The organism is Streptosporangium sp. NPDC023825, from assembly GCF_040639575.1.
Taxonomy (GTDB): Bacteria; Actinomycetota; Actinomycetes; order Streptosporangiales; family Streptosporangiaceae; genus Streptosporangium.
On sequence record NZ_JBFAAE010000064.1, the window covers coordinates 1 to 54,581 of the forward strand.

General features: G+C 69.3%; 53 protein-coding genes, 2 tRNA genes and 1 pseudogene. 28 read left to right on the forward strand and 28 right to left on the reverse strand.

The features are described from left to right. Positions 1–359: 359 nt before the first annotated feature. Positions 360–992, reverse strand: coding sequence for a DsbA family protein (locus AB0G15_RS35840; RefSeq protein ID WP_362678016.1), 633 nt, complete (start codon positions 990–992; stop codon positions 360–362). 160 nt (positions 993–1,152) lie between these two features. Here AB0G15_RS35840 and AB0G15_RS35845 point away from each other — a divergent pair, with 160 nt between their 5' ends. Continuing rightward, a complete protein-coding gene (locus AB0G15_RS35845; RefSeq protein ID WP_362848780.1) occupies positions 1,153–1,758 on the forward strand; it encodes a TetR family transcriptional regulator in 606 nt (201 codons plus the stop codon). Then, on the forward strand, positions 1,758–2,708 hold the full coding sequence (locus AB0G15_RS35850; RefSeq protein WP_362848783.1) for a hypothetical protein: 951 nt from the start codon (positions 1,758–1,760) through the stop codon (positions 2,706–2,708). Before AB0G15_RS35845 ends, AB0G15_RS35850 begins: the two co-directional genes overlap by 1 nt. 31 nt (positions 2,709–2,739) lie before the next feature. Here AB0G15_RS35850 and AB0G15_RS35855 read toward each other — a convergent pair whose 3' ends face one another. Both AB0G15_RS35855 and AB0G15_RS35860 read right to left on the reverse strand, forming a co-directional pair. Then, positions 2,740–3,561 (reverse strand): hypothetical protein, encoded by an 822-nt coding sequence (locus tag AB0G15_RS35855; protein ID WP_362848786.1) that lies wholly within the window; start codon positions 3,559–3,561, stop codon positions 2,740–2,742. Then, positions 3,558–4,049 carry a SigE family RNA polymerase sigma factor gene (locus tag AB0G15_RS35860; protein ID WP_362848789.1) on the reverse strand — a complete coding sequence of 164 codons (492 nt, stop codon included), beginning with the start codon at positions 4,047–4,049 and terminating at the stop codon, positions 3,558–3,560. The genes AB0G15_RS35855 and AB0G15_RS35860 overlap by 4 nt, the downstream gene beginning before the upstream one ends. A 176-nt stretch (positions 4,050–4,225) precedes the next feature. On the opposite strand from AB0G15_RS35860, the gene AB0G15_RS35865 reads away from it, so the two are divergent. The 3 genes from AB0G15_RS35865 (at position 4,226) to AB0G15_RS35875 (ending at position 7,963) form a co-directional block, all read left to right on the forward strand. Then, positions 4,226–5,053: an undecaprenyl-diphosphate phosphatase gene (locus AB0G15_RS35865; protein ID WP_362848792.1), complete on the forward strand. Its 828-nt coding sequence runs from the start codon at positions 4,226–4,228 to the stop codon at positions 5,051–5,053. 389 nt (positions 5,054–5,442) lie between these two features. Next, a complete protein-coding gene (locus tag AB0G15_RS35870; RefSeq protein WP_362848795.1) occupies positions 5,443–7,248 on the forward strand; it encodes a glycoside hydrolase family 15 protein in 1,806 nt (601 codons plus the stop codon). Positions 7,249–7,495: 247 nt separating this feature from the next. Continuing rightward, complete coding sequence (locus tag AB0G15_RS35875) at positions 7,496–7,963, forward strand: DUF417 family protein (protein ID WP_362848797.1); 468 nt, start codon at positions 7,496–7,498, stop codon at positions 7,961–7,963. Positions 7,964–8,080: 117 nt separating this feature from the next. On the opposite strand, the gene AB0G15_RS35880 is transcribed toward AB0G15_RS35875, so the two are convergent. Then, complete coding sequence (locus tag AB0G15_RS35880) at positions 8,081–9,310, reverse strand: PHB depolymerase family esterase (protein WP_362848800.1); 1,230 nt, start codon at positions 9,308–9,310, stop codon at positions 8,081–8,083. A gap of 284 nt (positions 9,311–9,594) precedes the next feature. On the opposite strand from AB0G15_RS35880, the gene AB0G15_RS35885 reads away from it, so the two are divergent. Both AB0G15_RS35885 and AB0G15_RS35890 read left to right on the forward strand, forming a co-directional pair. Continuing rightward, entirely contained in the window at positions 9,595–12,270 is a 2,676-nt protein-coding gene (locus AB0G15_RS35885; RefSeq protein ID WP_362848802.1) for an ATP-dependent helicase C-terminal domain-containing protein, read from the forward strand. A gap of 118 nt (positions 12,271–12,388) precedes the next feature. After that, on the forward strand, positions 12,389–13,795 hold the full coding sequence (locus tag AB0G15_RS35890) for an amidase family protein (protein WP_362848805.1): 1,407 nt from the start codon (positions 12,389–12,391) through the stop codon (positions 13,793–13,795). A gap of 283 nt (positions 13,796–14,078) precedes the next feature. Here AB0G15_RS35890 and AB0G15_RS35895 read toward each other — a convergent pair whose 3' ends face one another. The 4 genes from AB0G15_RS35895 to deoC are packed head-to-tail and all read right to left on the reverse strand — an operon-like array spanning position 14,079 to position 17,644. After that, complete coding sequence (locus AB0G15_RS35895; protein WP_362848807.1) at positions 14,079–15,086, reverse strand: aldehyde dehydrogenase family protein; 1,008 nt, start codon at positions 15,084–15,086, stop codon at positions 14,079–14,081. Next, positions 15,079–15,276 carry a hypothetical protein gene (locus AB0G15_RS35900; RefSeq protein ID WP_362848810.1) on the reverse strand — a complete coding sequence of 66 codons (198 nt, stop codon included), beginning with the start codon at positions 15,274–15,276 and terminating at the stop codon, positions 15,079–15,081. The genes AB0G15_RS35895 and AB0G15_RS35900 overlap by 8 nt, the downstream gene beginning before the upstream one ends. After that, positions 15,269–16,696, reverse strand: a complete 1,428-nt coding sequence (locus AB0G15_RS35905) for an aldehyde dehydrogenase family protein (RefSeq protein ID WP_362848813.1) — start codon at positions 16,694–16,696, stop codon at positions 15,269–15,271. The genes AB0G15_RS35900 and AB0G15_RS35905 overlap by 8 nt, the downstream gene beginning before the upstream one ends. Positions 16,697–16,705: 9 nt before the next feature. Then, the gene (gene deoC / locus AB0G15_RS35910; protein ID WP_362848815.1) at positions 16,706–17,644 is read right to left on the reverse strand and encodes a deoxyribose-phosphate aldolase; all 939 of its coding nucleotides are present in this window, start codon (positions 17,642–17,644) and stop codon (positions 16,706–16,708) included. A gap of 366 nt (positions 17,645–18,010) precedes the next feature. Between deoC and AB0G15_RS35915 the strand changes: the two genes are divergently transcribed. From AB0G15_RS35915 to AB0G15_RS35925, 3 genes are all read left to right on the forward strand, one after another. Next, positions 18,011–18,172, forward strand: a complete 162-nt coding sequence (locus tag AB0G15_RS35915; protein ID WP_362848820.1) for a hypothetical protein — start codon at positions 18,011–18,013, stop codon at positions 18,170–18,172. A 124-nt stretch (positions 18,173–18,296) separates the two neighbouring features. Continuing rightward, entirely contained in the window at positions 18,297–21,173 is a 2,877-nt protein-coding gene (locus AB0G15_RS35920; RefSeq protein WP_362848823.1) for an AAA family ATPase, read from the forward strand. Between the two features lie 216 nt (positions 21,174–21,389). Next, complete coding sequence (locus AB0G15_RS35925; RefSeq protein WP_362848826.1) at positions 21,390–22,016, forward strand: hypothetical protein; 627 nt, start codon at positions 21,390–21,392, stop codon at positions 22,014–22,016. 16 nt (positions 22,017–22,032) lie between these two features. Here the strand turns inward: AB0G15_RS35925 and AB0G15_RS35930 are convergent, their stop codons facing one another. The 8 genes from AB0G15_RS35930 to AB0G15_RS35965 all read right to left on the reverse strand — a co-directional run bounded on the left by AB0G15_RS35930 (position 22,033) and on the right by AB0G15_RS35965 (position 27,571). Beyond that, entirely contained in the window at positions 22,033–22,602 is a 570-nt protein-coding gene (locus tag AB0G15_RS35930; protein WP_362848829.1) for a TMEM165/GDT1 family protein, read from the reverse strand. A gap of 469 nt (positions 22,603–23,071) precedes the next feature. Next, positions 23,072–24,109, reverse strand: coding sequence for a UDP-N-acetylmuramate dehydrogenase (locus AB0G15_RS35935; protein ID WP_362848832.1), 1,038 nt, complete (start codon positions 24,107–24,109; stop codon positions 23,072–23,074). 54 nt (positions 24,110–24,163) lie between these two features. Further along, positions 24,164–25,486: a glycosyltransferase family A protein gene (locus tag AB0G15_RS35940; RefSeq protein ID WP_362848835.1), complete on the reverse strand. Its 1,323-nt coding sequence runs from the start codon at positions 25,484–25,486 to the stop codon at positions 24,164–24,166. A gap of 287 nt (positions 25,487–25,773) precedes the next feature. After that, positions 25,774–26,202, reverse strand: coding sequence for a MaoC family dehydratase (locus AB0G15_RS35945; protein WP_362696708.1), 429 nt, complete (start codon positions 26,200–26,202; stop codon positions 25,774–25,776). A gap of 1 nt (position 26,203) precedes the next feature. After that, positions 26,204–26,650 carry a MaoC family dehydratase N-terminal domain-containing protein gene (locus tag AB0G15_RS35950; RefSeq protein ID WP_362696706.1) on the reverse strand — a complete coding sequence of 149 codons (447 nt, stop codon included), beginning with the start codon at positions 26,648–26,650 and terminating at the stop codon, positions 26,204–26,206. Positions 26,651–26,967: 317 nt separating this feature from the next. Further along, on the reverse strand, positions 26,968–27,132 hold the full coding sequence (gene rpmG / locus AB0G15_RS35955; RefSeq protein ID WP_030921771.1) for a 50S ribosomal protein L33: 165 nt from the start codon (positions 27,130–27,132) through the stop codon (positions 26,968–26,970). An 80-nt stretch (positions 27,133–27,212) separates the two neighbouring features. After that, positions 27,213–27,286 (reverse strand) — tRNA-Met (locus AB0G15_RS35960). 212 nt (positions 27,287–27,498) lie between these two features. Beyond that, positions 27,499–27,571 (reverse strand) — tRNA-Thr (locus tag AB0G15_RS35965). A 691-nt stretch (positions 27,572–28,262) separates the two neighbouring features. Between AB0G15_RS35965 and AB0G15_RS35970 the strand changes: the two genes are divergently transcribed. The 4 genes from AB0G15_RS35970 to AB0G15_RS35985 all read left to right on the forward strand — a co-directional run bounded on the left by AB0G15_RS35970 (position 28,263) and on the right by AB0G15_RS35985 (position 31,812). Continuing rightward, the gene (locus AB0G15_RS35970; RefSeq protein WP_362696415.1) at positions 28,263–28,574 is read left to right on the forward strand and encodes a hypothetical protein; all 312 of its coding nucleotides are present in this window, start codon (positions 28,263–28,265) and stop codon (positions 28,572–28,574) included. A 312-nt stretch (positions 28,575–28,886) separates the two neighbouring features. After that, on the forward strand, positions 28,887–29,135 hold the full coding sequence (locus AB0G15_RS35975) for a hypothetical protein (protein WP_362848838.1): 249 nt from the start codon (positions 28,887–28,889) through the stop codon (positions 29,133–29,135). Positions 29,136–29,478: 343 nt separating this feature from the next. Then, on the forward strand, positions 29,479–30,771 hold the full coding sequence (locus tag AB0G15_RS35980) for a GAF domain-containing SpoIIE family protein phosphatase (RefSeq protein WP_362848841.1): 1,293 nt from the start codon (positions 29,479–29,481) through the stop codon (positions 30,769–30,771). Positions 30,772–31,167: 396 nt separating this feature from the next. Further along, positions 31,168–31,812: an HAD-IA family hydrolase gene (locus AB0G15_RS35985; RefSeq protein ID WP_362848844.1), complete on the forward strand. Its 645-nt coding sequence runs from the start codon at positions 31,168–31,170 to the stop codon at positions 31,810–31,812. A 72-nt stretch (positions 31,813–31,884) separates the two neighbouring features. On the opposite strand, the gene AB0G15_RS35990 is transcribed toward AB0G15_RS35985, so the two are convergent. From AB0G15_RS35990 to AB0G15_RS36000, 3 genes are all read right to left on the reverse strand, one after another. Next, positions 31,885–32,946 (reverse strand): LLM class flavin-dependent oxidoreductase, encoded by a 1,062-nt coding sequence (locus tag AB0G15_RS35990; RefSeq protein WP_362848847.1) that lies wholly within the window; start codon positions 32,944–32,946, stop codon positions 31,885–31,887. A 125-nt stretch (positions 32,947–33,071) separates the two neighbouring features. Next, positions 33,072–33,401, reverse strand: a complete 330-nt coding sequence (locus tag AB0G15_RS35995; RefSeq protein WP_362848851.1) for a hypothetical protein — start codon at positions 33,399–33,401, stop codon at positions 33,072–33,074. An 84-nt stretch (positions 33,402–33,485) separates the two neighbouring features. Beyond that, entirely contained in the window at positions 33,486–34,115 is a 630-nt protein-coding gene (locus AB0G15_RS36000; RefSeq protein WP_362848854.1) for a pyridoxamine 5'-phosphate oxidase family protein, read from the reverse strand. 251 nt (positions 34,116–34,366) lie between these two features. Here AB0G15_RS36000 and AB0G15_RS36005 point away from each other — a divergent pair, with 251 nt between their 5' ends. The 6 genes from AB0G15_RS36005 (at position 34,367) to AB0G15_RS36030 (ending at position 38,829) form a co-directional block, all read left to right on the forward strand. Continuing rightward, complete coding sequence (locus tag AB0G15_RS36005) at positions 34,367–34,741, forward strand: VOC family protein (protein ID WP_362848909.1); 375 nt, start codon at positions 34,367–34,369, stop codon at positions 34,739–34,741. A 103-nt stretch (positions 34,742–34,844) separates the two neighbouring features. Then, positions 34,845–35,015, forward strand: coding sequence for a hypothetical protein (locus AB0G15_RS36010; RefSeq protein WP_362848857.1), 171 nt, complete (start codon positions 34,845–34,847; stop codon positions 35,013–35,015). A gap of 202 nt (positions 35,016–35,217) precedes the next feature. After that, the gene (locus tag AB0G15_RS36015) at positions 35,218–35,613 is read left to right on the forward strand and encodes a hypothetical protein (protein WP_362848860.1); all 396 of its coding nucleotides are present in this window, start codon (positions 35,218–35,220) and stop codon (positions 35,611–35,613) included. Positions 35,614–35,630: 17 nt separating this feature from the next. Next, on the forward strand, positions 35,631–36,527 hold the full coding sequence (locus AB0G15_RS36020) for a hypothetical protein (RefSeq protein ID WP_362848863.1): 897 nt from the start codon (positions 35,631–35,633) through the stop codon (positions 36,525–36,527). 928 nt (positions 36,528–37,455) lie between these two features. Continuing rightward, entirely contained in the window at positions 37,456–37,920 is a 465-nt protein-coding gene (locus AB0G15_RS36025; RefSeq protein WP_362848866.1) for a tetratricopeptide repeat protein, read from the forward strand. A 261-nt stretch (positions 37,921–38,181) separates the two neighbouring features. Beyond that, positions 38,182–38,829 carry a class I SAM-dependent methyltransferase gene (locus AB0G15_RS36030; RefSeq protein WP_362848869.1) on the forward strand — a complete coding sequence of 216 codons (648 nt, stop codon included), beginning with the start codon at positions 38,182–38,184 and terminating at the stop codon, positions 38,827–38,829. 271 nt (positions 38,830–39,100) lie between these two features. Here AB0G15_RS36030 and AB0G15_RS36035 read toward each other — a convergent pair whose 3' ends face one another. Then, a complete protein-coding gene (locus AB0G15_RS36035) occupies positions 39,101–39,724 on the reverse strand; it encodes a TetR-like C-terminal domain-containing protein (protein ID WP_362848871.1) in 624 nt (207 codons plus the stop codon). 83 nt (positions 39,725–39,807) lie between these two features. Here AB0G15_RS36035 and AB0G15_RS36040 point away from each other — a divergent pair, with 83 nt between their 5' ends. Continuing rightward, positions 39,808–40,980, forward strand: coding sequence for a DUF418 domain-containing protein (locus AB0G15_RS36040; protein ID WP_362848873.1), 1,173 nt, complete (start codon positions 39,808–39,810; stop codon positions 40,978–40,980). 186 nt (positions 40,981–41,166) lie between these two features. Here AB0G15_RS36040 and AB0G15_RS36045 read toward each other — a convergent pair whose 3' ends face one another. Continuing rightward, on the reverse strand, positions 41,167–41,613 hold the full coding sequence (locus tag AB0G15_RS36045; RefSeq protein WP_362848876.1) for a MerR family transcriptional regulator: 447 nt from the start codon (positions 41,611–41,613) through the stop codon (positions 41,167–41,169). Further along, positions 41,610–41,942: a hypothetical protein gene (locus AB0G15_RS36050; protein WP_362848879.1), complete on the reverse strand. Its 333-nt coding sequence runs from the start codon at positions 41,940–41,942 to the stop codon at positions 41,610–41,612. Before AB0G15_RS36050 ends, AB0G15_RS36045 begins: the two co-directional genes overlap by 4 nt. Positions 41,943–43,137: 1,195 nt before the next feature. On the opposite strand from AB0G15_RS36050, the gene AB0G15_RS36055 reads away from it, so the two are divergent. From AB0G15_RS36055 to AB0G15_RS36065, 3 genes are all read left to right on the forward strand, one after another. Beyond that, positions 43,138–43,623 (forward strand): nuclear transport factor 2 family protein, encoded by a 486-nt coding sequence (locus AB0G15_RS36055; RefSeq protein ID WP_362848881.1) that lies wholly within the window; start codon positions 43,138–43,140, stop codon positions 43,621–43,623. A 315-nt stretch (positions 43,624–43,938) separates the two neighbouring features. Then, complete coding sequence (locus tag AB0G15_RS36060) at positions 43,939–44,631, forward strand: DUF6188 family protein (RefSeq protein WP_362848884.1); 693 nt, start codon at positions 43,939–43,941, stop codon at positions 44,629–44,631. A 446-nt stretch (positions 44,632–45,077) separates the two neighbouring features. Then, on the forward strand, positions 45,078–45,371 hold the full coding sequence (locus tag AB0G15_RS36065) for a hypothetical protein (RefSeq protein WP_362848886.1): 294 nt from the start codon (positions 45,078–45,080) through the stop codon (positions 45,369–45,371). A 1,141-nt stretch (positions 45,372–46,512) separates the two neighbouring features. Here AB0G15_RS36065 and AB0G15_RS36070 read toward each other — a convergent pair. After that, positions 46,513–46,977: a MarR family transcriptional regulator gene (locus tag AB0G15_RS36070; protein ID WP_362848889.1), complete on the reverse strand. Its 465-nt coding sequence runs from the start codon at positions 46,975–46,977 to the stop codon at positions 46,513–46,515. A 30-nt stretch (positions 46,978–47,007) separates the two neighbouring features. Between AB0G15_RS36070 and AB0G15_RS36075 the strand changes: the two genes are divergently transcribed. Next, a complete protein-coding gene (locus tag AB0G15_RS36075; protein WP_362848891.1) occupies positions 47,008–48,108 on the forward strand; it encodes a bifunctional NAD(P)H-dependent oxidoreductase/GNAT family N-acetyltransferase in 1,101 nt (366 codons plus the stop codon). Positions 48,109–48,312: 204 nt separating this feature from the next. On the opposite strand, the gene AB0G15_RS36080 is transcribed toward AB0G15_RS36075, so the two are convergent. From AB0G15_RS36080 to AB0G15_RS36090, 3 genes are all read right to left on the reverse strand, one after another. Beyond that, positions 48,313–48,858, reverse strand: a complete 546-nt coding sequence (locus tag AB0G15_RS36080) for a GNAT family N-acetyltransferase (RefSeq protein ID WP_362848893.1) — start codon at positions 48,856–48,858, stop codon at positions 48,313–48,315. Between the two features lie 414 nt (positions 48,859–49,272). Next, complete coding sequence (locus tag AB0G15_RS36085) at positions 49,273–49,761, reverse strand: hypothetical protein (protein ID WP_362848896.1); 489 nt, start codon at positions 49,759–49,761, stop codon at positions 49,273–49,275. 346 nt (positions 49,762–50,107) lie between these two features. Then, positions 50,108–51,262 (reverse strand): integrase core domain-containing protein, encoded by a 1,155-nt coding sequence (locus AB0G15_RS36090; protein WP_362848898.1) that lies wholly within the window; start codon positions 51,260–51,262, stop codon positions 50,108–50,110. Between the two features lie 60 nt (positions 51,263–51,322). On the opposite strand from AB0G15_RS36090, the gene AB0G15_RS36095 reads away from it, so the two are divergent. Beyond that, positions 51,323–51,457, forward strand: coding sequence for a hypothetical protein (locus AB0G15_RS36095; protein ID WP_362848912.1), 135 nt, complete (start codon positions 51,323–51,325; stop codon positions 51,455–51,457). A 95-nt stretch (positions 51,458–51,552) separates the two neighbouring features. Here the strand turns inward: AB0G15_RS36095 and AB0G15_RS36100 are convergent. Then, a pseudogene (locus AB0G15_RS36100) lies at positions 51,553–51,879 on the reverse strand (helix-turn-helix domain-containing protein); the annotation flags it as partial. 367 nt (positions 51,880–52,246) lie between these two features. Between AB0G15_RS36100 and AB0G15_RS36105 the strand changes: the two are divergent. Next, positions 52,247–52,798, forward strand: a complete 552-nt coding sequence (locus AB0G15_RS36105; protein WP_362848901.1) for an AAA family ATPase — start codon at positions 52,247–52,249, stop codon at positions 52,796–52,798. 369 nt (positions 52,799–53,167) lie between these two features. Then, a complete protein-coding gene (locus AB0G15_RS36110; protein WP_362848903.1) occupies positions 53,168–53,734 on the forward strand; it encodes a hypothetical protein in 567 nt (188 codons plus the stop codon). A 214-nt stretch (positions 53,735–53,948) separates the two neighbouring features. On the opposite strand, the gene AB0G15_RS36115 is transcribed toward AB0G15_RS36110, so the two are convergent. Further along, the gene (locus tag AB0G15_RS36115) at positions 53,949–54,299 is read right to left on the reverse strand and encodes an Imm8 family immunity protein (protein WP_362848906.1); all 351 of its coding nucleotides are present in this window, start codon (positions 54,297–54,299) and stop codon (positions 53,949–53,951) included. Positions 54,300–54,581 lie beyond the last annotated feature (282 nt).

The window sequence follows — 54,581 nt, forward strand, 5'->3', positions numbered from 1 at the left end:
GCCAACGTCGACGTCTCCGCCTTCGCGGGGCAGAGCGTCCGGATCCTGGTCGAGGCCGGTGACGCCTCCGGCGCCTCCCTGGTCGAGGCCGGGGTGGACGACGTCAAGCTGACCCGCCAGTGAGCGGGACGGTGACCCGGCCGCGGTAGGCGAGACCGGGTGCGGCCCGCTCCTTCCCCTCCACGGGCCGTCCGGAACCCCTCCGGACGGCCCGGCACGCGGGTCGCACCCCTCGCGGAAGGAACTCCCTCTCGCGCAGGGACCGCTCGCGCAGTGACCGCTCGCGCAAGGCCCGCTCGCGCATGGACCACTCGCGCAAGGCCCGCTCGCGCAAGGGCCCCTTCGGGGCCGGTGGTCCGTCAGCTCGGATCGTCGAGCCGGGGCTCCTCGTGCGGGGCTCCCTTGAGCTCGTGGAACCCCGGGGTCGCGGCCACCAGCAGCGTCCCGTCCCACAGGCGGCCCGCCTGCTCGCCCACGGGAGCCCGGGAGATCACCGGGCCGAAGAACACCACGCGCTCGCCACCGGTGGCGGGGCCGGTGGCGGCGATCACCGGGGTGCCGACGTGCTCGCCGATCAGGCCGATGCCCTCCGCGTGCGAGGCGCGCACCGCCTCGTCGTAGGCCGTCGACGTCCCGGCCCCGGCCAGTTCCGGCGGCAGGCCGGCGGCGACGAGGGAGTCGTGCAGGGCACCGGCCCAGTCCTCCCCGCGAGCACGCCCGACGGTCCACATCGCGGTGTGGAGCCTCCCGAGCGCCTCCTGGCCGTACTCCTGCCGCACGGCCATGCAGATGCGCACGGGCACCCACAGGTACCCCTCCGTGTCCCCCTCGGGATCCTCGTCGCGGCCCTCGTTGAGCACCGACAGGCTCATCACGTGCCGGCGCACCTCGACGGGCCGCACCCGCTCCACCTCCGCCAGCCACCGGGAGGTGATCCAGGTGTAGGGGCAGGAGGGGTCGAACCAGAAGTCCGCGATCGTCCTGTCCGTCATTTCCCGTTCTCCGATCGTCGTCCTCTGGGCCGTGCCCGGGCAATATGCCACCTTCGCCGAGCCGCGCGCCACAACCGGCCCGCTCGCCTCCCCGTTCTCCGGCACGTAAAAAAATGTACCAGGTTTGCTTTTAAACCTGGTACGCCTTTACCGTACTCGCATGGCAGGACTACGGGAGCGGAAGAAGGAGCAGACCCGGCGGCGGATCGCCGCGGTGGCGCTGCGGCTGTTCGCCGAGCGCGGCTTCGACGCGGTGACCGTCAACGAGATCGCCGAGGCCGCCGAGGTGGCGAAGGTGACGCTGTTCAAGTACTTCCCGACCAAGGAGTCACTCGTCCTGCTGGGAGTGGGCCAGGAGGACCTGGCGGGGATCGTCGCCGCGCGGCCTCCCGGGCAGTCACCGCTGCAGGCGCTGCGGGAGCACTACCGCGGGTTCGCCACCGAGCCCGCGGAGGCCGTGGACAGGGACACGCTGATCGTCCAGATGCGGGTGATCTTCGCCAGCCCCGCGCTCAGCAGCGGGGCGAACGACCTGCTCCACGGCCAGCGTCTGGCGCTGGCCCGGGTGCTCGCCGAAGAGCGCGACGAGCTGACGGCCGCTCTGATGGCCGCCCAGATCACCGCCTCGGCGCTGACCCTGCAGGAGAGGTTCTTCCGCCACCTGGTCTCCGGCGCCTCGCTGGAGGAGGCGGGCAGCCGCCTCTGCGGGGACGTCGAGCTCGCCTTCGACCTACTGGAAAACGGTCTCGACCAACCGGGAGAGTAATGCGCGCAAAAGGGATCAACTATGACACCGGGTTCCTCCCCGGCCAGGACAACACCCGCAAGGTGTTCGACCCCGACGCCGTCCGGCACGACATGGGCGTCATCGCCGGCGAGCTGCACTGCGACGCCGTACGGATCTCCGGTGGCGATCCCGCGCGGCTGAGCGTCGCCGCCGGGCACGCCGCCGCGGCGGGGCTCGAGATCTGGTTCGCCCCCTTCCCCGTCGACCTCCCGGCCGAGGAGATGCTCTCCACCTTCGCCGACGCCGCGGAACGGGCCGAGGCCGTACGGCGCGGCGGGGCCGAGGTGGTGTTCGTGGCCGGATGCGAGATCAGCGCGTTCGGCCCCGGGTTCATCCCCGGCGCCACGTACCGCGACCGCATGCGGACGATAGACGAGGCCGACCTGGAGTGGTGGTCCTCGCTCGGCCCCGTCCTGGAACGGCTCAACGGCTTCCTGGCCGAGAGCGCGGCCGTCGTCAGGTCCCGCTTCGGCGGCCGGATCACCTACGCGGCGGCCCCCTGGGAGTTCGTCGACTGGGGCCCGTTCGACATCGTCGGCACCGACAGCTACCGGGCCGCCTACAACGCCGGCACCTTCAGGGAGGAGCTGCGCGAGAAGTTCAAGCACGGCAAGCCGGTCGCGGTGACCGAGTTCGGCACCTGCGCCTGGCGGGGCGCGGGCGAGCGCGGCGGCATGGCCTGGCTGCCGCCCGAGGGCGCCGTACGGGACGAGGGCGAGCAGGTGCGCTACCTCACCGAGCTGTTGGACGTCTTCGAGGAGGAGGGGGTGGACACCGCGCTGTGGTTCACCTTCGCGGGCTTCGGCCGCGTCGGGGACGGCGACCTCGCCTCCTACGGCGTGGTCAGGATGCTCGACCGGGAGCGCTGGACGCCGAAGGAGGTGTTCCACACGATGGCGGCCAGGTACGCCCGCGGCCGGGCCGTCTGACGGGAGCCGTCCCGGGGGCCGGAGGGCCGGGTCAGGAGGACGGGCGGTCGTAGACGCCGATCGCCCAGCGGCCGGGCTTGCTGCCCACCTTCGCCATCACCCGCTCCAGCACCCGCGTGTCCATCCGCGGGCCGATCAGAGCCCAGATCATGTAATGCCCGCGGCACATCCCCGTCCTCTCCACCTCCTTCTCCGGGCACTTCAGCTTTTTGAGCGCTTCACGGGAGATGCGCGGCCTGGGGGGAAGCACCCAGACCGTTGCGCTCTGCTCGCGCGACGTCCAGCCGGGGGGCACCGACTCCTTGCCGTGCTGCGAGGTCAGCCCCGGCCGGCCGCTGCCGCATTCGCCGGCGGAGCCCGAGCGGTGTTTTCCCGCCCCGGTCACCTTGACCACCACCGCCCTCGGGTCCTCGCAGACGACCCGGAATCCGGTGAAGACACTGGTCGGGGTGAACGTCAGGGTGCGTTTCACGCCCAAGGTATTCGACCGGTACGCGTAGATAAGACGCATTTCATGACGATTCATCAGGTCGTTGACGGTCGCGGGAAGGTCCTTGCCGGAGACGGGCGGGACGGCGGTGGGGACGGGCGTGGGGTCGGCGGCGACGGCCACGATCGGCGCCTCGCCCCCGCCCCGGCCGGTCAGCGACGGCACCACCACGGCGACCGCCAGCGCCCCGGCGGTGAGGACCGCCGCGGCCGCGGCCGCCGTCCGCCGCCGCCGGATCGCCCGGCCCCTGGCGAGGATCGCCTCCAGCCGGTCTGTGCTCCCGACGCCCCCGCCGGCCCCGCTGCCGCTGCCCGCGCCGCGCTCCTCCAGGAGCGTCCTGAGGTCGTCCTCGGTGTTGCTCATCGCCGCGCTCCCATCGTCTCCTGGATCCCCTGGTCCACCCTGAGGCGGGTGAGAGCCCTGTTGAGCTGGCTCTTCACCGCACCGACCGAGCATTCGAGCACCCGGGCCACCTGGGTCAGCGGCAGCTGCTCGAAGTAGTGCAGGACGACCACCGCGCGCTGGCGCCCGGACAGGGTGCCGATCGCCGTCCACAGCGCGTCCCGATCGCCGACGTCGCTCGTGAAGTCCTGCCCGTCCGGCCGTTCTGGCAGCTCCCCCGTCGGGATCTCCCGCCGCCAGCGCCGCCGCCACCAGGAGGCGTGGGTGTTGGCGATGATCCGGTAGACGTACGGGTCCGGATCGCCGTCGATCCGCCGCCAGGCGAGCCAGGCCCTGGCCAGCGCCGTCTGCACCAGGTCCTCGGCGATCGCCCGGTCCCTGGTGAGGAGGTACGCCGCTCGCAGCAGCCGCTCGTGGCGCTGCTCGACGTACTCCGCGAACTCCGTCATCGTGCCTCCGCCTCGGTGCTCCGATGATGACTACCGTCCGGCGGGCGGGTTCGGTTTACGGCGGATCACGAAAGAATCGCGGCCGGCATCGGCCGAACGGCCGGGTCACAGTTGCTCCGCCGCTCCGCTAGCCTCGCGTAGGTTACGCACGCGCTGGTACGGAAGGTGCTCATGTGATGGGCTGGTTCGAAGCGGTGGTCCTCGGACTGATTCAGGGATTGACGGAGTTCCTGCCGATCTCCTCCAGTGCCCACATCAGGGTCGTGTCGGCGTTCTTCGGCTGGGAGGACCCCGGGGCCGCGTTCACCGCGGTCATCCAGCTCGGCACCGAGGCCGCGGTGGTGATCTACTTCCGCAAGGAGATCTGGGAGATCATCTCCACCTGGACCCGCTCCTTGTGGACCCCCGACCTGCGCGCCCACCACTCCGCCCGGATGGGCTGGTACGTCATCGTCGGCACCATCCCGATCGTGGTGCTCGGCCTGCTCTTCGAGGACTCCATCGACAACGCCTTCCGCGACCTGCGCCTGATCGGCACGACCCTGATCGTCTTCGGCCTGGTCCTGTGGTTCGCCGACCACACCGCCCGCAACAGGCTCACCCTGGAGCGGCACCTCAGCTTCACCCACGCCCTCATCTACGGCTTCGCCCAGTCGCTCGCCCTCATCCCCGGCGTGTCCCGCTCCGGCGGCACCATCAGCGCCGGGCTGCTGCTGGACTACCGCCGCGAGGAGGCCGCCAAGTACTCCTTCCTGCTCGCCATCCCGGCCGTGCTGGGCGCGGGCTTCCTGCAGCTGTTCAAGATCGGCGAGGGGAAGGCGCCCGAGTGGGGCCCCACGATCCTGGCCACCGTGATCTCGTTCATCGTGGGCTACCTAGCGGTCTCGTGGTTCCTGAAGTACATCAGCACCCACCGCTTCACCGGCTTCGTGATCTACCGGATCGCCCTCGGGATCATCATCATCGCCCTGGTGAGCTTCGGGGTCCTCGACCCCTCGGCCTAGAGCCCGCCCGGCGAACGATCACGGCTCGCGCGGCCGGGAGAAGTGCGCCCGTCACGTGAACGGTCTTGGTGAAAAGCAGGGAGAACCGGGACTTGGTGAAAAGCAGGGAGAACCGGGACTTTGAAAGCGACATTTCCGGTAAGGACTATTAAGACGTAACAAAATGGTTGTCTCATGCCGACACCGGCTGCGGGGTGAGCAGTGTCGAACGCGTCACGTGGACAGGGCCGTTCCGAAGGCGAGCCCGGCGATCGCCCACGCCGTCCGGCCGCGACAGGACTCGCGACAGGACAGGGCCCCCTCCGCCCGCCAGGACCACCCGGGCCGCCCGAACCGCCCGGCTCGCCGCGGGCTCCACGAGCCTCCCCGGGGGATGGGCGAGGTGCCCGATGAGCACGCGATCGATCAACGACCACGCCCTGCTGTCGGACTGCCGATCCGCCGCGCTGGTCACCTCCGACGGCTCGGTGGACTGGCTGTGCCTGCCGCGGTTCGACAGTCCGGCGCTCTTCGCCCGGCTGCTCGACGAGGACGCCGGATACTGGTCGATCCGCCCCACCTGCCCCACCGAGGTCACCCGCCGGTATCTGGAGCACACCCTGGTGCTCGAGACCACCTTCCGCGGCCGGGACGGAACCGTGGTGCTCCTCGACGCCCTCGCCCTGGGCAGCCGGGAACGCGGGCACTCGCTGGGCGCGTCCTCGCCCGGCCTGCTCCTGCGTCAGGTGACCTGTGTCGAAGGTCGCGTGCCCGTGGAGGTGGCGTACGCGCCGCGGCCCGAGTTCGGGCTCATCCACCCCCTGATGCAGCCTGTCCGAGGCGGCCTGATCGCGCGTGGCGGGGCCAACGTCCTCGCCCTGTCCAGCCCCGTCGAGCTGCGGGTGAGCGGCTCGGTCGCGGACGTCGTCGTCACCCTGCGCGCCGGGCAGAGCCTGGGGTTCGCCCTGCAGGCCGGCTGGGCGTGGGCGCCCGACCCGCTGCGCCGTACTCCCCGGTACATCGCGCGCCGGGCGAAGGACACCGTCTCGGGCTGGCGCTCCTGGTCGCGGCATCACGCCGACTACGAAGGCCCGTGGCGTGAACAGGTGAACCAGAGCGGCCGGGTGCTGCGTGCGATGACGTACTCCCCCACCGGGGCCATCGTGGCCGCGGCCACCACCTCCCTGCCCGAGAGCATCGGCGGGGAGCGCAACTGGGACTACCGCTACACCTGGATCCGGGACGCCAGTTTCACCCTGCAGGCCCTGTCCACCGCCACCTGCAAGGTCGAGGAGACCGCCTTTTTCGCCTTCCTCGCCAACGCCTCCGCCACCCAGCTCGACCGCGGCGTCGACCTGCAGATCATGTACGGCGTGGGCGGCGAACGCGATCTGAGCGAACGGCACCTGCCGCACCTGCGCGGCTGGCGGGGCAGCGCGCCGGTGCGGGTCGGCAACGACGCCTGGCACCAACGCCAGATCGACGTCTACGGAGAGTTGCTCGACGCGGCCCATCAGATCTACCGCGACACCGGCCCCCTCGACCCGTTCACCCGCGCGTTTCTGGTCAGGGTGGCCGAGACCGCCGCCCGTCGCTGGCGGGAGCCCGACCAGAGCCTGTGGGAGATCCGCGGGTCCGGCCGCCACTTCACGCACTCCAAGCTGATGTGCTGGGTGGGACTGGACCGGGCCATCGCGCTGGCCCCGATGCTGGGGGCCGGCGCCCGGATCGCCGACTGGACGCGCACTCGGGAGGAGATCCGCGCCGCGATCCTGGCCCAGGGCTGGAACGAGCGCGCGGGTGCCTTCACCCAGACGTTCGACGGCACCGACCTCGATGCCGCCGTGCTGGTGATGCCCATGGTCGGGTTCCTCCCTCCGGACGATCCGCGGGTGCGGTCCACCGTGCACGCCGTCGCCACCCACCTGACCGACGACCGAGGCCTGGTACACCGCTACCACGCCACCGACGGGCTCCCCGGCCAGGAGGGCACGTTCCTGCTGTGCACCTTCTGGCTCGCGCAGGCCCTGGCCCTCACGGGACAGGGTGCCGCGGCCAGGCGGGCGTTCGAGACCGCCGCGTCGTACACCAACGACGTCGGCCTGCTCGCCGAGGAGGTCGACTCGGCCACCGGGGAGCCCCTCGGCAACTTCCCGCAGGCTTTCAGCCACATCGGCCTGATCAACGCCGCCCGCGCCATCGGCGACATCACCTGACTCCCGGTGCCGGTGGCGAGCCGGGCGCTGCCGGCAGGTGCCGGTACGCCGGACCGGTCGAGACGATGGAGCGCTCAATCGGCTCGTGGGCCCGCGCCCCGCATCCCCCGGCCGGCCTGTGGTCCTGCCCGGCGCCCCGCACCCCCCGGCCGGCCTGTGGGTCCTGCCCGGCGAGCCGCTGATACGGCCCGGCGTAGACTGGGCACACGCAGGACATTCGCGACGCGTCATGCGAGGGGATACCCGTATGAGAATGCGACCCGCGGCCGCCCGCGATCTCCAGACCGCGGGGGCCTCAGCACTTCGTTTCGGGCTGGCGCTCAACCTGGTGGTGATCGGGCGGCTCAAGTTCGAAGACTACGAGGTCGAGAACATCCGCCCCCTGATCACCTCGAGCCCGCCGTTCTCGCGGCTCGCCGACATGCTCGGCGAACAGCGGCTGGCCAGGCTCATCGGCGTGTCGGAGATCGCGATCGGATCGCTGATCGCGGCGAAATCCTTCGCCCCCAGGGCCTCGGCCCTCGGCAGCCTGGCGGCGGCGGGGATGTTCACCTCCACGCTCAGCTTCCTGATCACCACGCCGGAGGCCTGGCAGGAAAGGCGCGGGGAGCCGAAGCTCTCCCTCGCGGGCCAGTTCCTGCTGAAGGATCTCGTCCTTCTGGGAGCCTCCCTGTTCACCGCCGCCGAATCCCTGCGGGCCGCCTCGCGCCCGTAGTCCCCGATTCCGGCCGGGGCCGATGATCGCGGGTGGTCTCGTCGAACGGACGAAAGGCCGGTCGGCTGATCAGCCGGCCGGTCTTTCGCGTCCGGGTGCCCGCCGTCCGGCGGCTCGCTAGCACTCGCTGTCGGCGACCACCCAGTGGTTGGGGCCGGTCTGCTTGAGACCGTGCGTGACGAGGGTGTTCCACAGGCCCATGGCGTTGTCGGACCCGTTGGCGTAGGTGTAGCCGCCGGAGTGGTAGGCCCGTCCGGCGACGGTGTGGGCGTAGTTGCTCGCCCTGACGCAGGTCTGGGGCACCGTCGGGGTGGGGGTCGGGGTCGGGGTCGGGGTGACGGTCGGGTCCGGGGTCGGCTGCGTGCCACCGATCAGGCCGAAGAACTGCGCGTCGTGGTAGGCCGAGCAGATGGTGTCGAGGAAGTACGCCGCCGCGCTGCCGCACTGGTCGGCGGCGCCGCCGGGATCGATCGGCAGGCCGTGTCCCATGCCGGTGATCTCGTACACGCGCACCACGTCGTTCCCGTACACCTTCAGGGAGGTGCCGCCGGTGAGGCTCCGCGTGGAGGTGGGGCTCTGCGAGACGCCCCGCACGTTCGTCCACTGGTCGCGCAGCTGGGTGGCGTTGGCCGGGACGACGGTGTAGTCGGCCGTTCCCTGCCAGATCGCGACGCGCGGGTACGGCCCCGAGTAGCCGGAGTGGGCGCCGCGCACCAGGTCGCCCCACTGCTGCGGGGTCTTGCTGACCTGACCGCGCTGGCAGGGGGAGGCCTGGAGAAGGCTGGTGGCGCACCGGTACGCGAGCCCGGCCCCGATCGAGCCGCCCGCGAAGACGTCCGGGTACGTGGCGAGCATGACGGCCGACATCGCCCCGCCCGCCGACAGGCCGGAGACGTAGACGCGCGCCGGGTCGGCCCCGTAGGTGGAGACCGCGTAGGCGACCATCGAGCGGATCGAGGCGGCCTCGCCCTGGCCCCGGGTGGTGTCGCCGGTCTCGAACCAGTTGAAGCAGCTCGACCCGTTGTTCGCGCTGCTGGTCTGCGCCAGCACGAGGGTGAATCCCGACTGGTCGGCGTACTTGCGCCACCCCGAGCTGGCGAAGTAGCCGCTCGCGTTCTGCGTGCAGCCGTGCAGCAGGACCACCAGCGGGCGTCCGGCGGTCGACCCGTCGGGCCGGTAGCTGTACATGGTGAGATTGCCCGGGTTGCTGCCGAACGAGCCGACCTGGACGAGCGACGCGGCCCGGGCGGGAGACGTCGTCGCGGTCGCCGCGCCGAGGAGTCCGAGCAGTCCGAGCGACAGGGTGAGAAGGATGCGGAGAAGACCCGCCGGAAGGGATGCGGTCATGGCGTGCTCCTTTGTGGCCCTGTGACCTGTGTCACCGGCCCTTACCAGCGCACGTTAAAACCGTCGTAACCCGTTTGACATGTTCCCGAGACACACTCTTCGTCCCCGCGTTATGGATCACACGGTGGCGGGCTTTCCCCTCCCCGGGTCTTCCCCTCCCCGTACCTCCCGGGCCCCGGGCTCGCCCGGACTCACCGGGCGCCACGGGCTCGACGGGCTCGACGGGCTCGGGCCCAGGCGATCGCCGCGTCTCACCGGGTACCGGACTCGGGGACACTGGACGGGTGCGTTCCGACTGGTCCGGCCTGCCCGTACGTCACGCCCTGCCCGAGTTGCTCGCGGCGCTGGACGGGCGGGGCGTCGCCGTGCTCACCGCTCCCCCGGGCACCGGCAAGACCACGCTCGTCCCGCTCGCGCTGGCCGGGCTCCTCGACGGCTCGGCGCCCAGGCGGGTGATCGTGGCCGAGCCGAGGCGGATGGCGGTACGGGCGGCGGCGAGGCGGATGGCGTGGCTGCTGGAGTCCGAGGTGGGGGCGGAGGTCGGGTTCTCGATACGCGGCGAGCGCAGGGTGGGTCCGAGGACGGTCGTCGAGGTCGTCACCACGGGAGTCCTCCTGCAGCGGCTCCAGCGCGACCCCGAGCTCGAAGGCGTGGACGCGGTCCTGCTCGACGAGTGCCACGAGCGCCACCTGGACGCCGACACCGCGCTGGCGTTCCTCCTCGACGTCCGCGCCGCGCTCCGCCCCGACCTGCGGATCGTCGCCACCTCCGCCACCGCCGACGCCGCCCCCTGGGCCCGCCTCCTCGGCTCCCCCGGCGACGCCGCCCCCTCCGAGATCCCCGGTGAACCCGGTGAACCCGGTGAACCCGGTGAACCCGGTGAACCCGGTGAACCCGGTGAACCCGCGCCGATCGTGCACGCCTCCGGCACCATGCACCCGGTCACGCCCGTCTGGGCACCGCCCACCGGGCCCGTCGCACCACCCCACGGCATGCGGGTGGACCCGGCGTTCCTGGCCCACGTCGCCGGTGTCGTACGGCGCGCGCTGGCCGAGCACGAGGGGGACGTGCTCTGCTTCCTGCCGGGCGTCGGCGAGATCGGCCGGGTGGCCGCGATGCTCCCCGGCGTCGAGGTCCTCCAGGTGCACGGCCAGGCCCCGGCCCGCGTCCAGGACGCGGTCCTGTCCCCGGGCGACGGAAGGAGGGTGGTGCTCGCCACCTCGGTCGCCGAGTCGAGCCTGACCGTGCCGGGCGTGCGGATCGTGGTCGACTCCGGCCTGGCCAGGGAGCCCCGCACCGACCACGCGCGCGGTCTCGGTTCGCTCACCACCGTCCGCGCCTCCCGGGCCTCGGCCGTCCAGCGGGCGGGGCGGGCGGGCCGCGAGGCGCCGGGCGTGGTCTACCGGTGCTGGTCGCGGGCCGAGCACGACCGGCTGCCCGAGCACGCGCGACCCGAGATCGCGCTCGCCGACCTGACCGGCTTCGCCCTCCAGGTCGCCTGCTGGGGCGATCCGGCCGCCACCGGCCTGGCCCTGCTCGACGCGCCGCCACCCGCCGCGATGGACGCCGCCCGCCGCACCCTGTACGCCCTGGGCGCTCTGGACTCCCCCGGCACCACGCGGCCACCGGGCGCGCCGGAGCACTCGCCGGATCTTCCTCCCGTGGGCCGGGTGACCGACCGGGGACGGCGGATGGCCGGGGCCGGGGTCCATCCACGCCTGGCACGGGCCCTGATCGACGCCGGTACAGCCGGTACGGCCACCGGCACGGACGGGACCGACGCCGGTTCCCGGGCCGCCGAGGTCGTGGCGCTGTTGTCGGAGCAACTGCCCAGGGACGCGGGCGACGACCTGGTGGCGGTCTGGCGCTCCGCGCGCCAGGGCGGTGACGGTTTCCCCGCCCGCTGGCGCCAGGAGGCGGGACGCTTGGCGCGGGCCGTACCCGGCACCGCCCGGCGTACGGACCGGAAAGCGGCGGGTGGCGTCCGGCCGGGGAACAGCGACGACGCCGTGGCCGGGACGGTCGTGGCGCTGGCCTACCCGGAGCGGGTGGCGCGGCGGCGCGGCGGCGCGTACCTGATGGCCTCGGGAACGGCCGCGGAGCTGCCGCGCGGGTCGCGGCTGGGGACGGCGGAGTGGCTGGCCGTCGCGGTCGCCGACCGGCCCACCGGAGCGGCGTCCGCCAGGATCAGGCAGGCGGTGGTGATCGACGAGGAGATCGCCAGGCTCGCCGCGGCCTCCCTGTACAGCTCCGGTGAGGAGATCACCTGGCATACCCCGCCGGGAGGACGGCGCGGCGACGTGTCGGCGCGGCGGGTGGAGCGGCTGGGCGCGATCGAGCTGTCCAGCGGCGCGCTCCGCGGCGCCGACGTGCGGCCCGCCGTCCTGGAGGGCCTGCGCGCGGAGGGCCTGTCGATCCTGCGCTGGACGCCCGAGGCCGTGGCCCTGCGCGAGCGGCTGGCCTTCTGCCGCCGCACGCTCGGCGACCCGTGGCCCGCGACGGACGACGACGCGCTGATCGGCGCGGCCGACCGCTGGCTGGAGCCCGAGCTCTCGCGGGCCCGCCGCCGGTCCGACCTGGAGCGCCTCGACGTGGTCTCCGCGCTGCACCGCCTGGTCCCGTGGAACGCCCGGCTGGCGGAGGTGGCCCCGGAGCGGGTCGAGGTGCCGAGCGGGTCGCGGGTCAGGATCGACTACTCGGGCGAGCAACCGGTGCTGGCCGCCAAGCTTCAGGAGCTGTTCGGCTGGGCCGAGGCGCCGCGCGTCGCCGGGGTCCCGCTGGTGATCCACCTGCTCTCCCCCGCGGGCCGCCCGGCCGCCGTCACCGCCGACCTGGCCTCCTTCTGGCGCGAGGGCTACCGCGCGGTCCGCGCCGAGCTCCGCGGGCGCTATCCCCGCCATCCCTGGCCCGACGATCCCCTGTCGGCCACCGCCACCCGCCGCACCAACCCCCGCCGCTGACCCCGGCGAGCCGGAAGCCCGGGTACGCCGGGTGAAATAACGCCGATGAGCCGGACAAGTCATCTGATTGAGACGTAGGGCGCTTCCCCTTACGCATTCGCCAGACCACACTCGGTGCATGTCGTGGGTGGGAAGTTCCGCAGTGGAGATCGCGGATGCCGTGCGACGGGGGAAGGTCACGGCACCCGTGGTGGTCGCCGAGCACCTCGACGCCATCGCCGAGCGCGACGGGCGGGTCGGGGCGTTCCGCGTGGTCCTCGCCGAGCGGGCGCTGGCCGAGGCGCGAGCCCTGCAGGAGCGGGAGGACCTGTCCGGGCTGCCGCTCGCCGGGGTGCCGATCGCGATCAAGGACAATGTCGCGACCCGCGGGGAGGCGTCGCGCAACGGTTCGGCGGCGACGCCCGACGTGCCCGCGGACGAGGATCATCCCGTGGTCGCCAGGCTGAGGGCGGCGGGCGCGGTGGTCGTCGGCATCACCAACGTGCCGGAGCTGTGCCTGGCCGGATTCTCCGACAGCGTGTACGGCGTCACCCGCAACCCGTGGGACCCGAGCCGCACCGCCGGCGGCTCCTCGGGCGGGAGCGCGGCGGCCGTGGCGGCGGGCATGGTCCCGCTGGCCCACGGCAACGACGGGCTGGGCTCGCTGCGCATCCCCGCCGCCTGCTGCGGCCTGCTCTCGATCAAGCCGGGACACGGGCTGGTCCCGCCGCCGGAGCACGACTGGTACGGGATGTCGGAGAACGGGCCGCTGGCCACCACCGTGGCCGACCTCGCCCTCGCCCTCGCCGTCATGGCGGGCGACATGTCGCTGGCGACGCCCGGGGAGAGCGAGGCCCTGGGCGTGGGCCGCGCCATCGACGACTACCCGGGCGGGCTGACCCTGTCGGAACCGCTGAGGCTCCGGGTCGCGGTCGCGCCGATGCCGCTGCCGCCGGGGCTCTCGGTGGACGCCGAGTTCCAGCGGGCGGTGACCGAGGCGGCGGAGGCTCTGGGCGCGGCGGGGCACACCGTGGTGGACCACCCCGAGCGGATGTCCCTCCGGGTCGGCGCCGCCGCCGTGGCCACCTGGTTCGCGTGCGCCAGGGGCGACGTCGAAGGCCTCGACCCGCGCGGGCTGGAGCGGCGCACCAGGTCCCTGGCGAGGATGGGCCGACTGCTCGCCAGGTTCGGGGCGGACGGCGCGGCGGGCCGCGACCGCTGGCGCGCGTACGGCGCCGACCAGTGGTTCGGGAACGCCGACGTGCTCGTCACCCCGACGCTCGCCGCCGTGCCGCCGCCCGCCGAGCGCTGGGGCCACCGGGGGCTGCTGGCCAACGCCCGCGTCAACCTGGCGTACGCGCCCGCCACCGCGGCCTGGAACATGGCCGGCTGGCCGGCCATGAACGTCCCGTACGGCAGGCACTCCACCGGCACGCCGATCGGGGTCCAGCTCGTCGCGGCACCGGGCGGCGAGGCGCAACTCCTGGCCCTGGCCGGCCAGCTGGAGGCCGCCCGCCCCTGGACCCGCCACGCCCCGCTCACCTGACCACCGGCCCCGCCGGTCCCGCCAGGCCCGGCGGCCCGGACGCGGCGGGACTGACGCGGCGGGACTGACGCGGCGGGACTGACGCGGCGGGACTGACGCGGCAGAACGGATCCGGCGGGACGGACGCGGCAGAACGGATCCGGCGGGACGGACCCGGCGACGCCTGGCGCGCCGGACCTGGCGGACCGGGCGTCGCAGACCGGACGTCGCAGACCGGACGCGACGGAGCCTGGTGGGGCCTGGCGACGCCTGACGGAGCCTGGCGCGCGTCAGGCCGGGCGCGTCAGACGCCGGTGGGGTGCCAGACGGTCTTGGTCTCCAGGAAGGCCGTCAGGCGCCTGGTGCCGGGGTCGGCGGACCAGTCGGTCGCCGCGGGGCGGAAGACCCGCTTGAGGTTCTCCGCCGCCGCCTCCTCGCACGTGACCGCCAGGCCCTCGTCGGCGACCCCGGTGAGGTCGAGGGCGTTGACGTCCATGTGCGCGGCCAGCCAGGGGGCGATCTCGGCGACCGAGCCGGTGAGGATGTTCACCACCCCGCCGGGCAGGTCCGAGGTGGCGAGCACCTCTGCCAGGGTGATCGAGGGCAGCGGGGCGCGCTCGCTCGCGATCACGACGCAGGTGTTGCCCGTGACGATCACCGGGGCGATCACCGAGACGAGCCCCAGCAGCGGCTCGTCGGGGGCCACCACCGCGACCACGCCGGTCGGCTCCGGCGAGGAGATGTTGAAATAGGGCCCGGCGACCGGGTTGGTGGACCCGGCGACGGCGGCGATCTTGTCGGACCACCCCGCGTACCAGACCAGCCGGTCGACGGCCGCGTCCACGACCTCCCCGGCCTTCTTCGTCCCGGTCTCCGCCAGCTCGGCGACGAACTGGGCCCGGCGGCCCTCCAGCATCTCGGCGACGCGGTAGAGGATCTGCCCCCGGTTGTACGCGGTGGCGCCCGACCAGCCGCCGAAGGCCTTGCGCGCGGCCGTCACCGCGTCGCGGGCGTCCTTGCGGGAGGCCTTGGACGCGTTGGCGAGGAAGTCGCCCCTGGAGGAGGCCACGGCGTAGGACCTTCCGCTCTCGGAGCGCGGGAACGCCCCGCCGATGTACAGCTTGTACGTCTTGCGCACGGCGAGCCGCGCGGGCCCGTGGCCCGCCCTGCCCTCGACGCCCTCGACGCCTCCGCCACCCTCGCCGGCCCGGTTTCCCGCGCGGCCCGCGACGTCCTCGCTCGTACCGTCCGCCGCGGGGGCACCGGCCTGCTTGCCCGCCCGTGCACGGCCCGGCCGCTCCGCCTTACTCATTTCCCAGCCCTCTCCACGAGCTCTCCTGCTGCGCCAGCCGGGCCGGCACGAAGATCTGACCGCAGCGGCTCACGCCGCACCGGTGGGCGAACCAGCCCCGCAGCACCGGCCGTCCGGCGCGGGCGAAGCCGTGGCCCCGGGTGCTCTGGGCACGGCGGGGGCGGCGTCTGGCCCTGTGATGCTCACACATCGAGATACGCCTCCAGCCCGTGCCGCCCGCCCTCGCGCCCGTATCCGGACTCCTTGTAGCCGCCGAACGGCGAGGTGGGGTCGAACCGGTTGAAGGTGTTGGCCCAGACGACGCCGGCGCGGAGCCTGTCCGCCATCCACAGGATGCGCGAGCCCTTCTCCGTCCACACGCCCGCCGACAGGCCGAACGGGGTGTTGTTGGCCTTCTCCACCGCCTCGGCCGGGGTGCGGAAGGTCAGCACGGACAGGACCGGGCCGAAGACCTCCTCGCGGGCGATCCGGTGCGACTGGGCGACGCCGGTGAAGATGGTCGGCGGGAACCAGAAGCCCTTGTCGGGCAGCGAGCAGGCCGGGGACCAGCGCTCGGCGCCCTCCGCCTCCCCCAGGTCGGACAGCTCGCGGATCTTGGCGAGCTGGGCCGCGGAGTTGATCGCGCCGATGTCGGTGTTCTTGTCCAGCGGGTCGCCCAGCCGGAGGGTGCCGAGCCGCCGCTTCAGCGCGTCGAGCAGCTCCGTCTCGATCGACTCCTGCACCAGCAGCCGGGAGCCCGCGCAGCAGACGTGGCCCTGGTTGAAGAAGATCCCGTTGACGATGCCCTCGACGGCCTGGTCGAGCGCGGCGTCCTCGAAGACGATGTTGGCGGCCTTGCCGCCGAGCTCCAGGGTGACCTTCTTGCCGGTGCCCGCGACCGACCTGGCGATCCGGCGGCCGACCTCGGTGGAGCCGGTGAAGGCCACCTTGTTCACGTCGGGGTGGTTCACCAGGGCGGCGCCGGTCTCGCCCGCGCCGGTCACGATGTTGACCACGCCGGGCGGCAGGTCGGCCTGCGCGCAGATCTCCGCGAACAGCAGCGCGGTCAGCGGGGTGGTCTCCGCGGGCTTGAGGACGACCGTGTTGCCGCAGGCCAGCGCGGGCGCGATCTTCCACGCGAGCATGAGCAGCGGGAAGTTCCACGGGATGACCTGGCCGGCCACCCCGAGCGGGCGCGGGCTGGGGCCGTACCCGGCGTAGCCGAGCTTGTCGGCCCAGCCGGCGTAGTAGAAGAAGTGGGCCGCCACCAGGGGCAGGTCCACGTCGCGGGACTCGCGGATCGGCTTGCCGTTGTCCAGGGACTCCAGCACGGCCAGCTCGCGCGAGCGCTCCTGGATGATGCGCGCGATCCGGAACAGGTACTTGGCCCGCTCCGAGCCGGGCATCGCCGACCAGACGCCGAACGCCTTGCGGGCGGCCTGGACCGCCCGGTCGACGTCGGCCTCGGTGGCCCAGGCGACCTCCGCCAGGACCTCTTCGGAGGCCGGGTTGACGGTCTTGTTGCGGTTCTCACCCTGGGAGTCGACCCACTCGCCGCCGATGAACAGGCCGTAGGACGGCCTGATGTCGACGACGTCACGCGACTCGGGCGCCGGTGCGTACTCAAACATGTGAACGCCTTAGTCGAGGGTGAAGTAGTCGGGACCCGCGTACCTGCCGGTGGTCATCTTCTGGCGCTGCATCAGCAGGTCGTTGAGGACGCTGGAGGCGCCGAGCCGGAACCAGTCGGGGTCGAGCCAGCCGTCTCCGACGGTCTCGTTGACCAGGACGAGCATCTTGATCGCGTCCTTGGTGGTCTTGATGCCGCCCGCGGGCTTCACCCCGACCTTGCGGCCGGTCGCGGCCAGGAAGTCGCGGACCGCCTCCAGCATGACCAGCGTCACGGGGAGGGTCGCGGCCGGCTGCACCTTTCCGGTGGAGGTCTTGATGAAGTCGCCCCCGGCGAGCATGGCCAGCCAGGACGCGCGGCGCACGTTGTCGTACGTGGACAGCTCGCCGGTCTCCAGGATCACCTTCAGATGGGCGTCTCCGCACGCGGCCTTGATAGCGACGATCTCCTCGTAGACCTTGAGGTAGTCGCCCGAGAGGAACGCGCCCCGGTCGATGACCATGTCGATCTCGTCGGCGCCGGCCGCCACCGCGAAGGTGGTGTCGGCGATCTTGACGTCGAGCGAGGAGCGCCCGCTGGGGAAGGCGGTCGCGACACTGGCCACCTTGACACCGGAGCCCTTCACGGCCGCCGCGGCCTCGGCGACCATGTCGGGGTAGACGCACACCGCGGCCACCTTGGGCACGGAGGGGTCGGCCGGGTCGGGGTGGACGGCCTTGGCGCACATCGCGCGGACCTTGCCCGGGGTGTCCGCGCCCTCCAGGGTCGTCAGGTCCACCATGCCGATGGCGAGATCGATGGCCCGGGCCTTGGCCGTGGTCTTGATGGATCGGGTGCCGAGCATCGCGGCGCGCTGGTCGGCGCCCACGCGGTCGACACCGGGCAGGCCGTGCAGGAAGCTTCGCAGCGCGACGTTGGACGTTGCCACGTCGGTGAGCGAGGTCGTCATAGTTGACACCTCTCCAGCATGCCTACTGGTGTGATTACTTCCAAACTGGACCCTGCCCAGCGACCCTGCCGGTTTTCGTCAACATCCGCCGAGCGGCCCGCGCGCGGGGGCGCCCCGCCGCCCGGGGACCCGGCGGTGACACGGGGCCGTTCCGGGAGACGTCGGGACCGGGACCCCCTGCCGGAGAGGCGAATCGGTGCCGTCTAGGTAGTCCCGGGACGGCCTAGGCGTGATCTAGGTAGTGCCGGGGCGAGAAGCGCCCCGGGAGATAGGACATCCTCCCGATGTGGGACCCGGGGCCTTAGGGCGAATCTTGAGTCTGTAAGGAAAACGCGCCGCGAGGCGCCACACCAGGGAGGAACCCCCATGGGTCCCGAGCTCCACCTTCAGATGATCGCCCACCGCACCACCGAACTCCGCGAGGAGGCCGACAGCTACCGCCGCGCCCGTGAGGCGCAGGGGGACCGCAAGGCCCACTCTTCCGAGAAGCGCCGCCGGGGCCTCTTCGGCAAGATCATCCCGGCATGACCCCGCCCCGAGAGCCCGGCCGCTCCCATCTGCCCGGCCGGGCCTCCCTGCCCCCCTGAACCATCGATTTCACCGAGCGAAAAATAAGGAGATCACACCTTTAAGGCATGACATGCTGGCAGACATGGTGGGTCGGGCGGTAAGTCCCGTCTTCGTGGGGCGGGAGCGAGAGCTCGCGGACCTGACCGAGGCGTTCGAGCAGGCCCGGAAGGACGCGGCGGTGACCGTGCTGCTCGGTGGCGAGGCGGGCGTCGGCAAGTCGCGGCTGATCGGGTGTTTCGCGGAACGGGCCACAGTCGACGGCGCCCACGTGCTCAACGGGGGCTGCGTGGAGCTGTCGACCGAGGGCCTCGCCTACGCGCCGTTCACCGCGGCGATCCGCCAGCTCGTCCGCGAGTGCGGTGCCGAGGTGGTCGCGGCCCTGCTCCCCGAGGGAGGGGCGCGCGACCTGGCCCGGCTGCTGCCCGAGTTCGGCGAGCCGAGCGGCGACACGGAGAGCGACACCGCCCGCGCCCGGCTCTTCGAGCAGATCCTCACCCTGCTGGAGCGGCTCGCGGAGCACCGCCCGGTGATCCTCCTCATCGAGGACGTCCACTGGGCCGACAGCTCCAGCCGCGACCTGATCGCCTTCCTCAGCCGGAACCTCCGCGCCGCTCCCGTGCTGATGGTCCTCACCTACCGCTCCGACGAACTCCACCGCCAGCACCCGCTCCGGCCGGTGCTCGCCGAGCTCGGCCGGCTGGACGGGGTCCTCCGGATGGACCTGCCCCGGCTCACCCGGTCCGAGGTGGCCGCCCAGATGGCCGGCATCCTCGGCACCGCGCCCGAGTTCGTCCTGGTCGACAAGGTCTTCCAGCGCAGCGAGGGCATCCCGCTGTTCGTCGAGGCGCTGATGGAGTGCGGCGGCGAATGCACCTTCCCCGACTCCCTGCACGACCTGATCATCGGCTCCGTGGAGCGGCTCCCCGAGGAGACGCAGCGGGTGCTGCGCATCGCCGCCGCCGGCGGTATCCGGGTGAGCCACGCCCTGCTCGTCGCGGTCAGCGCGCTGTCGGACGTCGAGCTCGACGACGCGCTGCGCACCGCGATCGCCGCCAACGTGCTGCAGGTCGCCGACGGCCGCGCCTACGTCTTCCGGCACGCGCTGATCCGCGAGGCCGTGCACGACGAGCTCCTGCCCGGCGAGCACGTACGGCTGCACGCCCGCTTCGCCGAGGAGATCGGCAAAGACCGCACGCTGGTGCCTCCCGGCCGGGCCGCCATCGAGATCGCCCACCACTGGCACTCCGCCCGCGACGACCTCTGGGCCCTCATCTCCGCCTGGGAGGCGGCGGGCAAGGCCGCCAAGACCTTCGCCCACCGGGAGATGATGCAGCTGCTGGACCGGGTGCTCACGCTGTGGAGCAAGGTCCCCGACGCCGCCGAGCGCATCGGCGTGGACCACACCACCGTCCTGGAGCAGGCCGCCGAGGCCGCGAGCGCGTGCGGGGAGGTCGACCGGGGCAGCAAGTTCGTCAAGGCCGCGCTGCAGGAGCTCGACGAGCGGACCGAGCCCGCCCGGGTGGCGAACCTGGTCGTACGGAGGTCGCAGTTCAAGAAGGCCAGGCGGCGGCCCGGAGTGCTCGACGATCTGCGCTACGCCGAGCGGCTGGTCCCCGAGCCGGGACTGGAGCGCGCCGAGGTGCTGTCCAAGCTGGGCTCGTACCTGATATTCAGCGGCGAGCTGGCGGAGGGGACGGCGCACACCGAGGAGGCGCTGCGGATCGCCCGCGAGCACGGCGAGGGGCCCCTGGAGGCGGAGCTGCTGCTCAATCTGGCGCTGGGCCACTCGATCGCGGGGCGCATCGATGTCACGATCGAGCTCAACGAGACCGCGCAGGCGATCGGCGAGCGTGTCGAGTCCGGCCGCAGCGTCCTGCGCGCCATCGCCAACAACGTGGACGCGCTCAACAACATGGGCCGCTCCGCCGAGGCGATCGAGCTCGCGCTCGAAGGGGAGCGGCTGGCGAAGAAGTACGGCCGCTACCGGGACCAGGGCACGTTCATCGCCAACAACCGGGCCGAGGCGCTGGAGGCGCTGGGCAGGTTCGACGAGGCCGCCGAGCTGGTCGAGCGGATCCTCGGCAAGGACCCCACCCTGCGCACCCGCCACCACCTGCGGCGGGTCCGCGGGGACGTGGCGGTCGCCCGCGGCGAGACGGACGTGCTCAGATCCGTCCTGGACGAGGTCGGCGCCTTCGGCACCGTCCCCGAGGAGTTCATGCAGGAGCTGACCGCCAACGCCCGGCTCATGATCGGCCTGCACATGCTCGGCGGGGAGCCGCTGGCCGCGCTGGAGGTCGCCGAGCGGGTCGCCCGCGAGGCGCAGATCACGAGCAAGCCCATGCTGGGCTGGCGGACGTTCGGCCTGCTCGGCGGCATCTGCGAGACGGTCGAGGATCTCGCGCCCGAACGGGTGGCGGCGCTGCGTGCCCACGTTGAGAAGGCCGCTGCGACGATGGCCGTGGACAGCCCCGTCGCCGAGGCCTACCGGCTCGGGCTCATCCGCGACCACGACGCCGCGGCCGCCGCCTGGGAACGGCTGGGCCGCCCCTTCCCCCAGGCGAAGTCGCTGCTGCACGGGGGACGGACGGCGGCCGGCGCCGGTGACCGCGACGGCGCCGCGTCCCGGCTGCGCGCGGCCCACCCGATCGCCGTGGCGCTCTCCACCCGGCCGCTGGCCACCGAGATCGAGGCACTCGCCCGCCGGATCGGGATCTCCCTCACCGAACAGGCCGGAACCACCGGGCAGGCCGGGGGCGGGGAGTCGCCGCTGACCCCGCGCGAGCTGGAGGTGCTCCGGCTGGTCGCGCTGGGACGGTCCAACCGCGAGATCGCCGCCGAGCTGTTCATCTCGGCCAAGACCGTGAGCGTCCACGTCTCCAACATCCTCGGCAAGCTGGGCGTCTCCACCCGTGGCGAGGCGGCCGCGGCCGCCCACCGTCTCGCCCTGATCGGCTGACTCCCGCTCCCTCGCCGGAGGCGATCACCGGGCGACGGTACGGCGAGGGAAGACGGTGTACGGCGGCCCGGCGGTACGGCACGGTGAAAAGAATGCGACGACCTTACACACCGGCCACTCGGGCCGAACAAGAGCCTTACAAATATTAAAGCTGCACAAAAATCCCTATTTCTTGATATATGCGCGCAAGATTGGGCGGTTGCGTATCTTGACCCCATGGACTTCTTCACCGCACCACCGGCCCACGACCGGGAGCCCGAAGAGGAAAGAGTGCTTCCCCCCTGGCTGGGCCCCTCGGACACCGTGCTCGGCCGCACCGTCGACATCAGCCGGACGCTGTTCCACAGTGAGGCGCTGGCCATCGTGCTCACCAGTGCCGTCGCCTTTCCCGAGGGAGTGAAACTCCACGTCCGGATAGTGGCCCGTCCCGTCGAGGGCGTGAACAAGGACACGTGGTGGGAACGGCGTGACCTGATGTTCGAAAGGAGCCACTCCAGATTCCGTCCAGGAAAGGCGCTGGAAGACGAGATCCTCCGCTTCGGCGTCCGCTTCTCCGACGGCGGCAAGGCCACGACCGTCGACGGCAGGCCGCGCTACGACGGCGAGTGGCCCCCGCCGCCTCCCGACGGCCCGGTCCTCCAGCAGCACAGCGGGGGCGGCGGAAGCGGCAGTGACCGTCTCATCTCCCTCCGCTGGAGCCTGTGGCTGTGGCCACTGCCTCCCGCGGAGCCGTTCGAGGTCGCGGTCGAGTGGCCCGCCTTCGACGTGCCGCTGACGTTCACCGAGATCGACGGCGCGGCGATCGCCGCCGCCGCCGAGCACGCGCGGCCGTACTGGCCCTGATCCGTACCGTCCCTGATCAGACCAACAGCGGTTCGAGCAGCAGGATCACGCCGAAGACGGCGAAGGCCGCGGCGGCACCGTAGCGGATGATTCTCTCCGGCAGGTGCTTGCCGAGCATCCGGCCGACCACGATGGCCAGGGCGTCGGCGGCGACCATGCCCACCGTCGAGCCGATCCACGTGCCGAACCAGCCGTGCTGGGTGGCGAGCGTGATGGTCGCGAGCATCGTCTTGTCACCCAGCTCGGCGAGGAAGAAGGCGACGGTCACGGCGATGATCGCCGACCGGGTGGTGCGCCGCGCCTTTCGCGACTCCTCCTCGGTCAGCTCGTCCCCGCGCAGCGTCCACAGCGCGAAGCCCAGAAAGGCGATGCCGGCGATGATCGTGATCGCCGTGGTGGGGAGAAAATCGCCGACCAGTCCGCCCAGGGCGACGCTGAACAGGTGAACCACCGCGGTGGCCAGGGTGATTCCGGCGAGGACCGGCCACGGTTTGAACCGGGTGGCGAAGGTCATGGCCATGAGCTGGCTCTTGTCGCCGAGTTCGGCGACGAAGATCACGGCGAGACTGATCCAGAACGCTTCCAACGAGGGTGCCCTTCCCGCGTACGCAGCCGGGCGGAAGGGCGGAACCCGGGGAGTCTCGGGCACGTCTTCGGCCCGGCGGCATCCATCAATGCCTGCCAGGCCGAAGGTCTCGTCCGCCGTGGAGCCGGGCCGAACCGGCCGGATCCAGGGCCCGCGCGACCGGGCGCCTCAGGCGCCAGCATGTCGATCACGCGATTGGGACTACTCCCCTTCGGGTCTTTCCATCAGACCATACCAGCAGAAATCGGATGCCCATTCCCGCCCTCCGAGGATCCCGGAGGATCTCACGGACCCCGGAGACCTCGGAAAATCTCACAGACCCCGGCACCCCGGAGACCTCGGAAAATCTCACAGGACCCCGGAGGGCCTCGCAGGAACCTTCACGGGACCTCGGAGGACGCCAGGGAGGACCCTGGGGACCCGGGGGATCCTCGGGAGAATTTCGGAAGAGCCCGGAATCCCGAGAACCTCAGAGCCGGGTGCCGACCATCACGGGCTCGTTGACCAGGGTGACGCCGAACTTCTCCAGGACGCCGTCCCTGACCTCGCGGGCGAGGTCGAGGAGCTCCTCCGTCGAGGCCACCATTTCCGGATTTGTCATGGCAAGGGTGTGCTTGGTGGAGATACGGGCCGGGCCGCGCCGGTAGCCCTTCGGGAACCCGGCGTTCTCGATCAACCACGCCGCCGGGACCTTGACGGCCCCCTCCGGCATGTCCCAGCGGGGGAACCCCGGCGCCCGCAGTTCCAGCTCGGCGGCCTGCACGGCGGTCAGGACCGGGTTGGTGAAGAACGATCCCGCGCTGCGGGTGTCCGGGTCGGCGGCGTCCAGGACCATGCCCTTGCCCGCGCGCAGCTCCAGCACCGCCGCCCGGGCCTCCGCGAGCGGCACCCGGTCGCCCAGGGCGACCCCCAGCCGGGAGGCCAGCTCCCGGTAGGCGACCGGACCGGACAGCGCGTCCCCGGCCAGCTCGTAGGTAACCGCGAGCACGACGTATCGTCCCAGGTCGTCCTTGAACGCGCTGTGCCGGTAGGCGAACCCGCACTCCCGCGCGGCCAGGTCCCGCACCGCACCGGTCCGGCGGTCGTAGGCCCGAACGGCGGTGATCGTCTGGGAGACGTCCTGCCCGTAGGCGCCGACGTTCTGGATCGGCGTGGACCCGACCAGCCCGGGGATGCCGGACAGGCACTCCACGCCCGACCGGCCCTCGCGCACCGCACGCTCGACCAGGGCGTCCCAGTCCTCGCCCGCCTGCGCGGTGACCAGGTCCCCCTCGACCTCGACGCCCCGGGAGGCGACGCGCACGACCAGTCCGTCGAAGCCCTCGTCGGAGACGACCAGATTGCTGCCGCCCCCCAGCACGAGCACCGGCTCGCCCGCCCGGTCGGCCGCCGCCACCAGCTCGACGATCTCCTCGGGCGACCCCGCCTCCACGAACGCCCCGGCCGGTCCCCCCAGCCCCAGCGTCGTGTACGGCGCCAGCCGCACCCCCGCCACCCGCTCCGTCATGCGCTTTTCCCCACCCGCGACCACCCGGCGACCCGGCCGAAATCCGCGACCAGCCTACGGGGAGCGCAGCAGCCTCAGCACCCGGTCGTAGGTTCGCCGGGACTCCCCCTCGCGATATTCGGGGTCCGCGCCGTCGTCGCGGCGGTGCCGCTCCTGGTGGACCGGGAGATCCTTCCCCAGGGCGACGAGAGTGCCGGGCAGCCTGAGCGAGAACTCCAGGTCGGCGTTGCGGTAGTAGCGGGCGTCGGCGGGGAAGCCACCCGCGGCGAGCGCGGTGTCGCGCCTGACCGCGAACAGGTGGCCGAGCAGCCCCCGGACCTCACCGGGCTCGGCCTCCAGCCATTCCTTGCCGTCCTCGCGGGGATTCATCCCCTTCCACCCGGCCGCGGTCACATCGTCGTCCAGCGCCTTGACCAGCGGGGTGACGGCGTCGCCGTCCAGGACCACGGAGGTGTCCATGACGACGTGGACGTCCGAGGTGTCGAGGCGCAGCAACCTGTCGCGGCTCTCGCCCCACCCCGCGGAGCCGCCCTTCCAGTGCGGCGTCTCGGCCACGTGCCAGGCCTCCACCCGGCGGGGGAACTCCTCCACCAGCTCCTGCAGGACCGCTCCCGCGCCGTCCACGTCTCCCAGGTCGAGGGCGAGGATCCTCGCCTCCGTACGGGCGACCAGGGCGCGTACGCACTCGCGCAGCTCGTCGGGACGGCCGTCGACCAGCAGGGCGACGGTCACCGTCGGCCGCGCGGCCTTCGGCTCCTCGACGCCGGCCGGGGGAACGATGGTCTCGTCGAGCCGGGAGACCGACAGGCTGCCGTCCCACAGCAGCTGGGAGGAGACCATCCGCTCGGGATGGCCGTCGAGATCGTCGGCCCGGCCGACCAGCTCCGAGCCCTCGGGCGTCTGCTGGGGCGCCGCCTCGGTCTCGGCGACCCGCTCGGCGTCCAGGTCACCGAGCCGCCCCGGGTGGCGTCCGGGATCCGCGGCCTCGGCGACCCGCCCGGGGTCGGCCGAGTCGTCCCGTCCGGTGGAGGTCTTCCCTGTGCTCCCCGTGTCCCCCGTGCCCTCGGCATTCCCGTCGACCCCGGCGGCCCCGCTCGTGGCGCTCGTCCGTCCGGGGGCCGTGGACGTTCCCGGCCCGCCGCTCGAACCGCCTCGTTCCGCTCCCGGGGAACCCCCCTCGGGCAGGGAACTCACCGTGGGCCACACGTCGAAGGAGGGAGAGGGGATGAGCTCGAAACCGTCCGCGGTGTCCCGGACGAGCCAGCCCTCGGTTCTGATCTCGTCACGGAGCGCGTCGGAGGCGGCATGATCGTGCTCGGCTAGCGCCTTGGCCCGCCGCTCGGCCAGGCCGGTCACGTTAGGAGGTACTTCGCTCATGCTGGGGAGCTACCCCCGGAAGGGGAGAAGATTCGGCCCCGGCCCGCGAGCATGCCGTGAACCACGGCCAGGTCGGCGGATCACCACCTGACCCGCCGTGAGCCGTACCGGTGGACCGTGCCCCGACCTCACCGTGAGCCGTACCGGTGGACCGGGGAACCGAAGAACCGGCGCGGGCCGCCCGGGCGTGAGCCCCGCCCCGGCCACCGCGTCCCGAACCGGCTCCGGGCCGTACCGGGCCGGCTGGGCACCGGCGGCGCCCGCGACAGGGCGCTACGGCAGGGCGCCTACGACAGCTGGACCACCGCGCGAGCCTTGGACAGGACGCGGGAGTCGTTGGACCTGGCGGTCAGGGCGACCACCACGCGCTTGTCCTCGAGCTTCTCCTCGACGACCCCGCTCACCGTGATGACGGCGCCCTGGTCGTCGTCGGGGACGACCACCATGGAGGAGAACCGCACCCCGTAGTCGACGACCGCGCCGGGGTCGCCCACCCAGTCGGTGACGAACCGGCCGCCCTGCGCCATGGTGAACATGCCGTGCGCGATGACGTCGGGAAGCCCGACGGTCTTGGCGAAGCGCTCGTTCCAGTGGATGGGGTTGAAGTCACCCGAGGCCCCGGCGTACATCACCAGGTTGGCGCGGCGTACCGCGTATTCGGCGGGCGGGATCTGCTGGCCCGTCTCGACCTCGTCGTACTTGACCGTCGCGGCCATGTCAGCCCGCCCCTCCACGCTCGACGATGGTGTTGTAGGCCGTGCACACGAACTCGCCGTCGACGGTGCTGACGTCGCTCTTGACGGTGATCAGCTCGTTGCGGCCGATGCTGCGGATGTCGGTCACGGTGGAGACGCTGACCAGCTCGTCCCCGGCGTGGATCGGCCGCCGGTACTCGAAGCGCTGCTCGCCGTGGACCACCATGGCGAGGTTCAGACCGAGCTCGGGGTCGGTCAGGATCGACCCTCCGGCCAGGCTGAACACGATGGGGAAGGTCGGCGGCGCGATCACGTCGGGATACCCCGCGGCCTGGGCGGCCTCTCTGTCCCGGTAGATCGGGTTGTTGTCGCCGATCGCCGTCGCGAACTCTTTGATCTTCACGCGACTGACCTCGTACGGCGAGGAGGGCGCGGACGCCCGCCCGACGAAGTCACGGTTCAGAGCCATCGTGCTCCTTTGCGGATATCGAACCGGTGGGGCCGACACCGGCGGGTCGGACGAGACATTAACAGAACAAGATTCCGGTATGCGCCCTGGGGGGACATCGGGCGGCGAGCTACCGGAAAGCGGTTCACCGGTAGGCGAGCCACCAGGAAACCGTAGCCCGGCCCGCTCTCGCGCCGGATCTCTTCCGTGGTCAACGCTCGTGCCATAAAACTGTACGGATACGACAAACCGGCGCCTCGTCTGAGGACGCCGGTTTTCGTGGAGTGTGTTCGTGCCGAAGCACTCATCTCCCGCCGTGGCGGAAGGCTTCGCGCAGACTAGCGAGTCTCGCGGTGCGCCTGGTGCGTCTTGCAGTTCGGGCAGTACTTCTTCAGCTCAAGCCGATCCGGGTCGTTGCGCCGGTTCTTCCGCGTGATGTAGTTGCGGTGCTTGCACTCCTGGCAGGCCAGCGTGATCTTCGGCCTAACGTCGGTGGCAGCCACTTGGGAGTGCCTTTCTACGTTCTGGACAGTGGACAACCCACGACAGGACCTCTCTGGTGGGAGAAGCCCCGGATGGGTAGTAGCGGAGGCCGGACTTGAACCGGCGACACAACGATTATGAGCCGTTTGCTCTGCCTGGCTGAGCTACTCCGCCTTGAGGCCGACGAAATCGACCGACCTCGCAAGGATACCCGACCCGCAGAGTGCCTGCGTACTTGTGCAGGTCAGGGCGATCTCTTCTGGGTCGCCCCAGTATGCCCGCCCGCGCGTCAGGAACCTTGAGTATTTTCTGGCCCGCCTTTACCTGTCTTCAAGGCCAACCAAGCCGAAAGCCCTAACCAGGAGGTTAGGGCCTTTAGGCTGTCGAGCCCCTTTACGGAATCGAACCGTAGACCTTCTCCTTACCATGGAGACGCTCTGCCGACTGAGCTAAAGGGGCCTGTCCGTGTCGCTCTCGCTTGCGGACAGGTGTAACCATACACGGCTCCGCAGCGGGATGCGAAATCAATTGAGGTCCACCCGGACCACCACACGTCCCCCTCGAGGCACCCACGCCGTCCCCCCGCGCCGGACCCCCGCCAGACCCCCGCCAGACCCCCTCCGGCTCCCGCGCCGCCCCTCCTCGCACCGTCCCTCACGACGGGCGCCACGACGGGCCCTGCGACAGGCTCCACCCCGGATGAGGAGAAGCGGCCCCTCCCCCCGACCCCCGATCCCCAATCGCCGGTCGCCGGTCGCCGGTCGCCGGGAGGTACGGGCCCGTGGCGGACGTACGCGGCAGCCGTCCGGAGGCTGGCACCCGGCCGGGGGCAGCCACGTAGACCGACGTAGGCCGACATGAGCCGACATGAGCCGGGAGGGTGGCCGGCGCTCCGGGCGGCGGCCGCCCCCGCCACAGGTCATCGATGAAACGATCGGCGGGGACCACGTGCCCGCCCGCCGCGACGAGCCCGGCCGCCACAGCCCGCCACCGGGAGGCGCCCGGGTCCCCGTACGGCCGTAGATCTCCTGGAGCGGTACACGAGAACAAGCACCACAACAAAAAGCAGGTTATGCGCCCTTTAGCCTTTTTTGGCGACAGCATGCCTTTTGAGGAACACCGAGCCTTTTACCGAACACCGAGGAGCACGATGCTGCAGGATCGTCGCAGGGACACGATCCGGGCGCTCGACGAGAGCGACCGGCCGCACCTGTACTGGCACGGAGTGGACGGCGACGGCCACGTGTGGTTGTTCGAGACCGTCCTCGACAGCGGCGGGGAGTACTGGCCCGTGAGGCACGCCGAGCTGGGTTCGGACGGCCTCGCCCGCAGATACTCGTGGCGGCACATCGAGGACGAGCACGGCTTCCTGGCCGAGGGCCCGATCTACCCCGGCGACTTCGGCCTGAACGCCCTGACCTCCGAGGAGTTCGAGATCCTGTGGGCCGCGCTCGACGGGTGAGGGTGCTCCCCGGACCCCCGCCGCGCGACCCGCTCACCCCGCCACGCGTGCCCCGCCCCCGCCGGCCGCGCCCTGCCTGCGCCCTGTCGGCGACCTGCCAGCGCCCTGGCGGCCCCGTTCCCGATTCACGGGGACGGGCCGGTCGCCGACCGTGCCACATCGACACGTGAACGTCATTCAGCATCCCTTTCCATCGATTTTCGACTGTTTTCGACCACTGATCAGCTCCCGTTTCGGCCGCGCCATAAGATCCCTGCATCCGGATGACAAAGTGGGTTATTTCGCATATATGCATGGGGGTAAGTTGCTCGCATGAGCGGAACGCCCGGCCTGAGGATGGCAGCCTCGGACATGACCGCGCTGAGCCTGTGGACCGCCGACGCGGTGGTGCTGTTCGACTGGCTCCTGAGCGTGGATCTCGACCAGCTTCCCGTCCAGCACATGGCGCAGAAACAGGCCCTGATGTCTCTGCTCCAGCAGCTTGACCGGAGCATTCCCGGCTTCACCTCCGAGGACATCGAACAGGCGCACCTGCTGCTGACCCGCGAGATGGGCCTGTGATCACGCCCGCCCGCCACGCCGCGACGTTGAGATCCCCCGGCGGAGCCCCGTGATCCGTGCCGCGGCCGTGCGAGTCCACGGCGCGATCACGTGATCCCGGGCGGAACATCACGCGATCCCCGGCGGAACCGTGCGTCCCGGCGGACTCACGCGGCCGGGGACGGACCGGGCGGCTCGGGACAGGGCGGGGACCGCTGTCTCAGGGACGCTGGCCTAGAGTCTGACCTGTAGTGGTTTGTACTGCTCTGTGAGGCACAATCGCCTGCCCCAGGCTGATTCCGGTGGCTCCGGGTATGAGCGGCGTGATCGTGGATGACGTACCCGGAAGAAAGCGGTCGCGCACATGGGCGTTGAGATCCCGGCGGCGGTGTTCGATCCCAAACGCCTGTCGGCGGTGTGGGCCACCGGCCTGCTCGACTCCGAACCCGAGCCGTCGTTCGACGACCTCGCCCGCCTGGCCGCGCGGGTGACCGGAACGCGGCGGGCGTTCGTGACCCTGGTCGACGACCGGCGGTCGTTCTGGAAGAGCGCGATCGGAATGGGCGAGCCGTCCACGTCCGAGCGGCAGAACGCGGTGGCCGACAGTCCCTGCCACATCCTGGTCGCGACGAACGAGCCGTTGCTCGTGGGCGACGCCGCCGCCGACCCCCGCGTGCGCGACCTGCCGACGGTGGAGCGGCTGGGGATCGGCGCATGGGCCGGGTATCCCATCCACGGCCTGGACGGCGAGGTCCTGGGCGGGCTCTGCGTGGTGGACTCGGTGTCGCGCGCGTGGTCCGAAACCGACGCGCAGACGCTGGCCATCCTGTCGCGCGCCGTGTCGGGTGAGATCCGGCTCCGGGCCGCGCTGGCCCGTTCCGAGCGGCACGTGCTGGAGCTGCAGGCCGCGGGCGAGGTGTCCGAGAGACTGGTCCGGACCCTCCAGGACAGCCTGCTGCCGCCGATGATGCCGACGGTTCCCGGCCTGCAGGCCGCCGCCACCTACATTCCGGCCACGGGCGAGGTGGACGTCACCGGTGACTTCTACGACCTGTTCTCAGCGAGCGGTTCACGCTGGTGCGCGGTCCTGGGCGACGTGTGCGGGCACGGAGTGGAGGCCGCGCAGATCACCGCCCTGGCCCGGTACACGCTGCGGGCCGACGCGCCCCGCCACGTCTCGCCCAGCCGGGTGCTGGAGCAGCTGAACCGGGCTCTGCTGGCGCAGCGGGTCAGGGACGGGCGGTTCCTGACGGTGGTGTGCGCGATCTTCCGCCCGGACGGGGAAGGTTTCACGGGAATGCTGTCCACGGCCGGGCACCCCTCCGCCCTGCTGCGACGGGCCGACGGAAGCGTGGAGTCCCTGAGAACGTCCGGCGTCGTGCTGGGCGTCATGGAGGAGGCGAGGCTCGAGAACATCCGTTTCGATCTGCGGCCCGGCGACACGCTGGTGCTGTACAGCGACGGCGTCACCGAGGCGCATCCGCCGAGACAGCAGGACCTGTTCGGCGACGAACGCCTGATCGCCCTGCTGGCGGAGTGCCGGGACCTCGACGCCGGCGACATCGTGCGGCGGATCGGGGACGCCACCCTCGCTCACAGCCGAGGACACATGACCGACGACATGGCCATCCTGGCACTTCGCGTTCCGGCTCCGTGACCGGACCTTTTTCGCCGGACGCCCGGCAGAATGTCGAGAAGGCGGTCGCCTGCTTCTACCTGTGGGTGAGAGCGTCGAGGCGGGCGCTCGAACACGAGGAGCGAAGACATGAAATACACGATGTTGATGCAGTTCGGCGGGCAGACGCAGGAGGAGGAGCTGTGACCGCTGGATAGCCCGGCCGACGACTACCGCGTGGCGGCGAGCCTCACGACGAGCGCTCCGGAGCGCCACTACCTCACCACCCGTGCCGCCCGGCTCGCCGCGCCGGGCCAACCTGAACCAGCCGTACCGGAACAGCCTGAACCAGCCGTACCGGACCGGACGGAGTGAACCACCGCGTACCGGCGGGGCCGCCGACGTGAGCCGCCGAACGACCACCGAGGAGTTCCGATCATGACCGTTCTCCCCTATGACGCCGTGCTCTGCGACATCGACGGCGTGCTTCGCCACTGGCCCGCCTCCGACGAGCTCGACCGCGCGCACGGACTCCCCGCGGGCACCCTCGCGGCGGCGGCCTTCGCGCCGTCCCTGCTGCACTCCGCGATCACCGGAGAGATCACCGACGAGCAGTGGCGCTCCGCGGTGGCCGCGAATCTCGCCGGCACCTGCGGATCGGCCGATCGTGCCCGCGCCGTCGTCACCGCCTGGTCCGACGTCGTTCCACGGGTCGATCAGGAAGTCGTGGCCCTGCTCACCCGGGCTCGCGAGGTCGCCACCGTGGCCCTGGTCTCCAACGCGACCACCCGGCTGGAGCAGGACCTCGCCGGGCAGGGGCTGGACGGCCTCGCCGACATCGTGGTGAACACCGCCCGCATCGGCGTCGCGAAGCCCGATCCGCGCGTCTTCCTCATCGCCGCCGAACGAACCGGGACCTCGGTCCAGCGCTGCCTGTTCGTCGACGACACCCTGGCCAACGTCGCGGCGGCCCGCGAGGCGGGGATGACCGCCTTCCACCACCGCCGGGTCGAAGACCTCCGCGACGCCCTCTCGCCCCTCCTCGACACGGCGGCCACGTACGCGCGGGAGGGGCTTACCTGATCACGGCCGGCGACCTCGTCACCGCCTTTCTCCCCGCTCCGATCAGCCGACCGGCGTCTCTTCCCGCTCCGATCAGCCGGCCGGCGTCGTGGCCGGGGTCTGGGCCAGCAGCTCCCTCACCCGCGGCACGACCTCCTCCCCGTAGAGGCGGATCGTGTTCATCAGCTTCTCGTGCGCGAGCGTCCCGGAGCTGTACTTGAGCTCGAAGCGGTCGACGCCGAGCGCGCCGACGGTTTTCGCGATCTTCGCGGCCACCGTCTCGGGCGACCCGACGTAGAGCGAGCCCTCGTCGGCCTCCGACTCGAAGCGGCCGCGGGTCGTGGGGCCCCAGCCGCGCTCGCGGCCGATGCGGTCGTGCATCGCGCGATAGTGCGGCCAGAGCTCGTCGCGGGCCTGGCTGTCGGTCTCGGCGATGTGACCCGGCGAGTGCACGCCGACCGGCAGCCGCTGAAACTCGAACTGGTCGAGAGCGCGGTGGTAAAGGTCGACGTACGGCGCGAAACGCTCCGGCGAACCGCCGATGATCGCGAGCATGAGCGGCATCCGGTAGCGCGCCGCGCGCACCACGGACTCGGGACTGCCGCCGACGCCGATCCAGGTGCGCAGCCGGCCGGACTCCGTCTTCGGATACACGTGCTGGTCCTTCAGCCCGGGACGGAGGCGACCCTGCCAGGTGACCGGGCCCTCCTCCAGGAGATGGGAGATCAGGTCGAGTTTCTCCTCGAACAGCTCCTCGTACTGCCCCAGGTCGAAACCGAACAGCGGGAACGACTCCGTGAACGAGCCACGGCCGAGAATGATCTCCGCGCGGCCCTGGGACACCGCGTCCAGGGTGGCGAACCTCTCGAACACGCGCACCGGGTCGTCCGAGCTGAGCACGGTCACCGCGGTGCCGAGGCGGATGCGTTCGGTGCGGCCGGCGATCGTCGCCAGCACGATCTCCGGCGCCGAGACGGCGAAGTCGTCCCGGTGGTGCTCCCCGATGCCGATCGCGTCGATCCCCACGCTGTCGGCGAGCACGGCCTCCTCGACGACGTTACGGATCACCTGCGCGTACGACAGCCGGTTTCCGTCCGCGTCGACAGTGACGTCCCCGAACGTGTCGATCGCGAACTCCAGCGATGCGGACATCATTTCCCCTCTTTCCCAACGGCTTCCCGGCCGCTGCTCGGCCGCTCCTCGGCCGCTTCTCAACGGCGCGGGCAGTAGACGGAAACCATGGCGACCCGGCGAGAATTCCGGTCACCTCGCGGGCGCCTTCAGGACGCCGCCTCGGGAAAGGCCCGCTGTGCCGTACCGAAGGGATTGTCGATCAGGTAGCGCCAGAGTCCGTCCGGGCCTCGCCTGGCGACATCGGCCGCGGTTCCCTCGAAGTGGGCCTCCGTGCCGTCGGGCGCGGTGCCGTGAATGGTCCAGTCGACGATCGTAAGGGCGATGTCATCGGCCACGTACGCGTGACGGGGCCGTGCCTGGATCGGCAGCCCCAGGCCGAGCAGGTGCTCGGTCGCGGCGATCCGCCCCGGGCCGTGACCGGCCTGCCGGCCACGGCCCGGAAACGGGGTGCCGGAGGGGGCCGGGCGCCTCGGCACCGTCGGAGACCTGCGGTTCCGGACAGAGCCGGAGGCCCGCCATCCCAGGCAGGGTCGGAGGCCCGCCATCCCGGGCCCGCTCGCTCAGCCGTACATCCCCTCCGCGTAGGAGGAACCGTAGTAGCGCTCCAGCTCCTCGATCGGGTCCTCCGGCCGCTCCAGCGCCTGGGCGATGCGCGCCCGCGAGGGCAGGGCCTGCGGGTTCCAGCTCTCCGGGCGCCACAGCTCCGAACGGAGGAACGCCTTGGCGCAGTGGTGGAAGATCTGCTCGATCTCGACCACGATCGCGAGCCGCGGCCGGTGCCCCTTGACCACCATCCGGTCGAAGAAGGGTGCCTCGCGCACCAGGCGCGCCCTGCCGTTGACGCGCAGGGTGTCACCGCGGCCGGGGACGAAGTAGATCAGGCCGACGTGCGGGTTGCGCAGGATGTTGTGGAATCCGTCCGCCCTGCGATTGCCCGGCCGTTCGGGGATCGCGATCGTCGAGTCGTTCAGGACCAGGGTGAACCCGGGCGGGTCGCCTTTGGGTGAGACGTCACAGGCGCCGTCGGTGTCCGAGGTCGCGACGAGGCAGAACGGCGAGGCGGCCAGCCACGCCCGGTCCAGCTCGTGCAGGGTCTTCCGCTCCTTGGCGATCACAGCCGGCTTGGGAGTGCCGAGCAGCTCCCGCAACTCGTCGGCGGATTCGATTGATTCCCAGCCCTCGGCCGCCATGTTCCTCCTTTATGCAGAAAACGCGGAAAGTCTATTTCGGTGCCGTCCACGTTGGCGAGCGCCGCACTTGGTCCGGCGGGCCTCGCGCGAGCCGTGGGCACCTCCGGGCCTCGCCGATGACCCGGTCTGCGCGAAGTCCTCCGTCGACCGCGCTCTTGGATCGAGCGCATCACCGGACAGGCTCGTCATGGGGTGCCGGCTGTCGACTCGACGCGTACATGATGGGGGCCATGGCGGGTACCGGTGGCCGTATGGCGTGCCGGATCAGTGAGTTGGTGCTCGACAGCCGTGAACCAGAGCGCCTTGCGGCCTTCTGGTGCGAGGTGCTCGGCTACGTGGTGCTCGATCGTGTCGACGGGAGCGTTGAGATCGGCCCGAAGGAGGGCTTCGGCGGTCTACAGCCGACCATCGTGTTCAACCCGACCGACACCCCCAAGGCGGGTGAGCTTCCGCTGCACATCGACGTGAATCCAACCGATCGCGATCAGGCCGCCGAGCTCGACCGCCTGCTGAGCATCGGCGCCCGGCACGCCGATGTCGGGCAGACGGGCGAGGAGTCCTGGTACGTCCTGGCCGACCCGGAGGGCAACGAGTTCTGCCTGCTGCGCCGACGCCTGAGCGGCTAGTTCTCCATCAGGCCCGTGCGACTTCCCCGTCAGGCCCGTGCGACTTCCCCGTCAGGCCCGTGCGACTTCCCCGTCAGGCCCGTGCGACTTCTCCGTCAGATCCGTGCGACGAGCCCCGTACCCCTACGGAAAGCGAGCCCCGTACCCCTGCGGAAAGGGAGGTAGCACGCTGACGAAGGCCATCGGCCTCGCCGAACGGTACCGCACCGCCAACGGCACGTCCGCCCAGCTCAAGAAGACAGCCGGCTACCTGTGCAAGCACGTCAACAGGTAGACGAATTCCATCGACTCACCTCGGGCTTGGACGCCTCGGGACGGCCCAGCGACCACAGAAGCAATCCTGTGACGGAATCGACGCATCAAATATCGATCGGAACCGGACATTCTCCATGGCACATTGTCCGCGATCGCCGTAGTACGCCGACTATGGGCGAATGCCGGTTCGCGCTGAGAATGTGGGGCTGTAACTTCGCTGCGTGGCCACCGACGAGGAGCGGACGCGCTGGATCGTGCACGGCGAGCGGCCGATCCACGACAACGGACGGATCCGGCCCGGGCCCGTGGACGTCGAGATCCCTGACAGGGAACGGTCCGGGCATCACACGGTTCATCCGGGTCGAGCGGCCACGACGGTGCCGGTCGATGATCAGAACCGTGTGCCGGCGATGTGGCGGCATCGGTTCCCGTTCGATCGGCGGGGTTGGATTCCACGCACGAGGACACGCACGCCGGAGAGGTCGAGATCCCTCCTGCTCCACGCCTGCCCCGAGGTGATTCCCCCTGGCAGCCAGGCCGCCGCCTGGGCCGCCGACGATCGTCACCGGTTGACGAAGGCATGCAGACGTAACACCGAGGCCCTGGCCCATCCTTAAATGCAAGGATCACTCCAATGAAACGGCTTATCGATCGATGGGGTCCGGCACGCACGTCGGCGGCAGCCCTCGCCGTCATGATCCTGCTGGGTGGAGTGACATTCGAAGTATTGAAGGACGAGCCGGGCAGGGAAATGATGGACTGCGCTCGATTCAGTCGGGTCGTCCTGATGGGATTCGCCGTCGCGAACCCCGACTACAGCATGAGATTCAGCCTCGTCCCCGACGATGAATGCAGGCCGCACCCTGACTACGACGACAAGATCCCGCCGTTCGACGGCTCCCTGGAGGTCTCCCTGGGACCTCGCATATCCGGCATGTGGACAGGCGAAGCCCCTGCCCTGTCCACAGAGTTCCGACAGCATCCCTCGGGGGAGATCCGTTTTCCGAAACCCAGGCCATGGCGCCTGACGGAGACGATGACCTCGCCCGAGAGTCAGGACCCGAAGGCGGAGAACCTCCTGACGCTCAACACACTGAAGGAAATGGACTGGCGCAGGCACCGCGTCCATGCAGTGGTCACTTTGAAGCATCCGCTGAACGAAGCGGAGGTCGATGACATGCACGTCATCGGACTCGGCGAGACCCTGCTTCTCTCCCCCGGCCTGCACGGCAAGTCCTTCGGCTGGCCCTACGTCTACCCTGGCACCATCGGCGGATTCAATGCCTTCGCGGGCCCGAAGAGCACTTCCAGGGTGGAAGAGTTCAGGCGGTGGGTGTCGCTGCTGAAGTCCGAGGACGAGCCTGCCCTGGAACAACTCGACCTTGATCTGTCGGAGCTCCGGGACCGAGCAGAAGAAGGGCTGATCTACGGCTTCACCGTCATCAACACACCAGAAATGGTGAAGCGCATGGTCGGGAATCCGAAGGTCCGCTCGGTAAGCGTGATCGACATCGCGCCGGAAATCCCGTAACGGCCCTTCCTCCGGATACCCGGCCGTGAGTCGCCGGATTGTTCCTGTAAGTGTCGAGCGGCGACCGCACGGCCGTTCTCCGCGGAACGGAGTCGAACGGAGCCGGATCGCAACCGGGAACCCATCGTCACGAGCGGCGCGATCTCGATGATGTGTACCGTCCGGCGGCCGGTCGTGCCTTGTGCGAACCCATGTCTCGTCCTCGTCTCCCCGGACCTGAACGGCCATCGTGCGATCGTGAGAGCGGTGGTCCACCGGATCGAACCTGGAAGACGGCTACTCCGCGTGCGATCATGCATCCCATGACGTCGATCAGAAAGGGCCATGCCGCGTAGGCGCCCTTCCGCGGTCCGCGTACGAGGATCGGTGTGCGGAACCCACAGAACCTCGATCCATCATGTCCCCGGCCTCGGGCGCCGGGCCATGGCCGCGGTGATCACACTGGAACACACTCGCATGCGGCCGGGTGAGGTGGCTGCGGCGTTGCCGGCCTGGACGCAGGCGGTAGTGCCGGGCGCCGTCGACCGGATCGCGCCTACGTGCATGTGTCCCGAATGCTGTGGAGACGGGCCACGCCGGCGGCTCGGACAGGCGCTCATCGCGCTGCCGCGCCGGGCCAAGCCCTACCTGTACGCCCTGGTCCTCCCCATCGACAGACGCTTCGTCGCTCGAACGTCCCCGAACCCGCATGCCGCGCCTGAGTGGCCGTGGTGGCGGCGACGGCGCTGAGCACTTCGGACTCCCGAGAACTCGCCTGCAGACGCATACCGATCTTGCACGACCTGCGGACAGCGGCTGGGCCTGCCGGTCGAATCGTGGGTCATCCGCGGCTGCCAAGCGAACCGGCAGGCCAGAATCTTGAAGATCCTTGAACTACGTAGAGCAAGTACGCTGGCCGCGATCGCCCGCAACGGTGAAGGAGCCGCCGATGACCGCCGACCCGACGATGACCCGGATCGGCCAGGGGGTGGAGTTGCATCACCACCAAGGCCGGCGTGAAGCCGCTCGCGAGTTGTTCGCGCAGATCTGGGACGACATCGGCGGCGAGCAAGGCGACCCGCTGCATGTTTGCGTCCTTGCCCACTCGATGGCCGACGTGCAGGACGACGTGCACCAGGAGCTGATGTGGGATCTGCGAGCGCTTGCCGCCGCCGACCTGGTCACCGACGAGCAGGTGGCGCAGGCCGGGGTGCCGCTTTCCGTGGCCGGCTTGTATCCGTCGCTGCACCTCAACCTGAGTGACTGCTATCGCAAGCTGGGCGATCTCGAACGCGCCCGCGAGCACCTCGAGCAGGCGCGAGCCGGGATCGGCGCGCTTGGCGACGACGAGTACGGACAGCTCATCAGGGGCGGCCTGGAGCGGCTCACCGAACAGCTGGACGACGCCGTCTGACCGTGCCCCGGCGAATTCTCCGCGCCAGCTGCTGATCTTCCTCGCGGATGTTTCGCGCCCGGGTGTCCTCAGGTCAGAAGTCCCAGGGGCTCGGGCGTCTCCCCGACCGTCAGACATTCCCACAGCCCCTGAACACCGTGAGCCGAGTACGCCCTCACCTCACCTGACTCCTCTGAACCGGTGATGGCCCGGTCGAACGGGCGGGAGGAAAGATCATGATTCTCTCGGCTCGCCCCGGGGCCAGGAGCTACTGTCGCGAACATGGTCGAACACGATGTTCTCACTACCACTCGCGAGGCTTACGACGCTGCTGCCCTCACCTATGCGCAGCTGTTCCGCGACAGCCTGCGTGACAGCCCCCTGGACCGCGCGATCCTGGGTGTCTTCGCCGAGGTCGTCAGCGCGAGCGGGGACGGTCAGGTCGCGGACCTGGGGTGTGGGCCTGGCCATATCACCGCCCACCTGGACGAGCTGGGGCTGGCGGCGTTCGGGGTCGACGCCTCTCCTGCGATGATCGAGTTGGCTCGACAGGCCTATCCGGCCCTGCGGTTCGACGTGGGCTCGATGGCCGCGTTGAACATCGCCGACGGCGTGCTGGGCGGCGTGCTCTCACGGTGGTCCATCATCCACACCCCGCCTCGGGAACTCCCCGCCATCCTGGCGGAGTTCCATCGCGTGCTGGCACCTGGAGGCCACCTTCTGATCGGCTTCTCGGCAAGCGAAGATCCGTCTCACCCGACGCAGGTCTTCGATCACACAGTCGCACCGGCCTATCGGTGGTGGCCTGATCACCTCTCCGCGATGCTGCGCGAGTCCGGGTTGGTCGAGGTGGCCCGGATGGTTCGCGAACCTCAGCCCACCGACCGACGGCAGTTCCAGGAGGTTCAACTGCTCGCCCGCAAAGCCTAGGCAGGGCCGCCTGACCGGGCACATGACCACGTCCGGCCTGCCGCACGGGAAGCCTTCAGGCTCCGGGCCTCGGCTCGTGAATCGCCGTGATCAGCGAATGCCTCCAGCCGGCGTGGAGACCAGCGGCCGGCGTGGAGACCAGGCCCGGCGGCGAGAGCTTCGACCGGCAGGCCCGACCTCTCCGAGACCCTCCGGGTGCGGACACGTCCGTCGACGTTCGTGATCGTCCGCGCCTGACGTCACGCGGCCGGCCACGAGATGCGGGAGATCGTCAACGCGATCCTCCACCGGGGCCGGACCGGCTGCCGGGGGGACTCCCGATCGCGGGCAGGATCGCCTGGTCGACTATCGCCGCGAGGTCCTCGTCACTGGGCGGTGCCCCGTCGATCAGGCGCTTGGTGACGAGGGCCTCGCCGATGTCGGCCACGACCGGGGTGAGTAGCTCAGCCGGGAAGTGGCCCCGGTCGGCGTAGTGCTGCAGCACGGTGCGGGTGAACGTGCCGCCCCGGTTGGCGAAGACCCGCTCGAACAGGGCCTCGGACATCAGTGCGGCGCTTTTCGGGTCGGTGAGGATGGCCGCGACAGCGCGGCCCGCCGGGCTGAGGGCCCAGTCCACCATGAGGCGCAGGGCGCGGACGAGGTCACCGCGCAGGTCGTCGGCCCCCGCCGTCGGCTCCTCGACCGGGTGCTGGTGGTAGAGCGCGTCGAGGAGCACCTCCAGCGGGTCCGACCAGCGGCGATACAGGGTCGTGCGGGGCGTGGCCGCGCGCCGGGCGATGCCGTCCATGGTCAGCCGCCCCGCACCGACCTCCACCACCTCTTCCAGCACGGCGTCGTGGATGGCCTTCAGCAGTTCTTCTCCGCGCCGGCGCATCCGGGCGTTGTGATCGCCCATCGCCCCTCCTTGCTTAGCTGCACGGGTGTATCTTACTCTCAATCATTAGCTACAGCCCTGTATCTAATTTCAAGGGGACAACCATGTCCATCGCCCCACCGGCTCCCGTTCACGGGGCCACCCCGATCACCCAGCGCGCGCTCGCGCCCGACCTCGCACGCGGGCTGATGCTGCTGCTCATCGCGTTGGCGCACGCGCACATGTACCTGTCAGGCCACGAGGCGGGCTTCCGCGGCTACGCGCTCGACGGCGGCCCCCTGGACCGGCTGGTCGCCGGGACGCAGATCCTCCTGGTGGACGGACGTGCGCTGCCCATGTTCGCCGCCCTGTTCGGCTACGGCCTGGTGCAGCTCGCCAACCGGCAGCTCGCCACGGGCAGGAGCTGGCCGCAAGTGCGCAAGGTGCTGCGCCGGCGGAGCCTGTGGCTGCTGGCGTTCGGGTTCTGCCACGCGCTGCTTTTGTTCTTCGGTGACATCCTCGGGGCGTACGGGCTGGTCGGGCTCGTGCTCGTCGGGTTCATCCGGCGCGAGGACAAGGTCGTGCTACGGGCCGCCGTGGTAGGGCTGGTGCTGCACGTCGTGATCCTGTTCGGCTTCGGGCTGCTCACCGTCTCCGCGCCCAAGGGCGACACGCCCGCCGCCATGGCGGACCCGATCGAGGCGACCGTGATGCGGCTCATCGGATGGTCCGGGATGACGCCCACATACTTCGCCGCCAGCGTGGTGCCGGCCTTCCTGTTCGGGATCTGGGCGGCGAGGCGCCGCCTGCTGGAAGACCCCATCTCGCACCGGGACCTGCTCTCCCGGGTCGCCGCCCTGGGCACCGGGCCAGCCGTCGTCGGCGCAGTGCCGCTGATGCTGATCGACACCCGCATCTGGACGCCGTCCGACATGGTGGCCGTGTCGGCGTACGCACTGCACAGCGTGACCGGCATCGCCGGCGGGCTCGCGTACGCGGCCATCATCGGACTCGCCACCGGCCGGATGCGGGGCGGCCGTTCCGGCCCGGTCGTCAGGGCTCTGGCCGCGTGCGGTCAATGGTCGCTGACCTGCTACCTCCTCCAGTCGGTGATCTTCGTAGCGGTGTTCGCACCGTACATCGGAGGGCTCGGCACGCGTGTGGGCGACGCCGCGGCGTCCGGCATCGCCGTGGCGACCTGGCTGGCCACCGTGGTGCTCGCCGCGCTGCTGGCGCCCGGTGGGCGAAGAGGACCGGCCGAGGCCGCACTACGGCGCCTCACCTACTCGCGCCGCTGACTCCCCGTACGTCGGGGCACAAGGCCCGACAGGTCGCGACGGCCGGCCGGCGGACCTCCAGCGGTGTTCACCCCCATCGAGTACGAAAGGCTCTACCCGAATACCCAGCCGGCATGAGAGTCGACCAAGCCGACTCCACCGGACCCGGGGCAGACCAAAGCCTCCGGCAATCCCGGCGCGGTTCAATCAGTTGGGGTCGACGTGCCGGCCCCTGTTCACCTGGCCGGAGAACGGCAGCGGGCAGCACGGACTCGCCGCGCACGCCACCAGATCATCACACCCGGCGTCCACCGCTTGAACCAACGTGTCGCGGATCGTCTGAAGGTCGGCGATCTTCTGTTCCACCTCAGCGAGCTTGGCTGTCGCCCGTGCCTGCAAACCGCTGTCCGACTTGCCGTGACGATGCGCAGCCGCCTCAACCAGGTCGGCCACCTCCTCCAGCGTGAAACCCAGCCGTTGCGCCACCTTGATCACACGCAGGACCGTCACGGTCTCCGGCGGATACAACCGGTGTCCCCCATTGCTACGCTGCGGTTCTTCCAGCAGGCCCCGCCGGTGGTAGTAGCGCAGCGTTTGAGCGTTGACCCCCGCCGCTTCGGCAACCTCTCCGGTACGGAGCCGTTTCCCGCTCATGACGCGATCTGGGGAACTGCCTCGATCGCCCGGACCGCCAGCCCATCGAGCACCTTTGCGTGAACCGCGGGGACCTCGATGTCCACGACCAGCCCTTCACGACCGGGGGCGAGGGTGAAGGTGAAGAACGAGCAGCAGCCCGTCTCCCGAGCCGTCAGGTCACGCGCGGTCTCCTCCACGTGTGCTCCGTCATCGAGCGTGAGCCGCAGGTGAGTCGGTCCTACTCGTTCCAGCCCACGCAGCGCGGAGGCGAACAGTTCATCGAACTCTGCCGCCCGCAGCGGCCGTTCCTCGGTCGGAAGCGTGCATTCGGCCGGCGCCCATTCCATGAGCCCTCCAAGTACCAGGACCGCCCGTCCCTTGTGCGAGCGATCCCTGCAGTCCGACGGTAAGCCTGTACCCCGGTACAGGATGCAACCCCTGACACCATGCCTCCGGCGAGGGAAGCACGCGCGTCCACGCATGATCCGGAGTTTGATCACGTGTCACGGGCGTGCCGGATCTCACGGGAAACGACGGGGAGTCACAGATCGGGAACGAAGAAGTCCCCGCACCGCGTTTCCGCTGGTGAGAGGGCTTTTTCTACTGGCATGGCAGGTGCGGGACCTGAACCTGCGCAGGCTGAGCCGACGGTTTTGCAGGACGTAACCGTTCTCTCTGAGAGACGGCCTCTCACCTGTGGTGCGACCGCGTCTCGTCGCAATGGGGTCCATGATCGTTGCACACATATTGCATGGCGGCCGTTGGAGCATGATGCCTGGATCTGAAACCCACAACCTTCGGATTGGAAGAAGTCGATTCGATCAAGGTGTGAGACTCCGACCTAAGGGTGGTGTCCATGGCCTGTTTTCACGCCCGGCAAGAGCCTGGTCGGCGTCGGCTATCTGTGCGGGCGAGGGACGCCTGCGATGTCGTCTCCTATCCGCACAGTTGGAAAGACTCTCCGACGGTCATGACTCATCCTGTGTAGGCACCCAGGTCCCAGGTCCGCACGGTGCCGTCCAAGCTGCCGGTGACGGCGACCGATCGGCCGTCCACCTGCCCGACCGCCACCGCATAGACGGCGTTACCGTGGTGGCCCAACGGCTTTGTTGTCACCGTCGGTTTTGGGCTGTTGTCCGCTGACGGATGTCCGCTGACGGACTCTTCGCGGAAGGCCGGGAGGCCGCGCCGAGCGCGACGATCGCCGCGCCGAAAAAGGAGCCGTCACGCCTGCTGTTCAGATCATGACGCCCTCAGCGCCATAGACAACGCCAAACGGTCATCAATCCTCACCTCGGGGTCACTGCATCCACAATCACCCGACTCCCCGCGAGGTCCGCGGCTCCCGTGATTCCTCTGGGTTTGCCCGCCCACACCGTCATCCGAATGGCATGCCCGGACCTTCTGAAATCCGTAGGTCCCCGAACGATGTCAAAGGCCGTTCAGTGCCGTGAGTCACCGTGCTGACGGACACGCGACGGGCACGGGCAAGAAGCGCCGGTGCGGGCAGCTGTCGAGGTGGAAATCGATAAGATGAGGTCCATGGATTCCCGAACCGATCCGGACGGCGGCGATGGCCACAGTAGCCCGCGTGAGGTGTTTCTCCGCCTGGTGAATGGGGTCTGCGAAGGGCCGTACGAAAATTTGGCCGACCTCTATGCCGAACAGACCCATGTCACCCACCCGTTTCACCCGCTCAACCCGCCGCCGCTGCTGAGCCGTAGCGAACTGCACGAGCACTTCACCGCGCCGCCGCCTTTTGCCCGGACGCTGAACCGTAAGCCGGTCAACATCATCATCCACGACACCGCTGATCCGGAGGTGATCGTCGCCGAGTTCGCTTATCAGGGGCACGTGGACGAGACAGGAGAGGCGTTCACCGTGCCCTGTGTCTTCGTTCTCCGTATTCGCGACGGGCTCATCGTCGAGTCTCGCGATTACATCGATCACATTGCCGGCGCACGGGCATGGGGCCAGCTCGAAAGCCTCCTGACCGCGCTGCGCCCATCGAGCGACGTCGACCGCTGAAAGGCAGTTGCCGGTGACCGCGGGATCGAACGCTTGGTCTCCGGCCGAACCAGACGCCGGCCGAGGTCGTGCCTCGCTCGGCGCAGCCGCTCACCGCAACCTTGGTCTGCCCGGGTCCGGAAACCATCCGTGACCTGGGCCCTAGAAGTGGAGCGGGTGACGGGAATCGAACCCGCGCTGTCAGCTTGGGAAGTGTATGGATCACGGCTCATAGGAGCGCTGAGCTGGGCGTTCGGCCGGTCATGAGTGACCGTGGTTGACCCCTTGTCACCCTGTCCGATGGCACGCCAACGGCACGAACGGCAGGATGATCCGGTGAAACTGAACAAGAAGGTCGCGGCGGGGATCGCGGAGGAGTACCTGGATCGGTGGCGACGTGTCGCGCGCTACGACGAGCTTGCCGTGATGGAGGAGAACGGTGACAAGGACTGGGAGAGCGTCGTCGGTGAGGATGGCCAGGAGTACAAAGTCCTCACCTACGTGCTTCCACACGGCGACGAGACGCTCCGGATGGTGATCTCGGTGAACCACCGGAGGATGGATCATGCGGCTGAACCGCTGATCCGGGAAGCGGTCGTGCGCTCAGACGGCACTGTGACCACACCCGCGAATCTGGCTGAGCTGGAGGACCGCTGGCTTCTGCCCTACCGCGGTATGCAGGTGGTCCAGGTCCGGGTGAGCTATCAGTTGACGTTGCTTCTCGACGGTGACGCCGCGGTGAACATCGAGACCACGGCGACCCTCACCAGCGGCCCACTGAGCGCTCCCGACGCGGAGCCGGTCCGGCTGGCCCCTGAGCGCCAGGAGGTGGCGCCGGCCCTGGCGCTCTTCGGCGCGACACTCGTGTCATCGGTCGCGTTCAAGTCCGGTGCGCTGCGGTTGGCCTTCGACACCGGAACGCACCTGAACGTGAAACCCGATTTCCACTACGAGGCGTGGAGCACCTGTGGTCCTGATGATTTACGCTTCGTCTGCCTGCCGGGCGGTGGACTTTCGATTTTTCGATGATCGAAGGAGCCAGTTTGAAAGATCTCGGCACGCGGTTCTCCGACCTGCGGTTTTCCAAGTCAGTGGCGGCCGCGCTGTATCCATGAGTCCCCCTTGTTCACCCTCCTGACAGGCACCAACGGCACGGGATGACGCCAAGCCCAAACCGCATTAGCAGCTGGGATCGCGGTCGTCCCGATCGATCCCAGCTGGACCAATATGTACGACTGGTCCGCATGGAACGGGCTCGCACTGCGCTGAACTGCAACCCCGCTGCGTGCAGCTCACAAACGTGACCCTCTGCTTGCAAACCGGTCCGACCTGGGGCCGTACGGGCCTCGACCTGCTCGATCGTGTGTACGCGAGTGGCCGTGATTGATCGCTGTTGACCACCCTTAATGGCACGGCGATCATGCCCTGACATTAGGATTTCCCAGAATCGACCTTGGCCCCCGGAGAATAGAGAAATGACCACCTGGAATGACATCGGCGACCCTGTTCCCGCCCTGGACGACTTCGAGGCAAACGACCAGGGCGAAAGTGAAATCACAGCCGTCATGAGTGTCGGGACAACCGGCGCACACAATATGATCCGACTCTCCGCATGGGACGACGGTCTCGGAATCGACGTGGACTTGCTGATCACACCGCAAAACGCGAAAACCCTCCGCGACCGCCTCACCCTGGCAATCGAGATCGTCGAGGCGCGCGAGCAGCTTCAGATGCAGGACGATGGCGGAGGGCGGAGGAAGCGAGGGTGAAGTTGATGCTCAGCAGCAACGGAGCCCGATACTGTCAGATTGGCCGATCGATCTTATCCGAAAAAATGGTCAAGGTCCTTCGTGGCTACCATTTTGGAAGATTGCGGCACGCGACCCTCTGATCTGCCGCGTTCCAGGTCAAAGGCGGTTTCCCCTTACTCGCGAGTCCCCGTGATTCCCTCTTGGTGCCCATCCTGACGGGCACACAACGGGCACGGGAACTTTTGCTCCCTCGTCGCCCTGATGCTCGATTTGCTGGGACTGAGGAACGAAATCCCGGACCGCCGATCGCTCCCGACCATGTACGGGGATCAACTGTCAGCTGGCGATCGTAGAGTGGTACCGGCTTCCAGGCTCGGAGTCGAACGAGACTCCAAAACTGAGTGGGCGTTTGAATCTGGGAGAATTGTGAGATGGCGAACCCACACATGCACATCAAAGACATCGTCATCGACTGTGCTGACCCCGAGCGCTTGGCCACGTTTTAGGGAATTCTTCTCGGGAGGCCGATCGCGGCGCGCATGGGCCCATACGTCTGGCTCAAACGTGAGAACGGCCTAGGAGTGGGTTTCCAGAAGTCCGGCGAGCCGAAAGCCGACAAGAACCGGGTGCACTTCGACCTCGCGTCGGCAGACCCGCCTCCACAAGACCAGGGGCACACCAATCAGCGATCAGCTCCATGGTGGCGAGGAGGTTCTTGCAGATACGCAACGCCAAGATCTCATCGCGAGGACGCTCCCGCCAGTCCTCCACCCAGTCGGTTGCCTGCTCCAAGCTCAACGGCAGGGCCTCCAGAACATCCAAGGCAAGCCGATCCGGATCCCACAGCGGATCATCACCGGGACCAAGATCAGTGATCAGCAACGCCCGAAGGTTGAAGCAGTTCATGTTCGCCTCCCACGCAGGGAGACCGGCCTGCCCGGCACCGTTGAGAGCCGCGAAGGCAACCCTGGCCCAAATCCGCCGCCTCTCCCCCTCACCAACGATCCTGCGCACGAGCCAGATTGAGTTGCCAGGCACTCAGCCACGAGTTGATGCAAGCGGCGTGGAACTCGGTACCTTCCGTGCCTTCCATCATCGTCTCGGAACACCTCCACCGGTGCAACGATGCCGCCCGGTCAGCCGGTCCTGCCGGAGAGGTTCATGCGGGTTCTTCCAGTTTGCAGGCGATGCTTTCAAGGGCGGAGAGGTCCGCGGGTGAGAGTCGGTCGATGACATGGCGGCGGACCGACTCCAGGTGGGCGGGGGCGGCGTCTCCGAGCGTTTCCAGGCCGTGTTCGGTGAGGACGAGGTAGCAGCCTCGGCCGTCGTCCGGGTCGGGCTCGCGCCGTACGAGACCTCGCGCCTCCATACGGGTGGCGTGCCGGGACAGGCGGCTGCGTGACCAGCCCATCTTGGCAGCCTGCTCGCGCAGCGTACTGGTGCGGCCGGGACGCTCGGAGAGTGTGCTGAGCACTTCGTAGTCGGGATCGGACAGGCCGATCGCGGCCAGGTCATGCGCGGTGCGTGACTGGATCGCGATCATCATGCGGCGCAGGGCGCGCCAGGCTCGTTCCTCGTCCGCGTCGAGCCAGCGCACTGTCACGGAGGGCCGTTTCGTTGACATGTAAACAAGCTATCAGTTACGTTCGTTTCCATGTCAACGAAAACTGCGCGTGTCCTCGTCCTGGTGTGCAGCACCCGTCCCGGCGCCCTCGGCCCGGCGGTGGGAGAGTGGTTGATCGAGACGATCGCGCCACGCGCCGCGGAACTCGGCGTGGAACTCGTGTCGGTGGCCCTTGGTGACCTCGGCCTGCCGTTCCTCGACGAGGAGGACCCGCCGGCGTCCGGTGTCTACCGGCACGAGCACACCAAGCGGTGGAGCACGATGGTGGGCGCGGCGGACGGCTTCATCGCGGTCACCCCCGAGTACAACTACGGCATGCCGGCGACCTTCAAGAACGCCCTCGACTACCTGGGCCGCGAATGGGCGTGGAAGCCGATGGGGTTCGTCAGTTACGGCAACACCTCGGCGGGCACCCGGTCGGTCCAGCACGCCAAGCAGGTGGTGACCACGCTGCGACTGGTGCCGCTGGGCGCCACGGTCGCCCTGCGCATCGGCGACACGATGGAGAACGGGCGACTCCGCCCGGACGCCGGCCGCGACGCGACCGCCACCGGGGTCCTAGACGAACTCGTCCGGGTCGCCCACGCCCTCCGGCCGATGCGCGAGCAGGCCCGGTCTCGGCCGGGGCCGCTGCCGGGGTCATATGTGAGAGCACTGACCCCCGACGACGCCCCGGAGGTCCTGGTGCTCCAGCGCTGCTGCTGGCTGGAGGAGGCGCTGGCCAACGACACCCTGGCCATCTCCGCTCTGGGGGAGTCGCTGGAGCAGGTACGCGAATGGCTGGCCACCTGGCACACCACGGGCCTGTGGCAGGATGGCCGGCTCCTGGGCATGGTGCGGGCGCGCAGTGTGGACGGTGACTGGCACGTGGGCCGGCTCTGTGTCGTCCCCGATCTGCGTGGCCAGGGCGTGGGGCGCTGGCTGCTGCGCGGGGCAGAAGCCGAGACCGAGGTCGGCTGCCGCCGCATCGTGCTGTTCACCGGCGCCGAGAGCCAACGCAACATCCGCCTCTACCACGCCCAGGGCTACCGGACGGAGTCGTTCGACGGCGCGACCGCCTTCCTCGCCAAGCCAGTGGCTGCGGATGATGCCATCCGGGTTCCCGCTGGGGAGCCGGCGGGACTGGGATGAGGGGCCGGGGTGGCGGCTCCAGACGGCAGAGCGGGCGGGACACGGGGTGGACGTGCTGCTCAAGGTCTACGCCAAATGCCTCAACGGTCACAAGGATCTGGCGAACAAGCGGATCGGTGACGCGCTCACCGCATGACATGCCTGCCGCACGACCAGGACCTCGGAGACTCTCTGGGGTCCTGCTGCGTTTCAGAAAACCGGTTCTCAGCGCTGTGCCGCCTTGGCGGCCCGAACGGCGGCGGGAACCTCCCGGAGATAGAGCCGGAACCCTTCCGCTTCCGGCTCGAAGCCCAGCGAGGTGTAGAGGCGATGGGCGCCATCGACGGCATGACGCTTGTGAGACAGGAGCTGGACCTTGTTGCACCCCGCGGATCGAGCGTCACCGAGAAGTCGCCGCATGATCGCGGTGGCCACGCCCGTGCGGCGATGACCGATGGCGACCACGACCGCCTCGACGAACGCGGTAGGGGCACAGCCGTAGGTCAAGTTCGGCATCGTCATCAACGTCGCCGTCCCGACCACCTGCTCGTCGATCTCGGCGAGGTAGACGGTGAGATCGTCGGATCGCATCATCCGTGCCCAGGTTCGCTGTTCAAGATCCGAAACTACGCGGGGAGAGCCATCCTCGGGCTCTCGCTCGGCGGCATAGACCTGCAGGACTGCCAACAGGTCCTCTGGACGGGCAGTCCGAACAGTGCACGGCACGACAGCGTCCATCACCTGATCAGCATGCCCGTCTTGAGCAACCATGGCCACCAGGCGACCGCGAAGCCGAGAGAACAGCTGTTGGCCGACAAGGCGCTAGAAAGCCGACGCGACCTGGGAAAACACGGCCAAGATCATTGCACGCATATTGGTGGAGTGGTGACATGCGGGCGCTCCCCCTTGAATGTGGACATCTCTTCCCCCTGGACCTCAAGATCCAGTCTCCAAGGTGTCCACATTCAAGGGGGAGCGCCCATCTGCAGGTCCTTCGTACGTTCATCACGCATCACCTCGCCCTTTTTGCCTCGTGTGCTGTCGTGCTTATACGTGTACGAGACGTGAGGGAAGAGCATGCAGAGAAGCCCGACAAAGATTGTCATCAGTTCGGGAATCGAGTTCAGCTCAGCACCACCTAGCAATCAGCCTATGCGCATACCGACCGCCGGTCTTCTGAGCAGTCTAGGCGGCGCGCTCCAGGGTTAAGGAGCTGCTCACCGGGGCGATTTTGGCAACGGCTTGGAATGGCGGAAAGTCCTGTGCCTCCGCAAGAGCCGCCTGCCACTCCTCATCGTCGTTGGGGAAGTAGAAACTCGTGTCTTGATCCAAATGAGAGCTGAACATCCCCGAGTCCTCATAGAAGAGAACTAGCTCGATCTGCCAAAGTTCGACGAAGTCATCGAAGTGACCGCCCGCGTAGGGCACAGCCACTTGCCGGGTGAAGCTCATGCTCGGACGGTGATCATGCCAGGACCGGCGCCCCCACTGCAGGATGAACCCGTCGGAGTCGGAATCGGGTTGGGTATCGATTCCGATGACTTTCGTTTGAGCGAACTCTGCGAATGCCGCCCACGCGGCCCTGGTGTCGGTAATGGCGCCGGGTGCTTGCCCGTGTTGGCGCAGGATGCTGGCAAGAAGATGAAGGCTGGCTCGCCAGTCGACGAGGGTCATGGCGGAACCATACCGTCGAGCGCCGTCAATCCTGATGGGATGACAGGGCAGGTCGCCGTCAAACATGCCCTGGGACTGACGTGTCAAGCATCTCCCGGGACACGTCAAACGTCGTGCTGCGATGTCTAGTCCCGATTGATACTTGACGCATTGGCATCGGATGATGCTTGACATTCCTAGCTGCTGTTTCGCTGTTCAGTATGCGCCTTGGACTTGATCTGGAAACCAGCACGGAGCTGCGGAGGATCACAGCCGCACGTGTAATCTCACCACGATGAGGTCGCCCGCACGGTAAAGGACGGGACCCGGGGTGCGGACAGGGCCGTCTGCCTCATCACCCTGGTCCCTAGCCGCTCTTTCGCTGCTTGAGATGCGCTCTGAACTTGATCCTGGTGATCTCCTGAGTCGTGGTCCGGGACACGACGCGGATCGGTTCGCCGTCGGCGTGGATCGCGATGTGGGTGTCATCCACGGTCACATCGAGAATCTTGCGGGCGTGTACCCGGCCGACCTGGATCTTCTGGCCGACGACCATGATGCCGCCGCGGATGGAGACCGTGCGCTGAACGGTGACCGGCCCGGTAGGCGCGGCCGGTGGTGGCCCGGCCCGGCGAGCCCCGCGCAGCCGCCCGCACTCGGTGATCGGCAGCGGGCAGCGTACCGCGCGCAGCAGGGTGCGCCCGCCGTCCATGACCTGGGCGGTGATGCCGTCCAGGCGTAAGGTGACGCGCTGGCCGGCCAGATGAGCACCGATGCACAACGCATCACCGGCCAGGCTGACGACCCCGATCGAGCTGACCAGCCGATCCACCTCGATGGCCGGACGGTGCTGCGAGGCGTCGCAGACCGGCGCGGGCCCGGCCGGGCCCGCAGCACCGGAGGCGACCAAAGCCGTCAGGTCCTTGACCGTCAGCCGGGAGGCCACCGTCTTGAGCCGGCCACCACCGGCGGTGGTGAACACGTGCAGATGCGCGGTACTGATCCACAACGTGATCGCCAACCCGGCGCGGTCGGGGCCGAGCCAGACCTGCTGGCGGCCGACCGACAGGTTGCCCGAGTCCGGCACCACCCGCTCGACCTCGATGGCCTGCAGGGCCATCGGCTCGGTCACCGCCACCTCGTCATCGGTGACCACCTCTGGCGGCGCCGAGACGGTCTGCACGGCCGGTGGCACCACCACACTCAGGCTCGCCGGCAGCCGCAACGGCAACGCCTCATCGGCCTGTTGCCGCTGCTGGTGGTGGTCGGCCTGATCGGCGAAAAAGCGGTCGGCGGGAAAGGCCATCTCCAACGCCTGGTGCGGAGGCGCGGTGTTGTAGTGCTCGGCGAAGGCATCCACCGCCTCTTGCGCCGCGTCCATCGAGGCGAACGGCACCTCGTCGTCGAGCAACTCCCGGCGCACCGTCTGGTGAAAGCGTTCGATCTTGCCGGTGGTGGTCGGGGTGCGGGGCTGGGTATGCGGTAGCCGGATGCCGTTTTCCCGGCAGACGCGCTCGAACAAAACCTCACCGGCCTTGGGGCCGCCGAACCGGCCGGTGAACTGCTTGCCGTTGAGTTTCTAATGTCGGTCAACACCTCCAGCGGCACCCCGAAGGTGCCCATCGCCGCGGCGAACGCCGCACAGACCTGCCGCCCCGTCGGCCGGGCCACCACCGAGGCGATCACACAAAACCGCGAATGGTCGTCCATCCAGTGATCAGCTTGCATTCGGTGCCATCGGCCAGCAGCACCCCACCCATGATGTCCATCTGCCATAACTGCATCGGCTCGGGCCGCTCCCAGCGCCCGGTAGATACTGGAGCGCGAGGGCACCGGATCCACCCCGCGCCGGGCCATCTCCCAGCCCAACGTGCGCGGCCCCCATCGCGGATGCGAGTGCCGCAACTCACAGATCATCGCCTCGATCGCGGCCGGTGTCTGCATCAGATGCGCCCGCACCCGGTGCGAGCGATCGGCCAAAGCGCCCAGCCCGCCGTCTCGATAGCGGCGCACCCAGGTATGCGCCGACTGACGCGAGACCCCATACCGTCCGGCGACGTCGGTGACCTTCACCCCCGACAACACCTCGATCACCGCGTGATAGCGCTGCTCCACGACACTCAACTCCACCAATGCCATTCCGGCCCCCGAAGCGCAGACAACGCCACGAGCAGGCACAGAAGGCGATCAAGGTGTCAAGCGTCAAGCGTCAAGCGAGGCCAGAGTGTCAACCATCAAGCGAGACAGGACAAACGTCGTGCTGCGATCACTGTCGAATTACTCTTATGGGTATCAAGGGCGGCGGCGCTGCGCGCCGCGCCACGGCCCGCCGCCCGCCCGCCGTCCGGACGTGCGGCGTGGGCGCCGGTCCCGAACGGCGGCAGGACTCAGGGCCGCCCGCCGCACGCGTGCTCCGCCGTACCAAGCGAACTCGCCGACCTAAGGCACGCCGCCGCCCACCCCGTGAAGACTTCTCAGAACGGTGGTGCGACATAAGGTGTCTGGCATGAACGAGGGCCGGCCGGGGCGATTGATTTTGCTGTGCGGGTTACCTGGGGCAGGCAAGACAACGCTGGCGAAGCAACTGGCCGACCAGATTCCGGCCGTTCGCCTATGCCCCGACGACTGGTTGACCCGGTTGGGAATCGACCTCCACGAGGCAGAGCCACGTGATCGGCTGGAAGGGCTGTTCCGACAGCAATCGGAAGACCTCCTCCGGCTCGGAGTGAGCGTGATCCTGGAGTTCGGTTTCTGGGCTCGTGCCGAACGCGACGAGATACGACTTCGTGCTCGCGCCCTCGGAGCCGCAGTCGAGTTGCGCTACCTACCGGTCCCCCTTGACGAGTTATGGCGCCGACTGGAGGCCCGCAACAGACAGGAATCGCCGGGCATAGCGGTCATCAGCCGAAGCATGATCGAGCAGTGGGCCGAGATCTTTGAGGCTCCCGATCGTAGCGAGCTCGTCCTCTTCGACCAGCCCTGGGAGCAGAAAGACGGGACAGCGGGTCCCTGCGCCTTCGGCGCCTCCGGCGGGGGAAGTGTGCGCGTTCGCGCATGATCCGGAGCTTGATCACGTGCCACAGGCGTGCCAGATCTCACGGGAAATGAGGGGGAATCACGGGGACTCACGGGGAGTCGTAGATCAGAAATGAAGAAGCCCCCGCACCGCGTTTCCGCTGGTGAGAGGGCTTTTTCTGCTGGTGTGGCAGGTGCAGGACTTGAACCTGCGTAGGCTGAGCCGACGGTTTTACAGCCCGTGACCGTTCCTGTTCATGCGATGCCTCTGACCTGCGGCGACATCTTGTTCGGCCATCACAACCATCAAGATCATTACACGCATATTGCACGAGTCCTCGGAAGCCCTACGTCATCTCCGTGCGGCTTTCGCTGAGCTTCCATCCACAATGGACCAATGCGAGGACCGTGGGTGCACACTGGCCGACTCTGGACGAACGGCGATCCGTTTCTCGCTGTCGACGCTTCACTGCGCGGTGCGTGGCGTGGGTTCAGCGACGACCAATATGACGACATCGTGGATCTCGGCCCGGAGAACACCGGCATCCCGGTCGGAGTCGGCTGGGCAGCCCTCGTCGGCGCGGACGGAGTCGTTGGCGATGACAGCTGGATGGAGGTCTTCCAAGCAGAGGGCGGCGGCATCGCCGTCGTGCAGGCATCCGGTCCCGACTACCCGCGCGTGCTGACACAAGCCCTCGGTTACCCGGACACCGACGATGAGGACGGTGCCCCGCTCATCGTGCACAGCGGCGAGATCGCCTTGTTCAGCGCCGCGTGCGACGGCATCGGACCACACTCGCAACCCCTGGTGCCTGCCCAGCCAGGACCGGTGCCGCCGGCACACGGGCGACCACCGCATGGGAGCGACCCAGGCATTCTGATAACGACGACGTACACAACGTTCACGTTCAAGGTGCGCTGGTACACCCAGCTGGACGAAGAAAGCTGTTTCGCCCGGTGGCTGCTGGCTCCTGCATGAACCTTGTGATCAGTAGGTCCCCGAATGTCACCAAAGGCATTCAGACAGAGGCCAGCGAAGCCCCCGTAGCCACTGGACTGACCAAACCGCATTAGCAGCTCGGGGCTTGCCCGTTCAGATCGGTTCCACCTGGACCAACGGGGGCGATCGGTCGGTCAGGAACGACATGGGACGGCGGTGAACTGCAACCCAAACTGCAACCCGTTCGGAAGCTTCAGCCGTCGCAGTCTTCAAACTCCCACTCTCCGATCTGGCCGATCTTCTCTGCGAGTTCGCTCCACGTCGGAGCCTCCAGCACCGCGATCCGGTCGCTCAGCCACGCGGTCACCTCGGCGGGACGCAGCTCGGGCACGAAGAGCCGGTGGCGGCCGATGAGGAAGGGATGACGTCGCAGCTGCTCGGCGAGGGCCGACGGGGTGCAGACGGTGAGCTGGAACCGTTCCTCGCTTGGCTCTCCCTGCGGGCCGACGTACATCTCCAGCAGTTCGCAGGCATGGGCAGGATCCTCGATGCTCCGCCCGAATTCGAGGTCTGGCCATCGGAAGGTTCCCACTCGTGCTCTCATCACTCAATGATCGCGCAATAGGGGGAAGCCATGATCGGGCTGCCAGGTTGGGAAGTACATGAACCATGGCGCGTAGGGGCGCTGAACTAGGGTTCAGGCTGGTCACGAGTAGTCACGGCGAATTCTCCGTCGCCGAGACCAGTGGCACGGTAGTCATGGCCCCGAGCTCTGCTGCTCGACGGATTCGGCGATCGTGCGGAGTCGTCGGATCTCGCTGAAGATCTCCTTGTCGGTGAGTACGGAGATGATCGTCAATCCTTGCGGACCGCCTGGCTCTCTGTG

What these genes read in the sequence shown, in the direction of transcription:
- AB0G15_RS36050 (WP_362848879.1), bottom strand. Translation starts at nt 41,942, where the DNA reads ATGGAATGGGCGCCGGCCGAATGCACGCTTCCGACCGAGGAACGGCCG.
- AB0G15_RS36095 (WP_362848912.1), top strand. Translation starts at nt 51,323, where the DNA reads ATGTCGGTCAACACCTCCAGCGGCACCCCGAAGGTGCCCATCGCCGCG.
- AB0G15_RS36020 (WP_362848863.1), top strand. Translation starts at nt 35,631, where the DNA reads ATGAAACGGCTTATCGATCGATGGGGTCCGGCACGCACGTCGGCGGCA.
- AB0G15_RS35875 (WP_362848797.1), top strand. Translation starts at nt 7,496, where the DNA reads ATGAGAATGCGACCCGCGGCCGCCCGCGATCTCCAGACCGCGGGGGCC.
- AB0G15_RS35940 (WP_362848835.1), bottom strand. Translation starts at nt 25,486, where the DNA reads ATGAGCGAAGTACCTCCTAACGTGACCGGCCTGGCCGAGCGGCGGGCC.
- AB0G15_RS35980 (WP_362848841.1), top strand. Translation starts at nt 29,479, where the DNA reads ATGGGCGTTGAGATCCCGGCGGCGGTGTTCGATCCCAAACGCCTGTCG.
- AB0G15_RS35850 (WP_362848783.1), top strand. Translation starts at nt 1,758, where the DNA reads ATGCGCGCAAAAGGGATCAACTATGACACCGGGTTCCTCCCCGGCCAG.
- AB0G15_RS35880 (WP_362848800.1), bottom strand. Translation starts at nt 9,310, where the DNA reads ATGACCGCATCCCTTCCGGCGGGTCTTCTCCGCATCCTTCTCACCCTG.
- AB0G15_RS36065 (WP_362848886.1), top strand. Translation starts at nt 45,078, where the DNA reads ATGACCACCTGGAATGACATCGGCGACCCTGTTCCCGCCCTGGACGAC.
- AB0G15_RS36105 (WP_362848901.1), top strand. Translation starts at nt 52,247, where the DNA reads ATGAACGAGGGCCGGCCGGGGCGATTGATTTTGCTGTGCGGGTTACCT.
- AB0G15_RS36080 (WP_362848893.1), bottom strand. Translation starts at nt 48,858, where the DNA reads ATGGTTGCTCAAGACGGGCATGCTGATCAGGTGATGGACGCTGTCGTG.
- AB0G15_RS35855 (WP_362848786.1), bottom strand. Translation starts at nt 3,561, where the DNA reads ATGAGCAACACCGAGGACGACCTCAGGACGCTCCTGGAGGAGCGCGGC.
- AB0G15_RS35905 (WP_362848813.1), bottom strand. Translation starts at nt 16,696, where the DNA reads ATGTTTGAGTACGCACCGGCGCCCGAGTCGCGTGACGTCGTCGACATC.
- AB0G15_RS35945 (WP_362696708.1), bottom strand. Translation starts at nt 26,202, where the DNA reads ATGGCCGCGACGGTCAAGTACGACGAGGTCGAGACGGGCCAGCAGATC.
- AB0G15_RS36045 (WP_362848876.1), bottom strand. Translation starts at nt 41,613, where the DNA reads ATGAGCGGGAAACGGCTCCGTACCGGAGAGGTTGCCGAAGCGGCGGGG.
- AB0G15_RS36000 (WP_362848854.1), bottom strand. Translation starts at nt 34,115, where the DNA reads ATGGCGGCCGAGGGCTGGGAATCAATCGAATCCGCCGACGAGTTGCGG.
- AB0G15_RS35990 (WP_362848847.1), bottom strand. Translation starts at nt 32,946, where the DNA reads ATGATGTCCGCATCGCTGGAGTTCGCGATCGACACGTTCGGGGACGTC.
- AB0G15_RS35915 (WP_362848820.1), top strand. Translation starts at nt 18,011, where the DNA reads ATGGGTCCCGAGCTCCACCTTCAGATGATCGCCCACCGCACCACCGAA.
- AB0G15_RS35970 (WP_362696415.1), top strand. Translation starts at nt 28,263, where the DNA reads ATGCTGCAGGATCGTCGCAGGGACACGATCCGGGCGCTCGACGAGAGC.
- AB0G15_RS35900 (WP_362848810.1), bottom strand. Translation starts at nt 15,276, where the DNA reads ATGTGTGAGCATCACAGGGCCAGACGCCGCCCCCGCCGTGCCCAGAGC.
- AB0G15_RS35920 (WP_362848823.1), top strand. Translation starts at nt 18,297, where the DNA reads ATGGTGGGTCGGGCGGTAAGTCCCGTCTTCGTGGGGCGGGAGCGAGAG.
- deoC (WP_362848815.1), bottom strand. Translation starts at nt 17,644, where the DNA reads ATGACGACCTCGCTCACCGACGTGGCAACGTCCAACGTCGCGCTGCGA.
- AB0G15_RS36030 (WP_362848869.1), top strand. Translation starts at nt 38,182, where the DNA reads ATGGTCGAACACGATGTTCTCACTACCACTCGCGAGGCTTACGACGCT.
- AB0G15_RS36025 (WP_362848866.1), top strand. Translation starts at nt 37,456, where the DNA reads ATGACCGCCGACCCGACGATGACCCGGATCGGCCAGGGGGTGGAGTTG.
- AB0G15_RS36075 (WP_362848891.1), top strand. Translation starts at nt 47,008, where the DNA reads ATGTCAACGAAAACTGCGCGTGTCCTCGTCCTGGTGTGCAGCACCCGT.
- AB0G15_RS36005 (WP_362848909.1), top strand. Translation starts at nt 34,367, where the DNA reads ATGGCGTGCCGGATCAGTGAGTTGGTGCTCGACAGCCGTGAACCAGAG.
- AB0G15_RS35925 (WP_362848826.1), top strand. Translation starts at nt 21,390, where the DNA reads ATGGACTTCTTCACCGCACCACCGGCCCACGACCGGGAGCCCGAAGAG.
- AB0G15_RS36035 (WP_362848871.1), bottom strand. Translation starts at nt 39,724, where the DNA reads ATGGGCGATCACAACGCCCGGATGCGCCGGCGCGGAGAAGAACTGCTG.
- AB0G15_RS36055 (WP_362848881.1), top strand. Translation starts at nt 43,138, where the DNA reads ATGGATTCCCGAACCGATCCGGACGGCGGCGATGGCCACAGTAGCCCG.
- AB0G15_RS36085 (WP_362848896.1), bottom strand. Translation starts at nt 49,761, where the DNA reads ATGACCCTCGTCGACTGGCGAGCCAGCCTTCATCTTCTTGCCAGCATC.
- AB0G15_RS35985 (WP_362848844.1), top strand. Translation starts at nt 31,168, where the DNA reads ATGACCGTTCTCCCCTATGACGCCGTGCTCTGCGACATCGACGGCGTG.
- AB0G15_RS35975 (WP_362848838.1), top strand. Translation starts at nt 28,887, where the DNA reads ATGAGCGGAACGCCCGGCCTGAGGATGGCAGCCTCGGACATGACCGCG.
- AB0G15_RS36040 (WP_362848873.1), top strand. Translation starts at nt 39,808, where the DNA reads ATGTCCATCGCCCCACCGGCTCCCGTTCACGGGGCCACCCCGATCACC.
- AB0G15_RS35935 (WP_362848832.1), bottom strand. Translation starts at nt 24,109, where the DNA reads ATGACGGAGCGGGTGGCGGGGGTGCGGCTGGCGCCGTACACGACGCTG.
- AB0G15_RS36070 (WP_362848889.1), bottom strand. Translation starts at nt 46,977, where the DNA reads ATGTCAACGAAACGGCCCTCCGTGACAGTGCGCTGGCTCGACGCGGAC.
- AB0G15_RS35870 (WP_362848795.1), top strand. Translation starts at nt 5,443, where the DNA reads ATGAGCACGCGATCGATCAACGACCACGCCCTGCTGTCGGACTGCCGA.
- AB0G15_RS35840 (WP_362678016.1), bottom strand. Translation starts at nt 992, where the DNA reads ATGACGGACAGGACGATCGCGGACTTCTGGTTCGACCCCTCCTGCCCC.
- AB0G15_RS35890 (WP_362848805.1), top strand. Translation starts at nt 12,389, where the DNA reads ATGTCGTGGGTGGGAAGTTCCGCAGTGGAGATCGCGGATGCCGTGCGA.
- AB0G15_RS35950 (WP_362696706.1), bottom strand. Translation starts at nt 26,650, where the DNA reads ATGGCTCTGAACCGTGACTTCGTCGGGCGGGCGTCCGCGCCCTCCTCG.
- AB0G15_RS35845 (WP_362848780.1), top strand. Translation starts at nt 1,153, where the DNA reads ATGGCAGGACTACGGGAGCGGAAGAAGGAGCAGACCCGGCGGCGGATC.
- AB0G15_RS36115 (WP_362848906.1), bottom strand. Translation starts at nt 54,299, where the DNA reads ATGAGAGCACGAGTGGGAACCTTCCGATGGCCAGACCTCGAATTCGGG.
- AB0G15_RS35860 (WP_362848789.1), bottom strand. Translation starts at nt 4,049, where the DNA reads ATGACGGAGTTCGCGGAGTACGTCGAGCAGCGCCACGAGCGGCTGCTG.
- AB0G15_RS35895 (WP_362848807.1), bottom strand. Translation starts at nt 15,086, where the DNA reads ATGAGTAAGGCGGAGCGGCCGGGCCGTGCACGGGCGGGCAAGCAGGCC.
- AB0G15_RS35865 (WP_362848792.1), top strand. Translation starts at nt 4,226, where the DNA reads ATGGGCTGGTTCGAAGCGGTGGTCCTCGGACTGATTCAGGGATTGACG.